The sequence below is a fragment of the Bradyrhizobium hereditatis genome (assembly GCF_020329435.1).
GTDB classification, from domain to species: domain Bacteria; phylum Pseudomonadota; class Alphaproteobacteria; order Rhizobiales; family Xanthobacteraceae; genus Bradyrhizobium; species Bradyrhizobium hereditatis.
Window position 1 is genome coordinate 327316 of the sequence record NZ_JAGKJK010000005.1, and the last position, 55507, is coordinate 382822.

General features: G+C 61.6%; 58 protein-coding genes and 2 tRNA genes (2 of these 60 running past the window's edge). 25 read left to right on the plus strand and 35 right to left on the minus strand.

From position 1 onward, the window contains the following. From J6524_RS14255 to J6524_RS14265, 3 genes are all read left to right on the plus strand, one after another. Nucleotides 1–1114, plus strand: partial view of a TRAP transporter permease gene (locus tag J6524_RS14255; protein WP_225671438.1) — the 3' portion only. The gene continues 914 nt to the left of window position 1, outside the view; only the last 1114 of its 2028 coding nucleotides appear in the window; its start codon lies beyond the left edge, outside the window; the stop codon is at nucleotides 1112–1114. Nucleotides 1115–1139: 25 nt separating this feature from the next. After that, a complete protein-coding gene (locus tag J6524_RS14260; RefSeq protein ID WP_225671440.1) occupies nucleotides 1140–2099 on the plus strand; it encodes a TAXI family TRAP transporter solute-binding subunit in 960 nt (319 codons plus the stop codon). Nucleotides 2100–2523: 424 nt separating this feature from the next. Further along, nucleotides 2524–3738 (plus strand): EAL domain-containing response regulator, encoded by a 1215-nt coding sequence (locus tag J6524_RS14265; protein WP_225671442.1) that lies wholly within the window; start codon nucleotides 2524–2526, stop codon nucleotides 3736–3738. A gap of 6 nt (nucleotides 3739–3744) precedes the next feature. Here the strand turns inward: J6524_RS14265 and J6524_RS14270 are convergent, their stop codons facing one another. Next, nucleotides 3745–4221, minus strand: a complete 477-nt coding sequence (locus tag J6524_RS14270; RefSeq protein ID WP_225671444.1) for a hypothetical protein — start codon at nucleotides 4219–4221, stop codon at nucleotides 3745–3747. A gap of 202 nt (nucleotides 4222–4423) precedes the next feature. Between J6524_RS14270 and J6524_RS14275 the strand changes: the two genes are divergently transcribed. Then, nucleotides 4424–4729, plus strand: a complete 306-nt coding sequence (locus tag J6524_RS14275; protein ID WP_225671446.1) for a hypothetical protein — start codon at nucleotides 4424–4426, stop codon at nucleotides 4727–4729. A gap of 170 nt (nucleotides 4730–4899) precedes the next feature. Here J6524_RS14275 and J6524_RS14280 read toward each other — a convergent pair whose 3' ends face one another. The 3 genes from J6524_RS14280 to J6524_RS14290 all read right to left on the minus strand — a co-directional run bounded on the left by J6524_RS14280 (nucleotide 4900) and on the right by J6524_RS14290 (nucleotide 8010). Then, on the minus strand, nucleotides 4900–6093 hold the full coding sequence (locus tag J6524_RS14280; RefSeq protein WP_225671448.1) for a hypothetical protein: 1194 nt from the start codon (nucleotides 6091–6093) through the stop codon (nucleotides 4900–4902). Nucleotides 6094–6172: 79 nt separating this feature from the next. Beyond that, a complete protein-coding gene (locus J6524_RS14285; RefSeq protein ID WP_225671450.1) occupies nucleotides 6173–7153 on the minus strand; it encodes a Bug family tripartite tricarboxylate transporter substrate binding protein in 981 nt (326 codons plus the stop codon). A 227-nt stretch (nucleotides 7154–7380) separates the two neighbouring features. After that, nucleotides 7381–8010 (minus strand): NUDIX hydrolase, encoded by a 630-nt coding sequence (locus tag J6524_RS14290; RefSeq protein ID WP_225671452.1) that lies wholly within the window; start codon nucleotides 8008–8010, stop codon nucleotides 7381–7383. A 79-nt stretch (nucleotides 8011–8089) separates the two neighbouring features. Between J6524_RS14290 and J6524_RS14295 the strand changes: the two genes are divergently transcribed. The 3 genes from J6524_RS14295 (at nucleotide 8090) to J6524_RS14305 (ending at nucleotide 10135) form a co-directional block, all read left to right on the plus strand. Then, nucleotides 8090–8515, plus strand: a complete 426-nt coding sequence (locus tag J6524_RS14295; RefSeq protein ID WP_225671454.1) for a PaaI family thioesterase — start codon at nucleotides 8090–8092, stop codon at nucleotides 8513–8515. A gap of 182 nt (nucleotides 8516–8697) precedes the next feature. Next, entirely contained in the window at nucleotides 8698–9720 is a 1023-nt protein-coding gene (locus tag J6524_RS14300; RefSeq protein ID WP_225671456.1) for an aldo/keto reductase, read from the plus strand. Between the two features lie 103 nt (nucleotides 9721–9823). After that, a complete protein-coding gene (locus tag J6524_RS14305) occupies nucleotides 9824–10135 on the plus strand; it encodes a PilZ domain-containing protein (protein ID WP_249789443.1) in 312 nt (103 codons plus the stop codon). A 30-nt stretch (nucleotides 10136–10165) separates the two neighbouring features. Here the strand turns inward: J6524_RS14305 and J6524_RS14310 are convergent, their stop codons facing one another. After that, a complete protein-coding gene (locus J6524_RS14310) occupies nucleotides 10166–10516 on the minus strand; it encodes a hypothetical protein (protein WP_225671460.1) in 351 nt (116 codons plus the stop codon). A gap of 191 nt (nucleotides 10517–10707) precedes the next feature. Further along, nucleotides 10708–10896: a hypothetical protein gene (locus J6524_RS14315; protein WP_225671462.1), complete on the minus strand. Its 189-nt coding sequence runs from the start codon at nucleotides 10894–10896 to the stop codon at nucleotides 10708–10710. A gap of 165 nt (nucleotides 10897–11061) precedes the next feature. Between J6524_RS14315 and J6524_RS14320 the strand changes: the two genes are divergently transcribed. Continuing rightward, on the plus strand, nucleotides 11062–11556 hold the full coding sequence (locus J6524_RS14320; protein WP_225671464.1) for a YciE/YciF ferroxidase family protein: 495 nt from the start codon (nucleotides 11062–11064) through the stop codon (nucleotides 11554–11556). Nucleotides 11557–11704: 148 nt separating this feature from the next. Then, nucleotides 11705–11995 carry a hypothetical protein gene (locus J6524_RS14325; protein ID WP_225671465.1) on the plus strand — a complete coding sequence of 97 codons (291 nt, stop codon included), beginning with the start codon at nucleotides 11705–11707 and terminating at the stop codon, nucleotides 11993–11995. Nucleotides 11996–13591: 1596 nt separating this feature from the next. On the opposite strand, the gene J6524_RS14330 is transcribed toward J6524_RS14325, so the two are convergent. After that, entirely contained in the window at nucleotides 13592–13768 is a 177-nt protein-coding gene (locus J6524_RS14330; RefSeq protein WP_225671467.1) for a hypothetical protein, read from the minus strand. Nucleotides 13769–14370: 602 nt separating this feature from the next. On the opposite strand from J6524_RS14330, the gene J6524_RS14335 reads away from it, so the two are divergent. From J6524_RS14335 to J6524_RS14350, 4 genes are all read left to right on the plus strand, one after another. Beyond that, complete coding sequence (locus J6524_RS14335) at nucleotides 14371–14640, plus strand: hypothetical protein (RefSeq protein ID WP_225671825.1); 270 nt, start codon at nucleotides 14371–14373, stop codon at nucleotides 14638–14640. After that, entirely contained in the window at nucleotides 14633–14929 is a 297-nt protein-coding gene (locus J6524_RS14340; RefSeq protein WP_225671469.1) for a hypothetical protein, read from the plus strand. The genes J6524_RS14335 and J6524_RS14340 overlap by 8 nt, the downstream gene beginning before the upstream one ends. Before the next feature lie 37 nt (nucleotides 14930–14966). Continuing rightward, nucleotides 14967–15251, plus strand: coding sequence for a DUF1488 family protein (locus tag J6524_RS14345; protein WP_225671471.1), 285 nt, complete (start codon nucleotides 14967–14969; stop codon nucleotides 15249–15251). A gap of 349 nt (nucleotides 15252–15600) precedes the next feature. Then, entirely contained in the window at nucleotides 15601–15972 is a 372-nt protein-coding gene (locus J6524_RS14350) for a hypothetical protein (protein ID WP_225671473.1), read from the plus strand. Between the two features lie 1104 nt (nucleotides 15973–17076). Here J6524_RS14350 and J6524_RS14355 read toward each other — a convergent pair. Both J6524_RS14355 and rpsU read right to left on the minus strand, forming a co-directional pair. Further along, nucleotides 17077–17313: a DUF6894 family protein gene (locus tag J6524_RS14355; protein WP_225671475.1), complete on the minus strand. Its 237-nt coding sequence runs from the start codon at nucleotides 17311–17313 to the stop codon at nucleotides 17077–17079. Then, nucleotides 17310–17636 carry a 30S ribosomal protein S21 gene (rpsU, locus tag J6524_RS14360; RefSeq protein ID WP_225671476.1) on the minus strand — a complete coding sequence of 109 codons (327 nt, stop codon included), beginning with the start codon at nucleotides 17634–17636 and terminating at the stop codon, nucleotides 17310–17312. Before rpsU ends, J6524_RS14355 begins: the two co-directional genes overlap by 4 nt. Before the next feature lie 437 nt (nucleotides 17637–18073). Between rpsU and J6524_RS14365 the strand changes: the two genes are divergently transcribed. Both J6524_RS14365 and J6524_RS14370 read left to right on the plus strand, forming a co-directional pair. Beyond that, on the plus strand, nucleotides 18074–18283 hold the full coding sequence (locus J6524_RS14365) for a cold-shock protein (protein WP_225671478.1): 210 nt from the start codon (nucleotides 18074–18076) through the stop codon (nucleotides 18281–18283). A 129-nt stretch (nucleotides 18284–18412) separates the two neighbouring features. Next, on the plus strand, nucleotides 18413–18658 hold the full coding sequence (locus J6524_RS14370) for a hypothetical protein (RefSeq protein ID WP_225671480.1): 246 nt from the start codon (nucleotides 18413–18415) through the stop codon (nucleotides 18656–18658). A gap of 631 nt (nucleotides 18659–19289) precedes the next feature. On the opposite strand, the gene J6524_RS14380 is transcribed toward J6524_RS14370, so the two are convergent. The 3 genes from J6524_RS14380 to J6524_RS14390 all read right to left on the minus strand — a co-directional run bounded on the left by J6524_RS14380 (nucleotide 19290) and on the right by J6524_RS14390 (nucleotide 21451). After that, nucleotides 19290–20528: a CHRD domain-containing protein gene (locus J6524_RS14380; protein WP_225671484.1), complete on the minus strand. Its 1239-nt coding sequence runs from the start codon at nucleotides 20526–20528 to the stop codon at nucleotides 19290–19292. A gap of 525 nt (nucleotides 20529–21053) precedes the next feature. Beyond that, on the minus strand, nucleotides 21054–21263 hold the full coding sequence (locus tag J6524_RS14385) for a hypothetical protein (protein WP_225671486.1): 210 nt from the start codon (nucleotides 21261–21263) through the stop codon (nucleotides 21054–21056). Continuing rightward, nucleotides 21260–21451: a hypothetical protein gene (locus tag J6524_RS14390; protein WP_225671488.1), complete on the minus strand. Its 192-nt coding sequence runs from the start codon at nucleotides 21449–21451 to the stop codon at nucleotides 21260–21262. The genes J6524_RS14385 and J6524_RS14390 overlap by 4 nt, the downstream gene beginning before the upstream one ends. 476 nt (nucleotides 21452–21927) lie before the next feature. Between J6524_RS14390 and J6524_RS14395 the strand changes: the two genes are divergently transcribed. After that, nucleotides 21928–22905: a tripartite tricarboxylate transporter substrate binding protein gene (locus tag J6524_RS14395; protein WP_225671490.1), complete on the plus strand. Its 978-nt coding sequence runs from the start codon at nucleotides 21928–21930 to the stop codon at nucleotides 22903–22905. A gap of 116 nt (nucleotides 22906–23021) precedes the next feature. On the opposite strand, the gene J6524_RS14400 is transcribed toward J6524_RS14395, so the two are convergent. Beyond that, nucleotides 23022–23462, minus strand: a complete 441-nt coding sequence (locus J6524_RS14400) for a globin family protein (RefSeq protein WP_225671492.1) — start codon at nucleotides 23460–23462, stop codon at nucleotides 23022–23024. Between the two features lie 360 nt (nucleotides 23463–23822). On the opposite strand from J6524_RS14400, the gene J6524_RS14405 reads away from it, so the two are divergent. Then, nucleotides 23823–24254 (plus strand): hypothetical protein, encoded by a 432-nt coding sequence (locus J6524_RS14405; RefSeq protein ID WP_225671494.1) that lies wholly within the window; start codon nucleotides 23823–23825, stop codon nucleotides 24252–24254. A 157-nt stretch (nucleotides 24255–24411) separates the two neighbouring features. On the opposite strand, the gene J6524_RS14410 is transcribed toward J6524_RS14405, so the two are convergent. The 13 genes from J6524_RS14410 to J6524_RS14470 all read right to left on the minus strand — a co-directional run bounded on the left by J6524_RS14410 (nucleotide 24412) and on the right by J6524_RS14470 (nucleotide 34571). Continuing rightward, nucleotides 24412–24834, minus strand: coding sequence for a DUF1810 domain-containing protein (locus J6524_RS14410; RefSeq protein ID WP_225671496.1), 423 nt, complete (start codon nucleotides 24832–24834; stop codon nucleotides 24412–24414). Beyond that, nucleotides 24831–25325, minus strand: coding sequence for an NUDIX hydrolase (locus J6524_RS14415; RefSeq protein WP_283843308.1), 495 nt, complete (start codon nucleotides 25323–25325; stop codon nucleotides 24831–24833). The genes J6524_RS14410 and J6524_RS14415 overlap by 4 nt, the downstream gene beginning before the upstream one ends. Nucleotides 25326–25584: 259 nt before the next feature. After that, nucleotides 25585–25660 (minus strand) — tRNA-Phe (locus J6524_RS14420). Between the two features lie 140 nt (nucleotides 25661–25800). Next, nucleotides 25801–25995: a DNA gyrase inhibitor YacG gene (gene yacG, locus J6524_RS14425; RefSeq protein WP_225671500.1), complete on the minus strand. Its 195-nt coding sequence runs from the start codon at nucleotides 25993–25995 to the stop codon at nucleotides 25801–25803. Further along, entirely contained in the window at nucleotides 25985–26608 is a 624-nt protein-coding gene (locus tag J6524_RS14430; RefSeq protein WP_225671501.1) for a Maf-like protein, read from the minus strand. Before J6524_RS14430 ends, yacG begins: the two co-directional genes overlap by 11 nt. A gap of 223 nt (nucleotides 26609–26831) precedes the next feature. Further along, the gene (locus J6524_RS14435) at nucleotides 26832–28244 is read right to left on the minus strand and encodes an amidase (protein ID WP_249789446.1); all 1413 of its coding nucleotides are present in this window, start codon (nucleotides 28242–28244) and stop codon (nucleotides 26832–26834) included. 96 nt (nucleotides 28245–28340) lie between these two features. After that, nucleotides 28341–28808, minus strand: a complete 468-nt coding sequence (locus J6524_RS14440) for an arsenate-mycothiol transferase ArsC (protein WP_225671505.1) — start codon at nucleotides 28806–28808, stop codon at nucleotides 28341–28343. Nucleotides 28809–28852: 44 nt separating this feature from the next. Next, complete coding sequence (locus J6524_RS14445) at nucleotides 28853–29356, minus strand: UPF0262 family protein (protein ID WP_225671507.1); 504 nt, start codon at nucleotides 29354–29356, stop codon at nucleotides 28853–28855. Continuing rightward, nucleotides 29353–30648: a histidinol dehydrogenase gene (gene hisD / locus J6524_RS14450; RefSeq protein WP_225671509.1), complete on the minus strand. Its 1296-nt coding sequence runs from the start codon at nucleotides 30646–30648 to the stop codon at nucleotides 29353–29355. The genes J6524_RS14445 and hisD overlap by 4 nt, the downstream gene beginning before the upstream one ends. 195 nt (nucleotides 30649–30843) lie before the next feature. Then, entirely contained in the window at nucleotides 30844–31296 is a 453-nt protein-coding gene (locus J6524_RS14455; protein ID WP_225671511.1) for a DUF2948 family protein, read from the minus strand. 41 nt (nucleotides 31297–31337) lie between these two features. After that, on the minus strand, nucleotides 31338–32627 hold the full coding sequence (gene murA, locus J6524_RS14460) for a UDP-N-acetylglucosamine 1-carboxyvinyltransferase (protein ID WP_225671512.1): 1290 nt from the start codon (nucleotides 32625–32627) through the stop codon (nucleotides 31338–31340). A gap of 411 nt (nucleotides 32628–33038) precedes the next feature. Then, the gene (locus J6524_RS14465; protein WP_225671515.1) at nucleotides 33039–33947 is read right to left on the minus strand and encodes a hypothetical protein; all 909 of its coding nucleotides are present in this window, start codon (nucleotides 33945–33947) and stop codon (nucleotides 33039–33041) included. Between the two features lie 126 nt (nucleotides 33948–34073). Continuing rightward, nucleotides 34074–34571 carry a hypothetical protein gene (locus J6524_RS14470; protein ID WP_225671517.1) on the minus strand — a complete coding sequence of 166 codons (498 nt, stop codon included), beginning with the start codon at nucleotides 34569–34571 and terminating at the stop codon, nucleotides 34074–34076. A gap of 664 nt (nucleotides 34572–35235) precedes the next feature. On the opposite strand from J6524_RS14470, the gene J6524_RS14475 reads away from it, so the two are divergent. After that, the gene (locus J6524_RS14475; protein WP_225671520.1) at nucleotides 35236–38646 is read left to right on the plus strand and encodes an AAA family ATPase; all 3411 of its coding nucleotides are present in this window, start codon (nucleotides 35236–35238) and stop codon (nucleotides 38644–38646) included. Nucleotides 38647–38928: 282 nt separating this feature from the next. Here J6524_RS14475 and J6524_RS14485 read toward each other — a convergent pair whose 3' ends face one another. The 4 genes from J6524_RS14485 to J6524_RS37950 all read right to left on the minus strand — a co-directional run bounded on the left by J6524_RS14485 (nucleotide 38929) and on the right by J6524_RS37950 (nucleotide 42505). After that, nucleotides 38929–39753, minus strand: a complete 825-nt coding sequence (locus tag J6524_RS14485) for an alpha/beta fold hydrolase (protein ID WP_225671522.1) — start codon at nucleotides 39751–39753, stop codon at nucleotides 38929–38931. A 90-nt stretch (nucleotides 39754–39843) separates the two neighbouring features. After that, entirely contained in the window at nucleotides 39844–40332 is a 489-nt protein-coding gene (locus J6524_RS14490) for a hypothetical protein (protein ID WP_225671524.1), read from the minus strand. A gap of 190 nt (nucleotides 40333–40522) precedes the next feature. Beyond that, entirely contained in the window at nucleotides 40523–42229 is a 1707-nt protein-coding gene (locus tag J6524_RS14495) for an FAD-dependent oxidoreductase (protein ID WP_225671526.1), read from the minus strand. A 75-nt stretch (nucleotides 42230–42304) separates the two neighbouring features. After that, nucleotides 42305–42505: a hypothetical protein gene (locus tag J6524_RS37950; RefSeq protein ID WP_225671528.1), complete on the minus strand. Its 201-nt coding sequence runs from the start codon at nucleotides 42503–42505 to the stop codon at nucleotides 42305–42307. Between the two features lie 344 nt (nucleotides 42506–42849). Between J6524_RS37950 and J6524_RS14505 the strand changes: the two genes are divergently transcribed. Then, nucleotides 42850–42924: transfer RNA gene (locus J6524_RS14505), tRNA-Thr, on the plus strand. Between the two features lie 111 nt (nucleotides 42925–43035). On the opposite strand, the gene J6524_RS14510 is transcribed toward J6524_RS14505, so the two are convergent. Both J6524_RS14510 and J6524_RS14515 read right to left on the minus strand, forming a co-directional pair. Further along, the gene (locus tag J6524_RS14510; protein WP_225671827.1) at nucleotides 43036–43800 is read right to left on the minus strand and encodes a Crp/Fnr family transcriptional regulator; all 765 of its coding nucleotides are present in this window, start codon (nucleotides 43798–43800) and stop codon (nucleotides 43036–43038) included. Between the two features lie 459 nt (nucleotides 43801–44259). Beyond that, nucleotides 44260–45297, minus strand: coding sequence for an HD-GYP domain-containing protein (locus tag J6524_RS14515; protein ID WP_225671530.1), 1038 nt, complete (start codon nucleotides 45295–45297; stop codon nucleotides 44260–44262). 316 nt (nucleotides 45298–45613) lie between these two features. On the opposite strand from J6524_RS14515, the gene J6524_RS14520 reads away from it, so the two are divergent. Continuing rightward, nucleotides 45614–46594 (plus strand): glycoside hydrolase family 16 protein, encoded by a 981-nt coding sequence (locus J6524_RS14520; RefSeq protein ID WP_376712021.1) that lies wholly within the window; start codon nucleotides 45614–45616, stop codon nucleotides 46592–46594. Nucleotides 46595–46606: 12 nt separating this feature from the next. Next, a complete protein-coding gene (locus tag J6524_RS14525) occupies nucleotides 46607–48070 on the plus strand; it encodes a GH1 family beta-glucosidase (protein WP_225671533.1) in 1464 nt (487 codons plus the stop codon). On the opposite strand, the gene J6524_RS14530 is transcribed toward J6524_RS14525, so the two are convergent. Beyond that, complete coding sequence (locus J6524_RS14530) at nucleotides 48067–48300, minus strand: hypothetical protein (RefSeq protein WP_225671535.1); 234 nt, start codon at nucleotides 48298–48300, stop codon at nucleotides 48067–48069. The two genes, J6524_RS14525 and J6524_RS14530, sit on opposite strands and share 4 nt — an antisense overlap. Nucleotides 48301–48400: 100 nt before the next feature. On the opposite strand from J6524_RS14530, the gene J6524_RS14535 reads away from it, so the two are divergent. From J6524_RS14535 to J6524_RS14550, 4 genes are all read left to right on the plus strand, one after another. Continuing rightward, a complete protein-coding gene (locus tag J6524_RS14535; RefSeq protein ID WP_225671537.1) occupies nucleotides 48401–48721 on the plus strand; it encodes a helix-turn-helix domain-containing protein in 321 nt (106 codons plus the stop codon). A gap of 219 nt (nucleotides 48722–48940) precedes the next feature. Further along, nucleotides 48941–49654, plus strand: a complete 714-nt coding sequence (locus J6524_RS14540) for an outer membrane protein (RefSeq protein ID WP_225671539.1) — start codon at nucleotides 48941–48943, stop codon at nucleotides 49652–49654. A 226-nt stretch (nucleotides 49655–49880) separates the two neighbouring features. After that, nucleotides 49881–52007 carry a methyl-accepting chemotaxis protein gene (locus tag J6524_RS14545; protein ID WP_225671541.1) on the plus strand — a complete coding sequence of 709 codons (2127 nt, stop codon included), beginning with the start codon at nucleotides 49881–49883 and terminating at the stop codon, nucleotides 52005–52007. Nucleotides 52008–52259: 252 nt separating this feature from the next. Continuing rightward, a complete protein-coding gene (locus J6524_RS14550) occupies nucleotides 52260–53321 on the plus strand; it encodes an MBL fold metallo-hydrolase (protein WP_225671543.1) in 1062 nt (353 codons plus the stop codon). A gap of 67 nt (nucleotides 53322–53388) precedes the next feature. On the opposite strand, the gene J6524_RS14555 is transcribed toward J6524_RS14550, so the two are convergent. Then, nucleotides 53389–54774: a malonyl-CoA decarboxylase gene (locus J6524_RS14555; RefSeq protein WP_225671545.1), complete on the minus strand. Its 1386-nt coding sequence runs from the start codon at nucleotides 54772–54774 to the stop codon at nucleotides 53389–53391. 4 nt (nucleotides 54775–54778) lie between these two features. Beyond that, on the minus strand, nucleotides 54779–55507 hold the 3' end of the coding sequence (mdcA, locus tag J6524_RS14560; protein WP_225671547.1) for a malonate decarboxylase subunit alpha. Its footprint extends 960 nt past the window's final position; only the last 729 of its 1689 coding nucleotides appear in the window; its start codon lies off the right edge, out of view — the gene reads right to left on this strand; its stop codon occupies nucleotides 54779–54781.

Genomic DNA, 55507 nt, shown 5'->3' on the forward strand with positions numbered 1-55507 from the left:
CGCCGCCGCGTTCCTGATCGCCGAGTTTCTCAAGATCAGCTATCTCGACGTGATCTGGATGGCGACCATCCCGACCTGTCTTTATTACATGTCGCTGCTGTTCATGGTCGAGCTGGACGCCAAGAAGTTCCACGCCAAGGACGTGAGTTTCACGCCCGAGATGTCGCTCGGCCAGATGACGAGGCGGTATGGCTTCCATTTCATCTCGCTGCTGGCCGTGGTCGTGTTCATGGTCATCGGCTACTCGCCGTCGCTGTCCGTGTTCTACGCCATTGTCGTGACGTTCGCGCTTAGTTTCCTTCGACCGGAAACTGCGCTGATGCCGAGCAAACTGGTGAAGGCATTGGCCGACGGTTCGATCGGCGCGCTCAATGCCGCAGCGACCTGCGCATGCGCCGGCATCGTCGTCGGCATCGTGACGCTGACCGGCCTCGGCCTCAAATTCTCGTCGATCGTCATCGCCTATGCTGGTGGCAGCCTCTTGCTGACCGCGATCTACACCGCGCTGATCGTCTGGATCATCGGTCTCGCCGTCCCCGTCACCGCCTCCTATATCATCTGCGCGGTCATCGCGGCGCCCGCGCTGATCAAGCTTGGTGTGCCCGACTACGCCGCGCACATGTTCATCTTCTACTATGCCGTTCTGTCCGAAGTGTCGCCGCCGACGGCGCTGTCTCCATTCGCGGCGGCCGCCATCACCGGTGGCGATCCCTACAAGACCACGCTGCAATCCTGGAAATACACCCTGCCTGCATTCCTGGTGCCGTTCGTGTTCGTGCTCGACCCGCAGGGCGCAGGCCTGCTGATGTCGATCCCCAAGGGTGGATCGTGGCTCGATATTCTCGAAATCACGATCAAGACCAGTTTCGGACTACTGGCGCTGGCCGCATTTGCCCAGAACTGGGCACTGCGACAAAATACGCCGGTAGAGCGCGGCCTGTTTCTGCTATCCGGATTGCTTCTGGTGTTCCCGAGCCTGATTGAGGCGATCGTCGAATGGATCACCGGACGCGATATCAGCTACACCTATGTGCCGGGCCTGATCATCGGTTTCGGCGTATTGCTGTGGCAGGCCAGAACGCGGTCGCCAGAGCGACCCGCGCTTACTACATAGAGAAGAAGCGATTGAGGAGACAACAATGAAAAAGACCACAGCGATACTGGCAATGACTCTGGGGCTAGCCTTTGCCGGCGCAGCCCATGCACAGCAGAAAACCATGTCGATCGGCACCGGCGGCACCGGAGGCGTCTACTATCCGCTCGGCGGCGCCGTCGCCAACGTGCTGTCGAAGAATCTTCCCAACGTGCAGGCCACCGCCGAGGTCACCGGCGGCTCGGTCGACAATCTCAAGCTGATCGGCGCAGGCAAGAGCGAGCTTGGCTTCACCATGGCGGATGCCGCCCTTGATGCGCTGAAGGGCGAGGACAAGTTCAAGAGCGGTAAAGTGCCCTTGCAGGCCCTGCTCGTGGTCTATCCTAACCGCATGCATGTGGTGACGGTCGAAGGCACCGGCATCAACACCATGGCAGACCTGAAAGGCAAGCGCGTGTCGACGGGCTCGCCAGGCAGCGCCACCGAAGTGATGGCCTTTCGCGTTATCGAGGCTGCCGGTCTCGACAAGGACAAGGATATGAAGCGCGAGCGGCTCGGCGTTGCCGAATCCGTCAACGCCGTCAAGGACCGCAAGATCGACGCGTTCTTCTGGGTCGGCGGCATTCCGACCGCCGCGGTCACCGATCTCGCGGCGACGCCCGGCATCAAGATGAAGCTGATCGACCATGGTGACCTCGCCGAAAAGATGAACGCCAAGTACGGCAAGCTCTATTCGGCGAGCAAGATCAAGGCAGGCTCCTATCCCGGCTATGACAAGGACAACTCGATCACCGAGGTCTGGAATCTGATCGTCACCGGCGACAAGATGAGCAACGAGGACGCCTACACCATCGTCAAGACCCTGGTGGAGAAGAAGGCCGATATCGTCGCCGTGCACAAGGAAGCCGAGAGTTTTTCGCTCGATAACCAAGTGCAGGACCGCTCGCCGATTCCATTCCATCCGGGCGCGCTGAAATACTTCAAGGAGAAGGGCGTCGGCGGCTAGCATCGCCATCCGCGCAAAGCCGGAGCGATATACCCGAACAGAGACCGCGGTCCATCAAGGACCGCGGTTTTTCTTTTTGGGGCATTCGCGTGCATTGCACCATTGCCACTCCTGCGAACGAGCGGAGCGCCGGTAGAGGCCTTGCTGAAAACCGGTGAGCATCGCAGCGCCGACGCGTGACCACAGGCGTTAACATGCGGGGCTGATCAATTGTTGCGCAGGCAAGGCCGCCCGCGCATTGAAATCCAATGAATTCAACGACCGGCCGTCTAGCCCCGCCACGTCAGGCAATTCCCTAAAGTTTTATTTCTTGTCTGCAGCTTTAACCCTACTGAAGTAATCATGTGACCTCCCACAAAATTCCATTATTGCGACCTCAACGCGGATGTACCAATGGCGCCGGGGTATCTGTTGGGAGGGCGGCATGGAGCAGGTCAACTTCAGCGAGCATTCACGCGCAGCGAACTTCGGACACAGGAAGCTGACACCCAGAGCCTGCGTGGTGGACAGCAAAAAGCACCTCCGATCGTTCCTTTCCGACGCGCTCGAGGATCTCGGCTTCATCACCAGCGAATGCGGCCAGGCCGGCGATCTGGCTGGACTGCTGCAGGCCGAGCAACCGGATTTGATCGTGCTCAGCGTGTGTGTCGACGGGCTCAATGTCGGCGAGATTCTCGAAGCCATCGTCCGCAAAAATTTCGGCGGCAAGGTGCTCGTGGTCGGCCAACCCGACTCGATTATGGTCAAGGCCGTCAGGCAAATTGGCGAAGAATACGGGATCGCCATGCTGCCTTCGCTCCCGACGCCGTTCGGCTCGGCGAGCTTGCGCGCAAGCGTCGCCGAGCTGTTGCCGGCCGAGCCGGCGCCAAGCCCCGCCGTCGACGTCGCCGAAGCCTTGAAGGCCGGCTGGCTCGAACTATGGTATCAGCAGAAGATCAACACCCGCACGTTGATGCCGAGCGGCGCCGAGGGGCTGGTGCGAATGCGGCACCCGGCCTGGGGCGTGGTGCCGCCGGCCTATTTCATTCCCGACGACAACGATCCGCATTTTCGCGCGCTATCCGAATTCGTGGTCGGCCGCGCCATCGAGGATTGGCGCTATCTCTTGGAGAGCCAGGGGCCGGTCGACCTCTCGATCAATCTTCCGGTCGCATTCTTCGGCAATGCCCCGGCTGTGCGCGATCTGTGCCGCGCCATGCCCGCTCACCCGGCCTTCGGCGGGCTCGTTATCGAGATCGACTGCAGCGAGGTGATCGACAATCCGGAAATTGCGGTGGATGCCGCACGACGGCTGCGCCTGCATAATATCGCGATCGCCATCGACAATGTCGGCGCGGAATGGCCGTCGCTGCTCGAGCTTCGCAGTTTCCCATTCGTCGAACTGAAGGTCGATCAGCAATACATCAATGGCTGCGCCGACGACCGGCTGAAGCAGACGGTGTGCCGGCGCATCATCGAACTGGCCCGCGACAACAGCGCCCGCGCGATCGCGCAGGGCATCGGAACCCGCGCCGATTATCTCGCCGCGCACGATATGGGCTTCGACCTGGTCCAGGGCCAGCTGTTCGGCAAGCCGGTGGCCGTGCGGAAATTTGCCCGCTCCCGCCCTCAGCTCGCGGCCGCCGGCAGTACACCGTGAGCCGGCTCACTCGAACTTCATGTCGATACATTTCGAGATGTCGGAGCCGAGGCCAGACGAGATGATGATGCAGCCACGCACCTTCAGCGTATTGTTGTCGCTGGCCCATACCGAATAGCCGCCGGGACCGAAGAACGTGTTGGTGTTCGGCCCCTCAGTTTCGGTGGCATCGAACGAATAGTTCGAATCGGCATCGAAGATGCGGGGCTTCTTCGTGCAGCCGCCATCGGCCTGCACGTTGATGACTTCCTTGTTGTCGCGCGTCAGCGCCATTGAGACCTGGCAGCGGAAATATTCCGAGGTTTTGGTGTTGAACACGTACGCATAAGATTTGCAGGTTGAGGTATTAAGCTTGCCGGCGCTCAATCCCCGGCTACAGGCGATCCGTTGGTTGTTGGACAGCTTGAAATTCTCGGCCGCCGCGGAAGCAAGCGTCATGAATGACAGCGCAATACCGAGACCTATCTTCATGACGTGGTTCATCGAATCATCCCCCAACGTTTTTCCGCATTGCATGCTTCTACCTGGAAGGCGAACATAGTCGTGAAGTCGAACGCGGGAAATCACAAAGTCTCAAGGGCGGTGTGATGCGCCGAAGGTGCTAATTGACGGCGCAATACCGTTCGTGATTTGTTCAAGACGTGGGGCAAGATGCCGAACGGCTCACGGGGAGGATGAATGGATGATGACGAGCATATCAACGAGAACAATCTTGACGGCTGCTGTCCTGACAGGGTTTTCGACGTGCGCATTCGCGCAAGGCGCGGCGCCAGTACCGTGGGAGCTGAGGTCGGATATGGGCTATGCCTACGGCAGGGATGGCAAGACGCTCGCCTACAAGATGGGCACCAATAATGCGGGCCTCTTGCTCAAGGGCGCCAAGAAGGTGCCGAGGGGCACGTTGTTCTTCCTTGGCCAGAATGGACAGCTTTACATGCGCAGCGGCCCTTATCTGGAGGCCGACGGCAAATTCATGTTCGGATCGGATTGATTGCGATCGCGCTACTTATCCTCCCTGAAGGGGGAGGGTCGACGCGAAGCGGCGGGGTGGGGTGATGGTCTCTCCACATCCGACAGTGCCCGAGTGGAGAGATCACCTCACCCCGGCTCACATTCGCTGCGCTCATGTGAGCCGACCCTCCCCCTCCAGGGTAGGGTGAGTTAAAACGCCGCCGCCAGCTCCTTCGCGCCGGGCTTGTTGCTATTGAAGTCCATTCGCTCGTCGGTCACCGCCAACAGCTTCGCCACGGTGTTGTGGCGGATGGCGACGGGGTTGCGCTCGTAGCCGCCGCGCTGGAAGAAGTTCGAGGTCGGCACCTGCTCGCGCATCGCTTGCGGCATGGTCACCATGTCGAGGCCGGTGCCATCGCCGGTCAGGTTCATCATTTCGAGCTCGGCCGCCGTCAGCGGACGATTGTAGCCCTTGGCGCGCGCGAAATGGACCGACGTCAGCAGCTTGTGGGTCTGCAGCATCGGCCCGACGTCGATATCGAGCACCATGGCGTGCACGGCCCAGCCCTGCGGGGTATTGGCGAGCTTCTCATGCTCGGACCAGGTGTCCGGCACGGTGCGCGTGAACGCCACCATCTTTTTCAGGACCGCTAGTTTGTGCTCCATCGCCTTGCGCGGCGCGCCCGACAGCTGCGCGGCCCGCGCCGTCAGTTCCTTGATGAATTCGTGTCCTTGTTCGGCGAGCAGTTCGACGCTGTTGGTCGTCAGCAGCTGATTATAGCCGATCGCGGTCGAGATCGCGCGCGAGCCCGGCTTTGCGGGATTGAGCCCCGACTGCATGTCGTAATTGCCGTTGCCGCCGGTTTCGAACGAATAGACCCGCACCGCCTGCTCCCGCGTCAACCCGGCGGCGAGCGCGTAGCGGGCATAGGCGCGCTTGAACTCGATTTCGGATGTGGGCCGTTGCGGCACGAACTGAAACTCGTCGGCGGCCGCTTTGAGAAAATCGGCGACCACCGGCAGCGGCCTGCGCTCGCGCGGCGGCTTCTCCTCCTCCGGCTCAGGGCTGACCGGACGTTTCGGCCCGGTGTAAACCGGCGGCTGCGTCAGCACGTAATCGTTGAGCGTAATCGGCTGCCGTTCCCGGCGCTTGGCGTTGCGGCCCTTTCGCTTCTCGGAGATCGCAGCCCAATAGGCGCCCGCCTCCTCCTCGAACGCCGCGCGCGCCTCCTGATATTCCCGGAGCTTGCGGCGATATTCGGCCATCGCCTGCGGCGAGGCGGTCTGCGCCATGGCATCGGCGGTTGATGGGGGAAGAGGCTCCGCCGCCACGTCAGGCGGCGCGCCCGCAAGCAGCGCGAGCGCGACAAATCCGGGACCGATGCGAATCAATGGCAGGCGCATGGCCCTCTTGTAGCAAGCATCCCTGCGAAGTCAGCCCCTGTAGGGAGCGACAATAGGTGGCGGTCCCCCACTTGCGAGATCACTCCTGCTCGACGCCGCTGGCTTTCACGAGCTGCGACCACTTCTTCTCATCCTTGTCGATGAATTCGGCGTAATCTTCCGGCGTGCCGGGCGTGATCTCGGTGCCGTCATTGCCGAGCTGCTTCTTCACCTCATCGGCGGCCAGCGCATCGCGCAGCGTCTTGTTGAGCTTCTCGATGATCGGCCGCGGCGTGCCGGCCGGCGCGACGAGCCCATAATAGAGTGAGGCATCGAAGCTGGCGAGGCCCGCTTCGATCATCGTCGGCACCTCCGGCAACAGGCCCGAGCGGGTGACACTGGTCACCGCGAGCGCGCGCAGTTTGCCCGCGGCGACATTGGCGTGCGAGGCCGGGATCGGCGCAAAGGCCATCGGAATGTGGCCGCCGAGCAGGTCGGTCAATGCCGGACCAGTGCCCTTGTAGGGGATATGCACGAGCTTGATGCCGGCGGTGCGCGCAAAATACTCGCCGGTGATGTGGCTGGCGGTGCCGGCGCCGGCCGAGCCGAAATTGACCTTGTCTGGATTGATCTTCGCATAGGCGATCAGTTCGGCGACGCTTTTCGCGGGAAACGACGGATGCACGACCAGCGAATTCGGCGCGTTGCCAATCATGCCGATCGGTGCAAAATCCTTGCGCGGATCGTAGCCCGGATTCTTGTAGAGCGAGGGACCGATCGCCAGCGTGCCGGTATAGCCGAGCAGCAGCGTGTAGCCATCGGGATCGCTTTTAGCGACCGCCTTGGTGCCGACCGTGCCGCCGGCGCCAGGGCGATTATCGACCACGACCTTCTCGCCGAGCAGTTCGCTCATCTTGTCGGCGATGGCGCGGCCGATAATCGAAGTGCTGCCGCCGGGAGCGAACGGAATGACGAGGGTGATGGCGCGGGCGGGATAGGTTTGGGCTTGCGCTGAATTGATGGCGGCGACCAAGCCGAGAATGGCGGCTGCAGCGCCAACCCACTTCCTGCAGGTGAGCATAAGGGCGGACTCCCCGGATAATTTTCTTGTTGGTTCGGCATCGTCGCCCAAACGATCGGCATGCGCAACCCGGCTTACGGACGGAGCCACGGTTTCGTCATTGCGAGCGAAGCGAAGCAATCGATCTCTCCGCACTCGCGGATGAATGGATTGCTTCGTCGCGGAGCCTGTCATCGGGCGCGCATTCGCGCGACCCGTTGGCTCCTCGCAGTGACGCTGGAGCCCTACTACCTCCAAGCAAATACCGGCTGCTCCAGCTCCGCCACGCGTGTGTCGCGCCCGGCGAGCACTTCGGCAAATTGATAGATCAACGCCGCCGTCGGCGCATGGATATGCTGGCCGGCATGGCGGAAGCGGATCACGCGCCGCGTGCTTTCGGGGATCGTGGTGAAGCTGAAGACGTCGTTGCGCTCGATGTCGTCGAGCGCGACGCGATGCACGGATGCGACCTCCGCCGGATTGAGGATGATATCGGCGCCGGCGCCGACCCAGACCACTACAGGCGTGATCAGATAGCCCGAGCGCGTCGGATAGTCGTCGAGCAGGCCCAACACGTCCGCTTCGCTCAAGGCAACGCCGAGCTCTTCGTGCAGCTCGCGCAGCGCAGCCTGCGCCTGTGTTTCGCCGTGGTCGCACCGCCCGCCCGGCAGCGCCCATTGCGCCGCGTGCGAGCGCAGGGTCGCCGCGCGGCGGGTCAGTAGGAACGCCGTGCCGTCACCCGCCTTGGCCTCGGTCAGCGCAATGGCGACCGCGGCGCGCTTCAGCCCGGAAGTCGCCTCGGCGGATGGCGCCCGCGTGAACGCCGCGCAGAGCTCTGCGATATTCCGCCGTGTGGTATCGTCAAATGACCGGGCCATCCCGCTTGACTACAACATCGGCGCATCGGATGAAACGATCCGGACAGCATGGCAGCCCGCTGGGAACGGAACGCACGACATGACAGCCAAGGCCGCGGACAAGCTCAAATCCGACGGCTGGAAGATCGTCGAGACTACCGGCTTTCTGCACCTGATCGGCCCCTTGTGGCAGCGCGTCGTCGACGGCGCGCATGAATATGCGCTGATCACCGAGGACAAACACCACAACCGCCGCGGCCTGGTGCAGGGCGGCGTCATCATGACGTTTGCGGATCGTACCTGCGGCATGACCGCCCGCTTCGTCTCCGGCAAGCCGACGCTGGCGACGGTCCAGCTCGATACGCACTTCGTCGAAGCCGGCAAGATCGGCGAGGTTTTGTTGTCGAAGCCGCACGTGGTGCGCTCCACCCGCAGCCTTATCTTCATTACGACAGAGGTGACCGTCGATAAACGCTGTATCGCGATGGCGAGCGGCGTGTTCAAAATATTGAAGAGCGAGGGTTGAGGCCGTCGCGCCGCCCCGCGTCATTGCGAGGAGCGACAGCGACGAAGCAATCCACGTCACCGCTTGCGGCGCCATGGATTGCTTCGCGCGGCCTGTCATCGGGCGCGCATTCGCGCGACCCGTCGGCTCGCAATGACGATCCTCAGCCGCTATCCTGCCTGAACCTATACGAGGGCCATCCCATGCAATACCGGCAACTCGGCCGCAGCGGCCTGAAGATTTCGCCGATCTGTCTGGGCACCATGATGTTCGGCGGTCCGACCGACGAAGCGACCTCCTCGCGCATCATCGCGAAGGCGCGCGAGGCCGGCGTCAACTTCATCGACACCGCGGACGCCTATAATGGCGGTCAGTCCGAGCAGGTGGTCGGCCGCGCGATTTCGAGTAATCGCACGGGCTGGATTCTCGCCACAAAACTCGCCAACCAGATAGGCGACGATCCGAATCGCGGCGGGCTGTCGCGGCGCTGGGTAATGCAGGCAGCGGAGGAGAGCCTGACGCGGCTCGGCACCGACTTCATCGACATCTACTATCTGCACAAGGAGGACCACGCGACGCCGCTGGAGGAGACGGTGCGCGCGATGGGCGACCTGATGCGCCAGGGCAAGATCCGCTATTTCGGCGTCTCCAACTACCGCGCCTGGCGCGTCGCCGAGATCTGCAACATCTGCGACAACAACGGCATCGACCGCCCGATCGTCAGCCAGCCCTACTACAACGCCATGAACCGCATGCCCGAGGTCGAGCACTTCCCGGCTTGCGGCTATTATGGCCTCGGAATCGTGCCCTACAGTCCGCTGGCGCGCGGCGTGCTGACCGGCAAGTACACGCCGGATGCCGCGCCTGACAAGGAGACGCGCGCCGGTCGCGCCGACAAACGCATGATGCAGACGGAATGGCGGCCGGAATCGCTGAGGCTTGCCCAGGAGATCAAGCAGCACGCCGAGGCGCGCGGCATCACCGCAGGGCAGTTCGCGGTGTCATGGGTGCTGAATTCCTCGTTCGTGAGCGGGGTCATCGCCGGGCCCCGCACCGAGGAGCAATGGGACGATTATATCAAGGCGCTCGACTATCGCTTCACGGCCGAGGACGAGGCGCTGGTCGATCGCCTCGTGGTGAGCGGCCATCCCTCGACGCCGGGCTTCAACGATCCGGCCTATCCGATCGAGGGCCGGCGGGCGCGGACGGACAGCCCAGCACGCTAAAACGGGGGCGTGACCGGCCTGTCGCCTTCCACCACCTTTCGTTGCATAACGGTTGTAACGCACGATAACGAGATAGTAACTTCAGTCGCCGAATCTCCCCTTCATGGCGGAGGTCCATGTGGTGGACGAGCACAGAGCAGCACCGCGGCGGCGGCTGTTGAAGTCGGGCAAGATTTCGTTTGGTGGCGGCGCCGCGATCGATTGCACGGTCCGCAACCTTTCGGAGACCGGCGCCGCGCTCGAGGTCACCTCCCCCGTCGGCATTCCCGAACGCTTCACGCTGGTGATCGAAGCCGATCACATCCATGTGCCGTGCCGCGTCGTCTGGCGGAAGGAGACGCGGATCGGGGTTCATTTCGAATCCCGACACGCGCCATCGCGCGCGGCTCGCGGCCGCACGCGACGCATCTCCTGACAATCCGAACGAGTTATCGGCCTCGCAGTATCAATGCTTCGATTCGAGGTTGACGATCACGCCCGTTGGCTCAGGCTCGTGCGGCGACAGTTTTGTCAGCGTCTCGTCGCTCCAATTGGCGAGGTTGACGATCATGCCGACCGGAGCTTCCGGCTGGGAAGCCTCGGCAGGCTCGAGGACGTTGAGGCCGCCGCCATCGATGAAGAACGTGTGATCGCCAAACATGCTGGCCAGTTGCGGAACCACCGGATGATCGTCGGGCAGCGCCTGCGCATCGAATTGCGTCAACGCGCGCTCCACCTGTGCCGAGTTCAATTTCATGCACGACTCCTTCACTTGGCTTTTGGTTGGTTGAGCACCGCGGCGCGGCTTGATCCGCACGCGGCTGGTTTCCTGCCCGAGGCAGGTTTCAATTCCGCAACGAGGCGAATTGAAGCCGGAACAGTGGTAGCTATTTGCGCCGGTTCAACCCGGCAACGGAATTAAATTCGCAATGTTCCGCACAATGCTGTTCGAATTTTCAGTTGCGACACGGGAACAGCGCGGAACACGCCTGCCGAGCACGCGATCGGCTATTTGGCGTCGGGAATCGGATGCCGCTTCGCCAGTTCATCGAGCGGCAGATGCGCTTCCGCATCGCTCAACGCGAAGCGCACGATGACGTCCTGGCGGCCGATCTGGCCCCACAGGCCCTCCGACGACCATTTCTGCGGCACGGGGCCGCGCAGACCCTCGACCCACACAAAGTACCATTCCGTCATGGCAGCACCTTATCACGCCTGATCCGGAACCAGATGCATCGCGGCCTCGTTGAAAAACACATTGGCGGGCGCAAACGCGAAACGCCGCCGGGCCGACAACGGCCCCTTTGCGGAAGATCCGCGACGCGCGGAAGCCGCGTACATCTCCAGCGATAGGATTTCGCCATGGAAATCAGCCATTTCAAGGACCTGTACCTCGCCGAACTGCAGGAGTTGGTCAGTGTCGAGGACCAGCTCGCGGAAGCCTTGCTGCGCATGGCGGCGGCCGCATCCCACCCCGCATTGAAGGATGCGCTGGTGGACCACCACGCCGAAACGCTGCGGCAGAAGGAGCGCCTCGTCGGCATTCTGCAAAAGCACGGCGCCGACCCGACCGCGCATGTCGATCAGGCCATGCAGGCGCTGATCCGCGAGACCCGCAAGATGCTCGGCATGCTCGTGGGCGATGATCTTCGCGATGCGGCCCTGATCGCCTCTGCCCAGAAGCTCGAGCACTACGAGATCGCAGCCTACGGCTCCGCCGCGGCGCTGGCCGGCCAGCTCGAACTGCGCGACGACCAGACGATCCTGCACGACAGCCTGGAGGAAGAGAAGGAGGCCGACGCCGTGCTCACCGACATCGCCAAGGGCGAGGTCAATCAGGACGCGCTTGCGGCGTAAGGCCGCGGGCTCAACTTTCCACGCCCCATATCGCCATGCCCGACTCGTCTCGGGCATGGCGGGCTTTTGTATGGCTCATCCACCAGGCGTGAACCTTTTCCGGCCGGGCGGCGACAATCCGGATCATCGCCAGAGAGGATTGCCGGCCATGAATTCGCCAGAGCCAGCCGCCCGGCCTGCATCGAGCAACAGCCCCGCCCGTCGCATCGCCACGGCGGTGATTCTGGGCACTCTGGTGTTTGTCGCGCTGTGGATCACGATGTTCAGCATGGTCATCTCGATGCTGATCGGCACCGGTTGCTGCGTCGTGATCGTCGCCGCAAGCTCCGTGTCGGACATGTTCGAGATGGTGCTCGATGGCATCGCCTCCGTCATATTCGGCGTCGTCGCGGTCATCGCGGCGATCTTCGGCGCGCTCTTCAGCGTGTTCGGATTTTAGTGCGGCCATCGCTATGCATCGACGGAGAATGCCTCGCCTCTGTCGAAGTAATAGCGGGCACAGCTCCCTTTTTTGGGACGAATTCCTGGTTCGCCTCTCGAGCCAATCGCTCTGTTTTCAGGCGCTCGCGATTTTCATGAATGGATTGTTGCTCCCTCGCGTAGTCAGTGATGGATTTGTTGCATTCGGTTTTCTTGAATGCTGCGTTGGCCGCGCGCAGCGCGCGCGTATCATGATTTGTTCTCATTTCAACCTCTCTAGGTAACAATACGTCCGTTCATATCGGACCTTAATGGCGGACCGACCTGCCTTTCTTGGAACGGTCAACCCGAACGCGACGAAACTGTCTGGCGTTAGGAAGGTGTCGCCTGCGGGTCGCCATGTCGTTTGCATTGACGATGGCGTCGCCTATAGCGAGCGGCACATCGACTGATTAAGCTTTGCCAGCAAGAGTTCCACTCGGCGCCTCACCTACGCGCATGCTCGGCTTCGGGCACACTCAGACCGATTGTTGACCGACTGCGCGATGACCCTGAGCTGGTGACAACCGTTTCCACAAGCGTCTTCACACATGAGCTTTCGGAATCCGCGAATTTCTGGTGTCCAGTTTCATCCATCAGGCCGCGTTGAGGTGGGCGGATGCGCCCATCTGTCGTGTCTCTAACGAGCAAATTACTCCGATGGCCTAACGAGTTTTAGGACCTGTTGCTCCAGACGATCGCGATGATCGACGTATACTTGTTGCATCTCCTCGATCTCTTCGAGGATGAGAATAGCCTGGAGCGGGTCTTGCCCATTCTGTTCGATTCGTCGGACTACCTTACGTTGGCGCGCTAACTCGCGCTCGCTGTCAGCGACGAACTTCCGGGCAGTGGCGAGGTACCTCAGGGTCTTCGCTAGACTCATCCAGAGCTCCGCGCTTGGGGCTGAGGTGAACTCTCACTCCTGCCGACTGTTCCAAAATGCGGAAGAGGAAAGCCGTCAGGCTGCGCAACCTGCCTTGGTCATTCCGGTTCTTAGACTGGGCGACTTCAGCCATACGTCGATATGCGCGGCGGTTTCAGCGCGGTCAGGCGCCAGTCGCGCCGAGCAGTAAGGGCATCAAAACTAGTTAGAGGCTAGTTCACCAGAAGATGGCGCCCTCGATTGTACACCAGCTCCCAAATCTCAGTCGCGTTTCCTGAGTGCACTCTTCCCTCAATGAGCGTTTTGGCGACTGCACTCGCGAAGCCGTCGCCGTCTGGAGGCTCTCGGGGAATGATCCGATAGCGACCCATCGATGGGCTCCTCGGCATTGCCGTTGTAAGCCGCTGACAAATACTTGCAGCCACGGTGGCTGCGTCTGCCGGAGCTATGCCCTTCATGTCGAGCAAGACTTGCGCGATGATTCTTTCTGCTTTGCCCGCATCTATTCGAAGTTCTGACACTTCAGCCTCCTTTCTGAGGAAGCCAACCGTTTGTGCTACGATGATTTGGCGGAACGTCACGCGTTTGCGGTCGAGCTATACTCTTATTGCCTTAGCTACCAGGCTTTCACGGACCTGGTAGGAAGTGGGCGGTCGGTCGCGGTTCGGAGCTGGCATTCCTCCTGCGCGACTATTTCTTTTTGCCAGAGCTCAGGGTCGGCTGCCAGCCTCCGGTCTTCTGGCTGGGTGCCGCGGCAATCACCTTGATCTTCTCTTTCTTTGGCTTTTTGGCCTCCCGGTTGCCGCGTCGCTCCTTGCTCATATCAGTCTCCTCCAGTTTCTCCAGATGATCGAATTCGTCCGCCAAGAGAACCTGCCCGCGCGGCGTGCAGATCCTCACGTCCACGTAGCCTTGGTACAGAAGCTGCCTGGCTTTCCTGAGGGCGGCCGCCACCGTAGCGCGGCCGAGATTTTCGCGGACACCTTCATGATTGCCGCCGACCAGGTATTTCAGTTGCGACCGCCTGGAGACAGCCCGCGCTTTTTGTCTTGATGCGTTTTCCTTGCGCGAATGAGTGCCGACCTTCCTTGACGCCTTAGGCATGGATGAAGGCCACCGCGATCACAATGATCACGAGCAACAACGGAATGATAACGGGCGGCACGATCCACTCGGCCAGACGACGTTGCCGCAAGAGAATGCTCCTGCTTCTTTGCGGCGGGAGCGCGAGGCCCTCAGTCACCGATGGACGCCGTGGGAAATGCGGTGATCGCCGACAGTACGCCCATATTCCAACAATAGCGAGCGCCAAAACGCTTCGCGCCCTCGCGACATGAGCGCACAGGAAGCGACAATGAACCGCCTCCATTCGTCGCACCGCACGAAAGCGATAGCTATTGGGACGAAAGGGGCGCATGCTGCGTTGGGGCGCGACGCTGGCGCAGGCGTTTTCAAGAAGGCAGGCGCACGTGGCTATCGTATCACGACGCGAAGTCGTCACCTTCAAGCATCCATTCCGGATCAGGGGCATCGATCGCCTGTTGCCCGCTGGCGATTACGAGCTCGTCATCGACGATGAGGCACTCGAGGGGTTGTCGTTCGCGGCGTTCCGTCGCTTAGCCACCATGATCATGGTGCCGGCTAAGGGCTCACGTGGCCTCACGATGGAGATGATCTCGATTGGCTCGGCCGATCTGGCGGACGCTCAGCGCATCGATGCGAGTCCATCCGATGGCTGACGAACCGCTCGAACTCGACAGCCACCGCGGCATGGCGGCGCAGAAAGCGACCGACCTCCGCCGTGCATTGGCGGAGGTGGAGACCCATGCGCGGGAGCTGCGCGAGCGCCAGGCGGAGATCGAGCATCACCTGCTGTCGTCCCCGGCTGCGTCATGGCCGGAAGCCGCCGCCAAGGCTCGCTACGTCATGAAGCTGTATGCCGCAGGACTGCCGCCGGACGACACACGGCATCGCGACCTCGTCGCCGCCATCCTTGAGGATTTTGCCCGGCTCACCGAGCAGGGCTGAGGCGAGATCGCTGCGACGCTTTGAAGGAGTAGGACATATGACGCTGCTGCGCGGCCGCTTCATCGGCTATGAATACGACAGGATGGTCGTCCTATTCTCGATGCTCGACGGAGAGAGGGAGGTTCCCTGCGCGATCTCGACCTCCGCCATGGATGAGCTGGAAGGTGTGGTGCGCGCGAGAGCGGGCGAGCGCGAGATGCAGTTCATGCGCTTGCGTGAGCGCATCGAAGTCTGCGCCGCCGGTAAATACCAGGCGAGCGAGTTCGAGGGGGCGCCGCCCGGGATCATCCTGCGCAGCATCGATTTCCGGAAACGGCGATAGCAGCGTTCTTACATACACTGTGTGACATGCGCCAAAAGATGGTCAGAACCAAACCGCTAATAGCTGCGATCAGGACCTGAAACAGCGCCGAGAGACGATGGCACTACTACCTTAGGACCGAACTCAAGAACGTCCTGTACAGCACCATCCCAATGGTCTACCGTCTAAATAGAGGGTCGCAGTTGCTGACCCTGAAGCGGTGACGTCCGAAGTCGCTGCTCGTCGTCGTAGCGGCAGCTAGAGTGCCATCGGAAGGCGCAATCTCATATTCCAGATGCTTTCACCGAAGCGCGGATGCAAGCGGCTCTGCGGCTGCGAACGCGCTCGTGTACACACAAAGGAGAACGTTATGAGAGTACCCGCAATTTTGCAGGGTGAGGCGCGGACCCGCTTCCTCCAAGGTATCGCTTTCGGCGCTGTTGCGGCGGTGACGATCGGATTTATGTGGGGCGGCTGGGTCACTGGCGGCACTGCCACAGCTATGCGCGCAACGGCGGAGAGCAGCGGTCGAATGTCTGTCTTGGTCCCGATGTGTGTGGCGCAGTTCACCGCGGCGGATGGCGCCCTTACCAAGTTCAAGGCGGCGGGCCCATATTCAAGGGATAACGTCATCGGCGAATTCGTGAAGACCGTTGCCTCCACGAATATGGACTATTCATTTGCCAGGGCGTGCGCAGCCGGCGTGGAGGCCGAGCTCTCGAAAGCAGCAGCAAAGAGCTGAGCAGTAGTCGTCAGAATTGGCGTCCAGCAAAATGAGCGATCACAGCTTGGGGCAGCGTTCTTATCTTATGTACTGCCTGTTGGCCGTCATTCTGATCGGCTGTTATGTGCTGCTCAATGGCTTTCAGGGCGACAGCTCCGCAACCATGGCGCCGAATTTGATACTCATTCGATGACGTCTCGCGCTATTTCCTGAGAACTTCGCCGGAAACGCCCGCACGAGGCAGGTGGGTCCGCCACCTCTTCCGTCCGGAAGGGCACGCAGGCGACGTGGCATCCGCGTGCGGTCCAAGCATGGGCCCGAGCAAGCGCGATTGGCAGCCCCTAAAAACCGCCGAAGCCGTTATTACCCACGAATGAGCTTTCTCCGAGTTTTCCGCTTCGCAGGTTCGGCTTTAAGCTCAGGGGGATTTGCTGCCTCGCGGGCAAGCCGCTCCGCACGAAGCCGCAGCATGTTTGACTGGGTCGCCGCTTCCCTCGCCCGATAGTCGGCCATCCCTTCCAAGGCTTCCGCCAGCTTCTGCTCGGGCGACTTCTTCGTGCGAGTATCTTTCATTTGCTAAATATAGGTACTCAGCCGGGCGAACGCACTAGGCAACTTTGAGCATTGTTAAGTTCCAGCAGGGATCTCGAAAAACAGCCGAATGTGGGTTCGGATCGGCAGCTCGTCATGGCATGGTCCTGCCAACGTCGGCTTCTCGTACATAGGTGATCCAGCTCATGAAAAAGCCAGCTAAAGCCACCGGCAAGGATCCGATCATGGGTTTCCGGGCTCCCCCAGCCTTGCGGGCATCAATTGTTCGATGGGCTGAAAGGCAACCGGACAACCCGTCCCTATCAGAAGCTGTTCGTCGTCTCGTGGAGATGAGCCTTCCGGTCAGGAAGCGATCACGGCAGCAGCAATCAGTAAAGACGGGTAATGCGGATGAAATAGCGAGCCGGCAGCTAGACCGGCTTGCGGACAAGACCGCTACTCCGGAAGAACAAGCGAGCCGAAAACGCCGATTGCTTAGAGGACCAGAGGAATTTCAAAGCTCGCGCGTGGATCGGCGGAACAAGCGGAAGTAGGTGGCGCATCACGATCGATGGGTCCGCACGAACAACGCTACTGCTTGACCGAAGGGGCCTCGAAGATGAATGCAGCCTGGAACACAGGTCCATGGCTGGTTCGCACTTCGATAGCCATGTGATGCCGCTCATCAAGCGGAGAGAGATCCCGGGCCAGATCAGCGAGAGAACTCGCGGCCTCGATCTCAGCCGCCGTCTGATTTTCCAATTCGATGCCCTCTTCGTCCGGGTAGAGGATTTCACCGTCCCTTATGTCGAAGTAATAGCGGCTCATGAGGGCTTCCCTGAGCCAATGGGATTTACCTCGACGAACCTGGAGGCAAGGTTCGGCGAGGTGGGCCGTGCCGGAAGAGCGGCGCGTTGCTTGATCTCCTTCTTTTTGGGCGGTGCAGCGATCGAGCCGTCGCGAATGGCCTGTTTTCGCGCGAGCTTGCGCCTCCGGCGCACCGCGTCAGACTTCTTTCTGGCAGCCTCTTCAGAAGGCTTCTCGTAAAACCGGCATCGACGCATCTCCCTGAACAAACCCTCTCGCTGCATCTTCTTCTTCAGCACGCGCAACGCCTGCTCGACATTGTTGTCGCGGACAAATACCTGCATGAGACAATCCTAGCGTTCGGGCTGAGAAGCGGGGTAGGTGCTTGTCAGGCACCATCACAGAGCAAGCTTGATGGATATCGATTCCAGGAGACGGCCTCGGTGACTGCTCACCGATCTCAGGCCGCACGCACCAAGCAAGTCGCTAACACGAGCGCTCCCGTGAAGCGACGTGACCACTCACCGCCGATCATGTCAACCACAGCTCGCCCTTGAGCTGCTGAATCCCGAGGAAAGCGGGTGGGGGAACTCGCGAATAGCGCAATTAAATTGGTTGCGCCCTTGCAAAGTAGTGAGGGGCGTATACATTGCCTTTATTCGATTAGCCGCCGTGCCTTGTTGAATGTGCCCGCGGGCTCCTTTTCCAAAGACATCGACGACGTTGAATTGGTTCGCGTGAAGGCCACGCGAAAACGCGCATGTGCGCTTTGGAGAACAAAATGACGACAGGTACCGTGAAATGGTTCAACGGCCAAAAAGGCTTCGGATTTATCCAGCCGAACGATGGCGGCAATGATGTGTTCGTGCACATCAGCGCGCTCGAGCGCGCCGGTCTTTCCGGACTAGCCGAGGGCCAGAAGGTCAGGTTCGAAATCAAAACCGATCGGATGCGCGGCAAAGTGAGCGCGGACAATCTTTCGCTGGTCTAAGCCGGCTCCGCCTCTCCACGGATGTACTGGACAGGCGGTAAGCCCGCTCAACTTCGTAGTTGAGCGGGCTTTTGGTCCTTGGACAGAGGCGACGGGGAACGGGGGCGGACCTGACGACGTTCGTTCGTCATGCACGAGACGACGCAATCGATCTTCGAGAACTCTTTTCAGATGGCTTGGGACTATCTGGAGGCGACGGGCGAACTTGGAAATCCCGACGAGGCTGCGAGCTGCCTTCTCGATAGCATCGAGACCATGATGCGGCACGGAGAGAGGCGGCGGCTGGTTCTCGCCAATAAGGCAATCGTTGCCTATCAGCGCTATGGTGCCAAACAGACATGGTCCCCAGACGGTCGCACTAAGCAGTCTTCGTGACCTCGCAAGCCCCGCCTGCTACGCGAGAAATAGCCAACCTAGTGAGTATAGAGCAAGGAACGATGAGGCCGATCGGGCAGGATAGTTGCCCTATCTGCAACCTTTGGCAACAACGAACTTTACCCATGCATCACCGCTCAGCCCCTAGGCATCTTTCGGTGATGAGAGCGCCCGGTTGCGCTCCCCGCCCAGCGAACAGGGAGCAGCGTGACATGAAGCAAGAATCCTTAGTTTATCGGTTCGATCAGAGTCCGCCAGCGCAGGCGGAGCGGCTGCGCAAAGAGGCCCGTGGCACTCCGCCCGGGGTCAAGCGTGATCAGCTGCTGCGCAGAGCGCGACAAATTGAAACTGCCGCCCGCGTGCAGGATCGTGCAAACTCGCCCGGTCTGAAACCGCCGACCACGCCAGCCACCGAGACATGATCTTGAAAGAACTAGGTCAGTAAGGCCGCTTCGGAAGGCTTCGGCGCAAGCCAAGTGTCGCGGAGGCATTCCTGCGAGCGCATCCGCGAGTAGTCCCAAAGAGCAAGGCGATATGCGGGATCGGCATCAGCAAAACCCGGATGTCGCTTCCGCCTATGCTCTTCTACGGCGGACAAGTCGCTCATCCGGGTTACGCTTGCTACGCGACTTCAGGCGGTAACGAGAAAATTCGCGGCTTCAAGCTCGGTCGGAAGAAGACCCAGGAACAGCACCTGATCGCCCCCGCCGAGATCAAGGGTGGTGCCCGAAGCTCCCGCGCTCAGATTGTCCAGCGGGTCGAAGTCGGCTCCAAAGCCTTCCAACACCACGAGGTCCTGCGTCACGTCGAAATCGGTAATGGTATCATTGCCGCCTTCAGACTCGCGAAAGACGAACTGATCGGCCCCACCGAACCCGGCGAGCTTGTCGTCGCCGGCGCCGCCTTCGATCAGATCATCAGCATTGCCGCCGAAGATGGTGTCATTCCCGCGGTCTCCGAACAGGCGGTCGGGCGCGTGATCCGTCAACTGCTGGTTGGCGACCGCCCGGATGAGGTCGTCACCCTTGCCACCAAAGATCGTGTCGGCGGCAACGTCGCCGCCGCGCAGCGTGTCATTGCCGGCGTCTCCAAACACGACATCGCCGGTAGGGTCGTTCCAGGCAATGAAGTCCTCGCCGGCACCGCCGAAAACTGTATCGCTTCCGGCCATGCCGCCAAAGGTATCATTGCCTTGACCACCGAAAACCAGGTCGTTGCCGGCGCCTGTATTGATATCGTCGTCTCCCTTGCCGCCCTTGATAATGTCGTCGCCGTCGCCGCCTTCAAGTCTGTCGTTCCCGGCGAGGCCACGGATGATGTCATTGCCGCCGAGCCCGGGAAGGAAATCGTCGCCAGGCGTTCCGACGACGACGTTGTCGTTGTCATCTGCGATTGCGATCAACTGACCCCGGATCTCGCCGCCGGGAAATTGCTCCGTATGGACATTAAAATAAATCGGAACCTCCGATCCCACCGGAGCTGAGCCCAATTCGTCAGCGAAGTCCGTGATTGGAACGCTGGCGGGGTCCGTCGTCTCCCATCGACCACTTACCATCCAGGAGCCATCCGCATTCAGCGCGATGTTGAGATCATCCTCGTCCTGGGCCGGGTTGATCTGCCCGAAGACAACGGGCCCGTTCGCTCCTCGCACTGCGTTGTGAAAATGCGTGGAGATGACGTCGTCATCGGTCGACGGCGTCTGGGCTGGAGCACCCGTAATCGGGCCGTAATCGACGCCCTCGATCCGAAACGTATAGCTCGCGGCAATTTCTGTGCTGTCAAAGATGACGGTGCCGAGACCGCTTGCATTCGAGTTGTTCGGGGGGACTTCCTGAGTGCCTTCGAGAACCACGCGGAACGCTGTGGACATGCGAGCCTCCTCTGCTCTTTGCTCAGCAGGTTTTGGCGGCCAGCGACGCCGGCATGCAGGCGTGGCAAATGTTGTACCCGGCTCGGGCCGGTAGGATTGGGCGCAGCGTCGCTCCGCTATCGCGGAATCGCGCGTTGTCCTTCTCGCGGTACTCGGCCGAGAACAAGGGATCGCTGGATCGCGCCAACCTGGGTGTCTCGCTGTTAGGCCTATGGCCGGGCGTTATTGTGTTTGTTTACTGCGATCGACACATTGTGATCGATGCAATGTACGGTTGCCGACGCTGAACCAGTTGGTCGGTTCCAATCCCCCGTCGCGTTTCGGTCGCGCATATCCCTGGAACCATCAGTTCCGTGCGGCCTGCATCTTTGTCCCGCGATCATAACGTCGCTTTCAACCTGGAGACGACGGTCAGCTCAGGGCCACTTCCGAACTCATGCACCACAAAACAGTGACTTACTCGATCGATCCCTCAGGCACTTGCAGCTATTGTGATTGGCGGTTCGAAGCGAACTGCTTTCCACCCTAAGCTCCTCTGCCATCCTGTTTGCCAATCACGCAGCGCCATGCCGCGAGGCGCTCGGCCGGATGCTGCTTCATCCACTCCGCGAGCTGCGGCGCGCCCATCAGGCAGGACCGTACCGATATGTCGGCGAAGTCCGAAGTGGTTACGGTCTGCTCGTGGCAGCTTGTCGGAGAGGAGAGACTGCATAGCACGGCGATGATCTTGATCACGACAGAAGACCCCCGTCGCTGCGTTGGACATTGGCGCCGCTGATCGTATGACTTTTCGGCGCCTTCTCCTGCTGCTCCCCGGGTGTATCAGCCGGCGGAAAGATGCTGTCATACATCGCACGGGCTTCCCGGATTAAGCGGGCACGCTCGCGCTCAGACTTCGAGACAAATCGAATAACTTCGCCCATATTCACTTCGAACCTCGATTAGAGACCGTTCCATCATGAGATGATGGAAATCATTTCATTCGAATCTAAGATCCCAACTCCCGTTTAGAAGCGGTGCAGGTGGTAACGAGGGAATAAAAAGCTCGTTACCGGGCGCTGGCATCTCAACACCACAGCATTTGCTTCCGCCCGGGTTTTCCGAAATGCAAACCGCGTCGGCAAGATGAAAGCGCAGCAAGTAGCCTGCACGAGCCAACGGGTCGTGCGAACGCGCCCCGCGACGAGCGCAGTAGCGCTCGCGCAATGATGACAGGCTCCGCGATATAAGCGGATCGGCATGAACCGAAACTCGAATATCGCCTCGCTCATGAGGGCTATGCTTGCTGTTCGCTGTTCTTCGCCAAGCCAAGCAGATACAAGCGATACGCGTAAATCGTCGGTCGCGCTGCCGAGGCGGCGGCGCGGCCGCCCAACAAACAAGGAAAGGGTGGAATGTCATGCGTAGTAAGGTCATCGCACTGGTTGCCGCAGCAGCCGGCTTCGTAGCTTGCGGACCAGCCTGGGCGGGATGGCCGGACGACAAGCCGATCGAAGTGGTCATCGGCTTTGCTCCGGGTGGCGGGACCGATGTCATGGCGCGCAAGCTTCTGCCGTTCGTCGAGCAGAGATTGGGCGGAAAGGCCAAATTTGTTGTGCTGAACAAGCCCGGCGCAGGTGGCGAGATCGCGTTTGCCACGATTGCCCGCGCTGCGCCGGACGCCTACGCGATCGGCGTCGTCAACGTGCCCGGCTATAATTTCATCCCGATGACGCGAAAGACCCAGTACAGCATGGATGAAATCCGCCTGGTTGCGCGCGTGGTCGACGATCCCAGCGTGATCGTAGTGCCCGCGGACAGCAAACTTGCAAGCCTTGCGGACGTTCTGGCTGCGCTGCGCCGCGAGCCGGGCTCGGTGACACTCGGCCACAATGGCGCAGGCACGAATGGTCATCTGGCGATCCGCATGCTGGCGAACGCCGCGAAAGTCGAGCCCAACGAAATTTCTTATCGCGGAACGGCCACGCAACGGACTGATCTTCTGGGTGGCCATCTGGCTGTTGGAATGGTCAGCCTCAGCGAGATCCCCGAGCTGCACGGCACCAACAAGGGACCGCTCCGCGCCATTGCGATCCTGTCGAAGCAGCGTTCGCCGTCCCTCCCCGACGTTCCGACAGCAGAGGAGGCAGGCATGCCCCTCACGATGACGGCCGAGCGCGGTTTCGCCGTACCGAAAGCCGTGCCGGACGAGGTCGTCAAAAAACTCGAAGCCGCTATTGCGGAAAGCTTGCGCGATCCGGAATACATCAAGAGTTCGCCCGGCGACGCCCCCGTTCTGGCTTTCATGCCCGGCGCGGAGTGGCAGAAGCGCCTCGACGACATGACGCAAGCCCTGCGACCATTCGCGGAGGAGATGAAGGCGCAGGAGCAGAAGTGAAAGCTAGCAAGTAGCCCCGTTGGCTCCTACGGGCTTCGATTGCTTGTTTGATTCTGAAGGCGAACGGTCGGGGCTTACCGCCCCGAACGTCAAGGGCCAAAAGGCGACATGCCAGTTCAAATGTCCTGCGCGGCCGCGTTCTCTCGCGATGCGGCTGCCGCATCACGCATGACGCCGGACACGGTGCTGTATGCCACCACCCAGGCGGACTTCGCTGCTGGCGTCCAAGCCTCTTTCAACCCCTGCTCCAGTGTCCATAGCAAGGCTGCACCAACCGTTTCGTAATGCCGATCCTCTACGCCATACCGAATATGGTTCCGTCCCAGGGTCTCTAGCGTCGGTATCAACGACGGCAAGTCATCGACACCGTTGATCACGGCACTCAATGCCTGGACCAGCTTCCGGCGCTGCTCCTTCATATCAGCATTCTTGAACAATCGCTGCAGCGATGGATCGAGCGTAAACAGTCTCTCATAGAACAAACCAGCCGCGACATCGCTGATCGGAATGACCTTTGACCAGGTCGACTTGAGAAGTTCTTTGGTTTCAGGAGACATGGCAATACTTTCCTATCTGATTGAATAATCTGGTCGGAAACACTGCAAATACGTACTGGGCCAGCGCGCCAAGGTTCGATACCGGCACAATGATTTGTTGAGATCAGTACGTTCTCTTATTGCGAACGCTCCCAAAAGGAACAGCAGCGCGCAGTTATCTTCAGACCCACGGCAACGGTCAGAGTTACCAGCGCCGGCTCTATCAGACCTGCTGGGGATTGCTGGTCGTGACGGCACTGAAATTATTGTGGACGTGTTCCCAGCTATCTCGGGTAAAAATGGACGCGAATGTCTGCCTTGGGTCAAAATCTGATCGTACGATGCTTAGATCATCGCCGACAGAGCGCATGCGGTCAGCCAATGCAGTGGTACGTGATCTTTATTTCGTTGGCCACGATCGGCGTATTTGGGTGGTTCGCGCTCGAACTCATTGGTCGGCCTATTCGAAATTTCTTTGATTTGAGGCAGGCTGTGCGCGATCAAATGATTTCTCTGGCGAACGTCCCGACGCCGCAAGCTCGAGAGACATGCGTCACATCCGAGCAGATACGGCAATACGGTGCCGACCTAAAAAATGCTCGCGAGGCACAACGCATTCTACGTGATTTGGCCGCTCAGATGCTGGCGTTCGCCGAGAGTGAAAGGGCCGCCTGCATTGTCATGAGACCGTTTGGTTTTGATGCTGCAGCAGCGGGCAGGGATCTCATCAGGCTTGCGAACGCGCTCGACCGCCAGGGGACCGAGCGCGCCCGATTTCACAAAAATGTCGAGGCGGCGCTGCGGCTTCGTTAGGCCGCCTGCTCATGGGATCCGACCTCCCTTCAAAACGCATTTGGCAATCCCCTTTGATCCGCCTTAGCAAGCCCGAATGAGCGGAGCGACATGCGGGGATCGGTACTACCTCAACCTGGATATCGCTTTGCTCATCCGGGCTACGTTTGCTTAGGCCCTAACCGCCAAGCAGCTCGAGCGTTCGGCGATCGGCCACACCGCCATAGTATTTGGCGATCGCGGCAGGAAACGCGGGATCGGAAGATGCCGCGGCGAACAAGGTCATCGACGAGCGAAACTTCAGATCGTCAGGGCTGCCGAGAATCTCCCGGATGGTCTTGCCTTCAACGGCGTTGACGAGAGCGGTGCATTCGAGAAGCCGAGGCCCCAGGATATCGTGCTTGAGATAGGCGATCGCCTCGTCGCGCGAGGCGATCGCATAGCGCTGCGCCATTTCGCTAAAGCCGAGACCGGCGAGCTGAGGGAAGATGAACCACATCCAGTGGCTTTGCTTGCGGCCACGGCTCAGCTCGGCCACGACGCGCTGGTAAACCGGCGCTTGCGCATCGACAAAACGCGTCAGATCAAACGGATCATTCATGGCGGCGTTCCTGGTTTGCCGACGAGCTCGGAAAGGCGATCGAGCAGCGGCCGCTGGCCTTCGAGAATCTTCGCCCGTGCCGCAGCGAGGTCAAACCATTCCGCGCGATCGATCTCCGGGAATGTCTGCATCCTGCCGCTTCTCGGCGGCCATTCGATCTCAAACGTATTGCTCCGGATGGCGTGAACATCGAGATCGCCTTCGACGGCGAAGGCGATCACCCGCTTTCCACCACGCTGGCGAATTTCGCCCAGCGGCTCGAGCGGCTGCCCCGCAAGCACGACGCCGGTCTCCTCGGCGAATTCACGCCTCGCAACGGCGCTGGCACCCTCCTCTCCGTCCATCTCTCCCTTCGGGATCGACCATGCGCCCTCGTCCTTGCGTCGCCAGTAAGGTCCGCCCGGATGCACGAGGAGGACTTCCAGCCCCGTCCCGCTGCAACGGTACATCAGGATGCCCGCACTGAGGGGTGATCGACGTGCCGCCTTCAATGATCCTTGCTCCAGCAAGTAGCCCGCATGAGCAAAGCGATATGCGGGAATCGGCACCAACCAAAACCCGGATATCGCTTCGCTCATCCGGGCTGGGCTTGCTGGATAGCCTAACCGCCTCTCGACGTGCAGATTATCGACAGCAAGATCGCCTGCTACGAGCGGCGCGTGAGGGCGATCCAAATTGTGCAGACTCAGAGGCGCGCGGCCGTTGTTCCAAACAAATGCGAGAGAGGGATCAGTAGCAGGTGGGAAGAAATGGTGCCCAGGGGCGGGATCGAACCACCGACACTGCGATTTTCAGTCGCATGCTCTACCAACTGAGCTACCTGGGCGTACTCGGCGAGGGCCCAAAGGCCGGGCGAGCGGGCGGTTTATAGAGAGGTCGAGAGCGCCTGTCCACCCAGCTTCGCCGTTGGCTTCGCTGGGCGCCGCCCGCCTGGCGCCTCATCCCCAAATATTTGGTGAATAACGGCTATTCGGCGTCTTCTTCGTCGGTGGGGCGGCCGGGGATGACGTAGGTGCCGGACAGCCAGCGGTTCAGATCGACGTCGCGGCAACGTTTGGAGCAGAACGGGAGCGTGGCGGGATCGGCCGGCTTGCCGCAGACCGGGCAGCGTTTTGACGGCGGCTTGGCCCCGCCGCCCTCCTCGGGCGGCTTAGCCGGCATTGAGCCAGCCGAAGCGGATCGGGAAGCCCTCCCCGCCGAGCAGCGTGACTGATTCGTAGAGAGGCAGGCCGACCACATTGGAGTAGGAGCCCACCATCTTGACCACGAAGGAACCGGCGATGCCCTGCACGGCATAGCCGCCGGCTTTGCCGCGCCATTCGCCGGAGCCGATATAGGCCTGTATGTCATCCTCGCTCAAACGCTTGAAGCGGACGCGGGTTTCGATCAGGCGCTGGCGGAACGCCTCCTTCGGCGTGACCAGGCAGATCGCGGTATAAACGCGGTGATTGCGTCCCGACAGCAGCCGCAGGCACTGCGCGGCCTCATCGACCAGATTGGCCTTCGGGAGAATGCGGCGGCCGACCGCGACCACGGTATCGGCGGCGAGGATGAAGGAGCCGCGCAGCTCGTCGTCGAGCTGGACCGATTTCAGCGCCGCATCGGCCTTGGCCCGCGCCAGGCGGTTGGCGCAGGCGCGCGGCAGCTCGCCCCGCCTGGGCGTCTCATCGACATCGGCCGGGCGCAGCGCGTCAGGCTCGATGCCGGCCTGGTTGAGCAGGCTGAGCCGCCGCGGCGAACCGGAAGCAAGAACGAGTTTGGGACGGCCAAGCATGCTGAAAGGTATCGGGGATTTGGATTCGGGTAGGATCGCGCGCGCGGAAACTATCGGAAGGCACTCCATTCCACAACCGGGGGACAAGCCATTGTTGTACTTGCGAATCTCTCCACTGCCCCGGCGAATTCGGGGCTTATAGACGCCGGCGATTGTCATTGGGATGACAGTAGCAGCGGGCGGGTGTCTTAAATCGCTCGGCCGCGGCCGATAAGTTCGACATTCAGCGCAGGGGATCGATCGGCGTCGCGACACCCGAGCGGGCCTCGATGGCCTCGGCTGCTTCCAGACACAGATCTTCTCGCAACCGTTGTCCAGTGATCAGCACGCCGATTGGCAATCCGGTTTCCTCGTCACGCCCGGCCGGCACGCAGGCCGAAGGCAGGCCGAGCAGATTGGCCGGGACCACCGGGCGCATCAGTTCCTTGGTCGCGGCCGATCCGGCAGGGGTCGCCGAATCGAAACCATGCTCGAACGGTAATTGCGTCCAGGTCGGCGACAAGAGCAATGGCCGATCCGCCATGAAGGTCGACCATGCGCGTGCGATGCCGTCGCGTTCGGCCATCAATTGCGACCATGACGCCGCATCGGCCAATGGAGGTATGTCCTGATTGAAGTTGTTCAGGAAGGCCATCGCGTCGGTACCCATCATCGGGGACAACAAATTCAGCACCGAACCGAAATCACCCATGATCAGGCGTCGCCAGCAGCCAATCGCGTCGTCGTAGCGTGGCGGGCAGGTTTCTTCCACGACGTAACCGGCATCAGTCAGCGCCTGCGCCGCGCGTCGCACCACAGCCGCCACCTTGGGATCGGTGCCGCCGCCGGGCGGTCCGGGCAATACGGCCACCCGAATGGGCCGCGCCAGTTTCGGGCCTTCGAACGGGGCGTCGATCGACCAGGGATCGCGCGGGTGTGCACCCATCAGGATCTGCAAGCCGAGGCGCACATCCGCCACGCGGCGGGCCATCGGCCCCTGCACGTTCATCAGCTGCACGGCCAGTAACCGGTTTTCGGCCGGCACAAAACCCGCATCGGGCACGCGTCCGGCCGATGGACGGATCGAAGCGATGCCGCACGCGTTCGCCGGATTTCGCAGCGAGCCGCCGATATCGTTGCCAAGGCCGATCGGGCTCATGCCGCTGGCCAGCGCCGCGGCCTCACCGCCGCTCGAGCCGCCTGCGGTGCGACCCGGATGCCAGGGATTTCTTGTCAGCCCGTGAAGCGAACTGTCGGTGTGCACGCGCAGCGCCATATCGGGTACATTGGTGCGGGCGATCGGTATGGCGCCCGCTGCGCGCATGCGTTCGACAACCGGAGCATCCGCCGGCGCCACCGCGTTGGCCAGCGCAGGCACGCCCCAGGTTGTGGGCAGGCGGGCCATGTCGATATTTTCTTTCACTGTAAAGGGCACGCCATGCAGCGGCCCAACGGTCTCGCCGTCGCGAAGCCTTTTATCGGCCAGGGCCGCAGCAGCGCGAGCCTCGTCAGCCAGGACTCGCACCACGGCATTCAGAGCCGGATTCACTGCATCGATACGGGCCAAATGCGCGTCGACCACCTCCACTGAGCTCAGTTGTCGGCGCGCGATGCGCTGCGCAAGTTCAGTGGCCGAGAGTTGCCAGATCTCGCTCATCATTTACTCCCCACATGAATGAGCAACGAAGCTTTACGCCCGCTCATCGGCCAGAGTAGTGCTACGCCGACCTGATGTCGACGGCATGACCAGCGGTTACCCGTTCGCCGCGCCGACCTTGGCAAAGCGGCGGCGGATGCGCATCAAGAGGCCGTCGCAGACCTCGCGGTAGGCGGCGAGCTTCTGCTCGCGGCTGCCCTCGGTGCCGGTCGGATCCGGCGTCGGCCAATATTCGACATCGGCAGCAAGCGTGCGCGTCAGCTCCAGCGCCTTGTGGTGGGCTTCAGGCGATAGCGTGATGATTAGATCGAAATTGAGCCCTTCCCAGTCGTCGAGCTCCTCGAACGTCATGGGCTTGTGGCCGGAAATATCCTGACCGAGTTCGGCCATGACGGCGACTGCGAACGGATCGAGCTCGCCCTTCTTGACGCCGGCGGACCGCACATAGAGTCCTTGCGGAAACATTTGCTGCAACAGGCTCTGCGCCATCGGCGAACGGACGCTGTTCAGGCCGCATGCGAACAGCACGGCCTGCGGATTGCGCGCGCGGGGCGGCGCCTCCATGCGCTACGAAATCCTTTCGGCGAACCGTTTCGCATTCATAGCCATCATGCGTCCTGCCCCTTCCAGTGCAGCACGCAGATCAGCGTGAACAGGCGGCGCGCGGTCTCGAAATCGACGCGCACCTTGCCCTTCAGCCGCTCCTGCAGCGTGCGCGAGCCCTCGTCATGGATGCCGCGGCGGCCCATGTCGATCGCCTCGATCTTGTCGGGCGTCGCGGTGCGGATCGCCTGGTAGTAGCTGTCGCAGATCATGAAATAGTCCTTCACGATCCGCCGAAACGGCGTCAGCGATAAGAGATGCGCGACCACGGGCGTGCCGTCTTCGCGGCGGATGTCGAACATCAACCGATTGCCTGTTATCGCGATGTGCAGCGTGAACGGCCCCTGCGCGTCGCCTTCCGGCGCGAACAGGTTCTGCTCGATCAGATCGTAGATCGCGATCGCGCGCTCATGCTCGATATCGGGTCCGGAACGGCCGATCGATTCCTCGTCAAGCGTCACCGCGACGATGCGGTTGTGCTGGTCATCGTCTGGTGGCGGCTTGTTCATGGCAAATTGAGGCGCAATCCGACGGAGCGTGAATGGGCATCCAGACCCTCGGCCTTGCCCAAGGTCATCGCGGCGGGCCCCAGCGCGCGCAACTGGTCGGGCCCGCATTTGAGAATCGAAGTGCGCTTCATGAAGTCTAGCACGCCGAGCCCGGACGAAAATCGCGCCGAGCGCGCGGTCGGCAGCACGTGGTTGGAGCCGCCGACATAATCGCCGATCGCCTCCGGCGTATGCGGCCCAAGGAAGATCGCGCCGGCATTGCGGACTTTTGCTGACAGGCCTTCCGCGTCCGCCGTCATGATCTCCAGATGCTCGGCGGCGATCGCGTTCGCGAGCTCCACGGCCTCATCGAGCTGTTTCACCATGATGATGGCGCCGAAATCGTTCCAGGAAGCGCGCGCGATATCAGCACGCGGCAATGTCGCCAGTTGCGACTCCACCGCGCGCTCGACGTCGCCGGCAAGCCGCGCGCTGTCCGTGATCAGGATGGACTGCGCGCTCGCATCGTGCTCGGCCTGCGCCAATAGATCAGCGGCGATCCAATCAGCGTTGCCGGTGTCATCGGCGACCACGAGCACCTCCGAAGGCCCTGCGATCATGTCGATGCCGACCTTGCCGAACACCAGCCGCTTGGCGGCGGCGACATAGGCGTTGCCGGGCCCGACGATCTTGGCGACCGGCGCAATCGTCGCCGTGCCATAGGCCAGCGCCGCCACCGCCTGCGCGCCGCCGACGCGATAGATTTCCGAGACGCCGCCGAGATGGGCGGCGGCCAGCACCAGCGGATTGAGCTTGCCGTCGGGCGCCGGCACCACCATAACGACGCGCGGCACGCCGGCGACGCTCGCCGGCACGGCATTCATCAGCACCGAGGACGGATAGGCCGCGGTGCCGCCGGGCACGTAGAGGCCAACAGCATCGACCGCGCTCCAGCGCCAGCCAAGCTCGACTCCTAGCGCATCGGTGAAGCGCTCGTCCTTCGGCAATTGCCTTTTGTGAAACGCCCCGATGCGGTCGCGGGCGAATTTCAGCGCGTCGATCGTGGCAGCGTCGCAGGCCCGCACGGCGGCCTCGATCTCGGCGGCCGTCACGCGCAGACCGGCGGCATCGAGCTCGAGCCGGTCGAATTTTTTGGTCGCCTCGATCAGGGCGGCGTCGCCACGGGCCGCCACGTCATCGACGATGGCCCGGGTCGCGCGCTCGACATCGGCCGACGCCTCGCGCTTGGCGGCGAGGAATTCCTTAAATCGTGAAGCGAAATCGGCGCTGCTGGTATCCAGGCGAACGGGCATGGGGGCTTTCTGAGGACTGTTCGAAAGGCCCCTGCTCAATGGCGCGGCGGCCAAGGGCCGTCAACCCTCGCTCACCCGGAAACAGAACCCGTAGGGTGGGCTGAGCGAAGCGAGCCCACCATAATCGACGGTTTGCGGGGTCAAAAATGGTGGGCACGGCGCGGTCGCGCCTTTGCCCACCTTACGGCTGCGGAATTACCCCTCCGGCCCCATTGGGGCCAAGGCCGCGTCGCTGGTGCCGAGATCGTCGGCGCCGAGGTCGGTGAGCTCGCATTCCAGGCATTCGACGTCGAGCCGCAGCGCGCCGCCATGGCTGAACAGCAAAAGCGCGCTGCCGCCGGGCGGCTCGGCGGGATAAAATTCGATCCCGACCAGTTCCAGCACGGCATCAGGCTGCGCCAGATCGATATTGCGCGACTTGCAGGCCAGGACGCGGTCGAAGCGGAGCGCCGCGATCAGGCGACGCGGCTCGGTTCCGCCCGACAGCGTCTGCTCCCAATCGAGCCGGTTCATGCCGACGACGAGCCGCTTCTCGTCCTGCCGCCAGACGATGTCAGCGGCCTGGACGCGGGCGTCCTGCACATGGGCCGAGATGACGGCGAGGTCGTCGGCATCGAGCGCAATCAGTTTCAGCGGGTCCGCTGGCATCCCAAGAATTCCTAAAGTCCTGGCCAGGCCTCGATCCCGCGCTAGTCGCTGATGCGCTGGATCGATGCACCGCAGGCAGAGAGCTTTTCCTCCAGCCGCTCGAAACCGCGGTCCAGATGATAGACGCGGTTGACCATGGTTTCACCCTCGGCGGCAAGGCCCGCGATCACGAGTGAAACCGACGCGCGCAAATCCGTCGCCATCACGGGCGCGCCGCGCAGCTTTGCGGTGCCCTCGATGGTCGCGGTCTCGCCATCAAGCGATATACGCGCACCGAACCGCGCCAGTTCCTGCACATGCATGAAACGGTTCTCGAAAATCGTCTCGGTTATCTGCGAGGCGCCGGCGGCGCAGGTCATCAGCGCCATCAATTGCGCCTGCAAATCGGTCGGGAAACCCGGGAACGGCGCGGTCGATACCGTCACCGGGCGGAGGCCGGCGCCGTTTCTGGCGACCCGGATGCCGTCATTGTTGACGGTGATGATGGCTCCGGCCGCAGTCAGCACGTCGAGCGCCGCCTGCAACAGCTCGGGCCGCGCACCTGACAGTTGCACGTCGCCGCCGGTCATGGCGACCGCCATGGCGTAGGTGCCGGCCTCGATCCGGTCGGGCAGCACGGTGTGCCGCGCGCCGCGCAGCCCGTCGACGCCCTCGACCACGATTCGCGGCGTGCCGGCCCCCCGGATGCGCGCGCCCATCTTGTTCAGGCAGTCGGCGACATCTGATATTTCGGGCTCGCAAGCGGCGTTGGTGATGACGGTCGTACCCTTGGCAAGTGTCGCCGCCATCAGCGCGACATGCGTTCCGCTCACCGTCACCTTGGGGAAATCGATGGCAGCGCCGCGCAGGCCGCCGGGCGCCTTCGCCACCACATAGCCGCCGTCGATGGCAAGCTCAGCGCCCAGCTTTTCCAGCGCCATGATCAGGAGATCGACCGGCCGCGTGCCAATGGCGCAGCCGCCCGGCAGCGAGACCTTTGCCTCGTGCATCCGCGCGAGCAGCGGCGCGATTACCCAGAAGCTGGCGCGCATTTTCGACACCAGCTCGTATGGCGCTGTCGTGTCGATGATGTTGGCTGCGGAAATATGCAGGGTCTGGCCCTGATAGGCACCGTCGCCGGGCCGCTTGCCCGCGGCCATGATGTCGACGCCGTGGTTCCCGAGGATGCGCTGCAGCTGTGCGACATCGGCCAGCCGGGGCACGTTGTCGAGGATCAGCGTCTCTTCGGTGAGGAGGGCAGCGATCATCAGCGGCAGGGCGGCGTTCTTCGCCCCTGAGATCGGGATGGTGCCGTTGAGCTTGCTGCCGCCGATGATTCTAATGCGGTCCATGCCATCCCCCTTGCTATCCCTAGGACAGATTGTTCACCGTCAAGAGCTTGGAAATTTGCGGCTATTTGATGAGGTAGCGCCTGGTTTGGACGACCGGGGCCGGTATTTGTCCGACATCATGCCGGCTACCGAACATCTTGGCGTCAGCGCTGATTGTGGTTTGACAGTCGCGGCGGAACCTTCAACCGCTTGTCGGAACGCGTCGTTCATCATGCCCATCAGGGGGCGCAAGATAGCGGCGAGTTGATCCCCTTTTCGGTGATGCGACGCGGCTGGGCGGCAGACCGGGCTTACGCGGCACAATGGCGGACTTCCGCATCTCACTCGATCAGTTCGTTGGCGTGACCGGTCACTGACAGGCGACACCTGCTGCCGTCACTCGATGATCCTGACCATGGACGTGTCAGGGCCTCATTCCGCCCATGTCGGTCCGAGTGCCGCGCGCTTCACTTCGCGAAGAGATGAACCGTGACGATACGGGAGACCCTGACCGACGGCCTGCTGAAGCTCTTCGAGCATCTCCCCCTCGGATTTGAGAAGCTCGTGATTATATCCCTCCGCCAGGATCAATGCTGATCTGTACGTCTCCTGAACGACCTTGATACGGTCATCTGCAGGAAGGGAGGCGACGAACTCGATTGTCTCTTCGACGTGCGCGGCCTCGCTTCCGAGTGAGCTGTGACTTCTGAGGAAGCGGGTCGCATCAACGCCGTCCGGGCACATTGCCTGCACCTTCTCGATATCGGCCTTCTGCTTGAGCGCGGCAATGCGCTCCAGGCAGTACGAATAGCCGATGCAGCCGATCGGATAGTCCTCGACGCAGAGGTCGTCGAAGCGCTTGCAGAGCGGCTTGATCCCCTCAGGGATGTAGTTGGCGACGAGGCGCTCGGCAGGCAGACCCAGCGCACGCAGATCCTTGAGCGCGAGCCGGTCGTGACCGGTCTCCTCGCGCGCACGCTCTTCAAGATAGGCCGCGACCTCCGGCCTCCCTAATTCCTCGAATCGCCCAGCGGCGCGTCGGAGATTTCGAGGCGTATCGACGGACGTGTGATAGGCGCCGACCAACGCGACGGTATAGCCGACAAGCGTCGGCTCCGGTCGCGCCAGGCGCTGTTCAATTTCGGCAAAGCCGAGATTGATCGCGCCATCGAGCAGACCGACCGTGCTGCCCGTCGAGCCCGCGCCCGTCATCGGTATCGCGAATGGGTCTATGCCGTCTTTCGTAACCTTAGGCGTGTGAAACCAGACCTCTCCCGACTCGCGAGCGACGATCGAAGTATCGCCGGTGACGTTGACCCACTCCGTGACTGACCGTGTCATTCGAAACCTCCCGTTTTCGATCGCTCGCCTGCGCTCGTTTTCTTGGAGGATGCGTTTTCTTATGCGGGCCGAGCTCGCTTCAAGCTATAGACATACCGCCTCGCCTCAGACCGAGTGGCAACAGCGCTAGATTCCATTGGGAGTAACGGCCATCAGCATCTTGGCCGTCTCAAGCAGAGGTTTCCCAGGCGTCGCACGTGTCTTTCTCGGCACCACAAGGACGACTCCAGTATCTGTCGGTATACCTGCCTCTAGCAAACTGAAACCGTCTTCGTACTCGTCTTCCGTAATCACGATGGGCCACGCTAAATAGATGCCCCGAAGCGCTAGAGCTGTTTGTGCGCGAGTCGAGCGGCCCGAGTAATCCGACGGAGGCATAATCAGATCGTTGTAGACGGAAGGCGTTGTCCACATGTCGACGATCAATTGTGCGAGGAGATCATTTTGGTACGAGAAATCAGCCACCTTGTCCTGTAAACTTGTTTTCGCATCGGCGTAAATGCCGCGTTTTTTCGGGACTGCGTGCGCCGCCACCGGAAGCATTGCGCTGCCGGCGGCGGCTCCTGCCAGGAAAAAACGCCGATTGAAGCTTGAATTCGATTGCGACTTGCTCTGCGAGGTCATGATCAATCCCTCTCTGCTGAAATCAGTTCGGCATCCTGCCGTCCGGCGCTACAGCGCCACTTGGTTGCACGAAATAGTTACTCACAGTCTATGGTTTGGTATCGGCCGCCATCGTCGATGCAGCGACCTGTCAGCTGTTTTGGTATTGCGGTAGGATTCAGTTCGACGGAGGAATACGAAGCAAGCCTAGCAGCCGCCATCTCAGTATGGCTGCGGCTTCCTCCATCAGTGTCGTCTGCTTCCAGTAGGGGCATGATGGCCTTCCTATACTGATCAGATCAGCGCAACGACAGGGACAGCTTCGGGTTGCAAGATGTCAAAAACAAGGCTGAGTCCGCGCTAGTACTTTCTTTCGTTCAGCGCCTCCTCGATCGCGCAGCAACAAACGGGAGGTGAGCAGCGGATCGTTTGCATGCCCGGGAGACCGCGACTCGGATGGGCGCGGGAGCGCAACGTGGCGGTTGGCCAACGCGAAACGGCTCGGGCATTTTCCTAGAGGCCAGCTCATCTGCCAGTTAGCTCAACGTATTGGAGTACCGACCGCCCCCGAGCACCGGAACACGCTCTCGCATCGTTTCGGGTGCGGCAAGTTGTGATATGTTGTGCGTTGCAATTGGTCTCGTCTTGTAGCGCGAGCTACTTGAACAGGTAAGGGGCATTTGCCGTGACGAGAGCAACCACAGACGTAGCCGAGTGGTTGGACCAGCACGGCCTGGGTCGGTACGCCCAAACGTTTATCGAAAACAATATTGATTGCGCCGTATTGCCGGATTTGACGGAGAATGACCTCAAGAACCTCGGGGTCTCTTTAGGTCACCGCAAGACGCTGCTCAGGGCCATCGAAACATTGGCGGCAGCGCGCCAGGCGAGCACAACAGCGGCCGCTGCGCAGCCTGTTGCGGAGGCACTCCCTCCGTCGGAGCATCGCGAAGCAGAACGCCGTCAGATTACAGTGTTGTTCTGTGACCTCGTGGGGTCGACGCAGATTTCAGAGAAATTGGACCCCGAGGATCTTCAGGTACTTATTGACTCCTATCGGAGCGCATGCACGGCGGCGATCAGGCGCTACGAAGGTCACGTAGCGAGGTACTTCGGCGATGGTGTGATGGCGTTTTTCGGTTATCCCCGCGCGCATGAGGACGACCCTGTTCGTGCTGTGCACGCTGCGCTGGAGATGCTCTCCGCAGTCGCGAATATCCCGGGACCAGTCACTCTGGCTTCGCGGGTGGGCATCAGCTCGGGCCCAGTCGTCGTTGGCGAAATCGCGGGCAGTGGTACTGCAACGACGATGGATTGGATGGATGCGGTGGGGAAGACGCCGAATATTGCCGCGCGTCTGCAGGCACTTGCCACGCCCAACACTTTAGTCATCTCAGAGTCGACGAAACGTCTCGTGTCGGCAGCGTTCGACCTCCAAGACCTCGGCCCCCAGGAACTCAAAGGCGTAGCCAGACCTGTTCACGTGTACCGCGTGCTGGGTGCGACGCATACCGGAAGCCGCTTCGAGGCGGCGCATGGAGGCTCCCTTACGCCACTCGCCGGGCGTTCAACCGAATTGAACCTATTGGTCGATAAATGGAAGAAAGCGAAAGAGGGTGACGGGCAAGTCGTTTTGGTTTCGGGTATCCCCGGAGTCGGAAAATCACGACTGATCCACGAGCTAAAGTCGAACATCCAGCACGAACCATGCTTTGTGCTGCAGCATCAGTGTTCGCCCTATCATAGTCAGAGCGCGTTTTTTCCGATCATCGAGCGCATTGAACAGTCCGCCAAATTAACGGCTGGCGACTCAGATGCGGAGAAACTTGCCAAACTTAAAGCCTACCTAGCCAATTCCGGCGACGATTCGATTGAGACAACGCTGCTGATCGCCAATCTGTTGTCAATTCCGATTCAAAACCACCACGAACTGTCGGAGCTTACGCCGCAACAGATCAAGAATAGGACGGTCAGCAAGCTTGTCGACATGATCCTGGCTCTCTCCGCCCAGCGCCCGACGCTGTGCATTTTCGAGGATGTGCACTGGATAGATCCCACAAGCCTCGAGTTGCTTGAGCTGATCATAAACCAGATCGACGACGCCCGCGTCCTGCTTGTTGTCTCCCACAGGCCTGAGTTCCGACCCACGTGGTCCACTCATTCGAACGTGGCTATGCACTCCCTCACTCGATTGTCGCGCAGCGAGGTGACGGGGATGATCAGAGATATTCTGGGGGGCCAAAGCATTCCCCAAGAGACTCTCGATCAAGTTATCGAAAAATCCGACGGCGTACCGCTGTTTATTGAAGAACTGACAAGTAGCATCCTGAGCGCGCCAACAGGAAGCCGACCTGGAGAGATGGATATTGACCGAACGGCGGCACCGCCACTGGTGCCAAGTGTTCCGGAGACACTGCATGACGCCCTGATGGAGCGGCTCGATCGTGTCCCGCAGGGACGCAGACTAGCGCAAATCGCCGCGGTGATTGGGCGCGAGTTTTCTTATGATCTCTTATCAGTGGCACTGCGGATTAGCGAAGGCGAGATGCACCAGTCGCTCTTGCGGCTCGAGGAGGCTGGCATCATTTATCGGGTCGGCATTTCGCCTTTCATCCGTTTCGCCTTCAAACATGCCTTATTGCGTGACGCAATCTACAACTCGCTCCTTAGGAGCTCGAGACGACAGATCCACGGGGAGATTGCAGCGATTTTGGCGGATCAATTTGGCGAGTTCGTTGAAAATCGACCCGAGATACTGGCCTACCACTATAGTGAAGGAGGAAACGACGCGTTGGCGGTGCGTTGGTGGTTCAAGTCCGGGCAGCACGCGCTCGCCTATTCCGCCAATGTCGAAGCAATATCTCATTATCGGAAGGCCCTGGAGGCCTTGAGCGCTTTGCCGGACTCGCCCGCGCGCGACAAGCAGGAGAGTGAGATTCAGTTGGCGCTGGGCATCCCACTCATTGCTGTTCGAGGATATCCAGCCGAAGAAACGCGCGAAGCGTTCGCGCGGGCTCGTACCCTGTGCCTCAAGCTGGACAGCCGTCCTGAGTATTTCCAAGCGCTATTCGGTGAGTGGGGAAATCGGTGGATGGGCGGCAAGAACGATGAAGCGCTGAGTATGGCCAATGAGTTTCTGTCGAGATCACGGGCATCCACCGATTCGGTTCCGTTGATGATGGCTCATCGGGTCATGGGAAGCACACTATTAACGATCGGTGAGTTTCAGTCATCGAAGCAGCACTTCGAGGAGTCCATTGCACTTTCGAAGCGAAAAGGCCAACGGCTAGACAGCCTCTACATGGTGGAACCCCAAGCGGCCTCGCTGCTCCTTCTATCTTGGGATTTGTGGTTTCTGGGCTATCCCGATCAAGCGCTATCTCGCGTTTCGGAAGCTCTTGCCTTGGCCCGAGAGCTCGCGCAGCCGTACGCCATAGCCTTCGCCCATTACATGACCTCCGTCGTGCATCTCCTCCGCGGCGAGCCTGATCGCGCTCTTGCCAGCGCTGAACAAAGTCTCGAAATGTCATGGGAGCAACGGTTCTCGCTATACATCCTTCTCTCTCAGATTTCTCGTGGCCGTGCACTTGCCGGCCTCGGTCAAATCGCGGAGGCTCAGGCCCAAATCAAGCTGGGACTCGAGGAAGCGCGCAGGAAAGGCGTCGGCTACATGCTTCCCATGATGAATAGCTGGTTGGCTGACGCGCATGCTCAGTCCGGCGATCATGAAACCGCGTTGTCGATTGTCGAGCAAATAATAGCCAATACGAATGATCAGACGGGCCGGTCATGGGAAGCTGAATTGCATCACCAAAGAGCAAGCATTCTTCTGGCACTCGACCCAGCAAGAGTGGGCGAAGCTGAAGCAGATTTGAGGCAAGCGATTGAGGTGGCACGTCGTCAAAGCGCCAAGTCATTGGAATTGCGAGCAGCTAGCACCTTGGCCGAGATTTGGCGAACGCAAGAGAGATTTGATGAGGCACGAGATCTGATTGGACCGGTCTATCGCTGGTTTCATGAAGGCGCTGATACTAAGGACCTGATGCGTGCGCGCGAGATTCAGCTGGGCCTTACTGATTCCGGCAGGTTGGGCTAAGTCCACTGAAGTGATGTGCGAATGGTTCGGCGTGGCTCGCACATCCAGGACTGCAGCGACCCTGTGACGGCATAGCCGCGTTCACCGATGATGTCTTCGACCTGACGCCGTGCAGCGGCTGGATGCCGGATGGCCGGAGCATGTAGGCAGCCTTGAACGGCAGCTTGAACAGATCATCGGGCTGCGCCCGACCGCCAGCACCTCTGCAACGCCGGCATCGATCAGGCATTCGCGCAGAAACGCCCTGCCCGACCATGCCGGCGGCGCCGAATAAAATTGCTTTCATGACCTTATGAACGCGAGCAGGTCGGCGTTGATGGTGGCCGCTTCCGTCGTCGGCATGCCGTGCGGAAAGCCCTTGTAGGTTTTCAGCGTGCCGTTCTTGAGAAGCTTTGCCGACAATGGCGCGGAGTCCTCGTAAGGCACGATCTGGTCGTCATCGCCATGCATCACCAGAACCGGCACGTTGATCTTCTTGAGGTCCTCGGTGAAGTCGGTCTGCGAGAAGGCGACGATGCCATCGTAATGCGCTTTCGCGCCGCCCATCATGCCCTGCCGCCACCAGTTCTGGATGACGGCCTCCGACGGCTTGGCGCCCGGCCGGTTGTAGCCGTAGAACGGGCCGGCCGCGATGTCGCGGTAGAATTGCGAGCGGTTGGCCGCGACCTGCGCCTGGAAATCGTCAAACACCTGCTTGGGCAGGCCGCCGGGATTGGCTGGCGTCTGCACCATCAGCGGCGGCACCGCGGCGATGATCACCGCCTTCGCCACCCGGCTCTCACCGTGGCGGGCGATGTAGTGGACGACCTCGCCGCCCCCGGTGGAATGGCCGACATGAACGGCGTTGTTCAGATCGAGATGCGCGGTCAGGGCGGCGAGGTCGTCGGCGTAGTGGTCCATGTCGTGGCCATCGGCCACCTGGCTGGACCGTCCATGGCCGCGGCGGTCATGGGCGATGACCCGAAAGCCGTTGTTCAGGAAGAACAGCATCTGCGCGTCCCAGTCGTCTGACGACAGCGGCCAGCCGTGGCTGAACACGATGGGCTGTCCCTTGCCCCAATCCTTGTAGAAGATCTCGACGCCGTCTTTGGTCGTGATCGTGGGCATTAGAATTCTCCTCTTGCTTGGTTGCTGATAACGACCCGCACAGCGGCGAACCGACGTTCGCCGTGCGACAGGCCGGTCGATAGAGTTCGGTTAGGCCGGACGGAAGCGCCGCCACACGCCAATGATCATGATGACGAAGAATACCAGCACGACGCCCTGCGCAACGGCGAACGGCGGCTCGGCCGGCGGGACGCTCGGCGCCAACGCATGCAGGAACGGCACTTTCAGGAAGCTCTGGATCACCAGCACAAAGACGTTGAGGTAAAGCGAGACCAGCGCGGTCAGCACGTAGATCCAGCGCCACGGCCCCGCCAGCTTCATGACATAGAGCGCGATGCAGGCAATCGCGAGCAGGATCAGCGAGAGAATGCCGATCATGTGCGAAGGCAACAGCTTTTCGGACAGGAAAGGCGGAATCACAAAGCCGGTGGCGCTGGTCAGGATGGTGAACACGAGGAAGATCGTGGTGAGGCCGTCTTGACGCTTCGATCCGAGCATTCCGAACATCACGACAATACCCGCGACGATCGCAATCAGGCTGATGATCGTATGAATCAATATCACCGTCGCCACACTCATGATGCGCCCCCTCGTTGGAAACTTGGAAAGACGTTACGATGCGTGATGGAAAATTTCCACACGCTTTGCGTGAGGCGTTGGCAATGCAGGCATGTGCGCGCAGAAATGACGCATCAACCAAAGTAGTATGATGCACGAAATTTGCACGTTTGTCACAAATGCCGACAAAGCCGCCGCTGCCGCCGCTACATCAAAGCGACGGCTTCATTGCATCGGCGAGATAGAAGTGCAGCGCGGCGACGACCTGCGCTCCCTCGCCGATCGCGCCACCGACGCGCTTGACCGAGCCGGAGCGCACGTCACCCACCGCGAACACGCCAGGCACCGACGTCTCGAGCGCTGACACCTGTTGCCCATCCTTCTTTTGGCACTGCGCGCCCGTCACCACGAAGCCGCCGCGATCGACCATGACGCCGCAGCCCTCGAGCCAGCCGGTGGCGGGATCGGCGCCGACGAACAGAAAGAGATTGCGGATATCAAGCGAATGCTCCTCGGGCGCAAGGCGGCTGCGCCAGCGCACGCGCGCCAGCGAAGCGTCGTCATCGCCTTCGAGGCCGACCACTTCGGTATTGAACATCAGCTCGATATTGTCAGTCGCCTCGATGCGCTCGATCAGGTAGCGCGACATGCTGGCCCCGAGGCCGCCGCCACGAATGATCATGTAGACCTTGCGCGCGTGGCTGGAGAGAAACACCGCGGCTTGCCCTGCAGAATTGCCGCCGCCGACCAGCACGACATCCTGGCCGAGGCACAGTTTTGCTTCGATCGGAGAGGCCCAGTACCAGACCCCGCGTCCCTCGAATTTCTCGAGATTGGCGATCTCGGGCCGGCGATAGCGCGCCCCGCTCGCAACCACGACGGATTTGGCCCGCATCGACTTTCCGCAGTCAGTCGCCAGGTGGAAGACGCCATCGCTGCGGCTGCAATCGAGCGACCTGATGGAGACAGGGATCAGCATCTCGGCACCGAACTTTTGCGCCTGGTTGAAGGCGCGCCCGGCCAGCGCCTGCCCCGAAATGCCGGTCGGAAAGCCCAGATAGTTTTCGATCCTGGCGCTGGCGCCGGCCTGGCCGCCGAACGCGCGTGCGTCGAACACGGCAACCGACAATCCCTCTGATGCCGCATAGACTGCGGTCGCCAGCCCCGCCGGTCCGCTGCCGACCACGGCGACATCGTAGAGCTTTTCATGGTTGTGCTCGCCGATCATGCCGATCGCGTAGGCAATCGCCGGCTCGGACGGATTGCGCAGCACCCGGCCGTCCGGGCAGACGACCAGCGGCAGGTCGGCGCGCGAGGTGGCATAACGCGCGACGAGGTCGGCGGCGTCCTTGTCGGCGGCGGGATCGAGCACGTGATGCGGCTGGCCGTTGCGTGCCAGAAAATTCTGCAGCCGCGCCGTGTCGCCGAGCGAGGCCGGGCCGATCAGCACCGGGCCGCCGGCGCCGCCCTGAATCAGGCTGACCCGGCGCAGGATCAGCGCGCGCATGATGCGCTCGCCGAGCTCGGCCTCGGCAACCAGAAGCGCACGCAATTGATCCGGCGGAATCAGAAGCGTCTCGACATCGCCATCGGCATGGCCGTCGACCAGCGCGATGCGGCCGGAAAGCTGACCGATCTCGGCCAGGAATTGTCCGGGCCCCTGATCGATGATGGGCGTGATATGGCCGAGGCCGTCGCGCTGGGTGATCGTAACCGTGCCTGACAGCACCACGAACATACCGGGACCGACCTTGCCGGTCTCGAACAAGGCTTCGCCGTCCCTATAGCTGCGCAGATCGCCGAACCGGCGCATTCGCTCGATTTCCTGCTGGGTCAGCGTCGGAAAAGTCTGTTCGTGACGTGGAAACGCGTAAGCATTAACGCCAGCCGCCGGAGCGGTCGTGATATCTGCACTCATTATCGTCGCCCAAAAAAGAAACAGTGATGATGCAGAGAGCGTGCCAGAACGACGTGAGCGAATTTTGTCTTGATGTTACGAGGTTGGCTTTTCTCCGCTGGCGTCATCTAGGGACGCATCGGCGTTTTCGGTAGATCCGGCATCACTACGCCCGCGCGCCTGCGCCTTCCGCCGCTTGAGGTTTTCGCGGAGCGCCTGCTTCAGCCTGTCGCGTCGCGAACCCTTCACATCCGCGCCGGTCTTTTCTGTGCCTTTGCCTTGATCGCCCTTCGTCATCACTCCGCCGATCTGCCTTGGTCGAGGCGGCGCAACACGCCGTTGGCCTCGCGGCCGAACATAACGGGTTTTGCCGTCCCTCTCCCGCCATGACCCGTGCTGCCGCCGCAAGTCAATACGAGGTCACGATTCGGCGCCGCGGATGCCGGCGAAGATGACCGGGAACCCGGTCAGCAGCGGGGTAGACCGCTCTGGCGGCGTCCACCGAAGGCAGCCGCCGACTTTTTGATGATTTTAGGCCCTTTCCGGCCCGCCCACGCGCTTGCGCCAGAGGGGCCCTTGTGGCAAGAACCGGCCGCCTAGTGGGCGGCCATTTAGGCCGATTCCCCGTCAATACCGACCGTGCTGCCGTAGCTCAGTGGTAGAGCACTCCATTGGTAATGGAGAGGTCGACAGTTCAATCCTGTCCGGCAGCACCAGCTTTCCCCCGAAACATCAGCCACAAGGCCCCGGCGCGTCGGGCTGCGGTGGTCATTCGCTTCCTCAAAGCATTGCGATTTCTTAAGCTCGTCGCGCCTTCTGCAGAACGATCATGCACTGTGGAGTTTGTCGGCCGACGCAAAATGCGGGTGCGACCCCACGGCTTCATGCGGGACGATCCGATCGGTTGCACTGCGTATGATGTCGTAGCACTCACAACTTGCTTCCTCGAGCCGCGCCCTGTCGATTTCGACCAAGCCCCGCCGAGCGGACCTGATGGCACCTAAGGCGCGGAGTTTGGCTATCACCTGCGTCGCGGTCGTTCGTCGCACCCCGAGCACCTGCGAAAGCGTCTCCTGAGTTAATGATAGGACGTTGTTGTTCTCGGTTCGATCGTGCAGGTGAAGCAGCCACCGGGCCATGCGGGCCTCGACTGAGTGCAGTCCGTTGCAGGCTGAAACGTGCTGAAACTGCATGAGTATCGACCTCGTGTGCGCCTCGACCACCTGTCTGATGGCGCCGCTCTGCATGTAGGCTGCATGAAACCGCGACACGGAGATTTGCGATGCGGCGCCGCCTACCCGCACGACCGCGGTCACGGACGACAAGAAGGAGGGTCCCAGCACCGATAATGCGCCGATCGCTCCCTCGCGCCCGATTACCGCAGTTGCGATCGTTTCCCCGTTCGGAAGGCCGACCATGAAGGAGATGGCACCGCTATGGGGAAAGTAAACATAGCCGCGTCGATCTCCCGCTCGTATCAACGTGGCGTCGTGTTCAAGCGACACCTTCTGAAGATGAGGGGCGAGCAATGCGAGGTCTGCCGAGGGCAACGCGGCGAGAAGACGATTGCCGACGCTCGCCGGACGTTCCATCACGAGAGACTTCCTCCCTCAGAAGAACACGCAGCTCTCCTGGAATGCTTTTGGCAGGAATGTCTTCTGCGCTGCGCCGACACTAACTCCACTTTCATCGTGTATCGTGCCGGCTTTGAGCAGCTTTCTTGGATACGATAATTGTTGAGTACCCCACCGCGCCGCGCCGGTAAAGCTAAGGCGAACCCTTGATAGGATGTTCGCAGGTGATCGAGATCGGGCAACGGCTTCACACCAGCACTCAAGACCGCTGGTCGAGTTCCGTCAAGCGGCAGCCGCGCCTCTTCTTTCCCGGCGAGCGGTTCGTCAGCACACGGGAACCAGATGAGCTAGAGCGGCGTGTCCTTAAGCCAAAGCTCGACTTCAAACGCAGCCTGCGCTGGTCCGATGATACCAACCAACTAATGAACGATGAGGATACGTTGGAGGCCACGACGCACCAATTACTTCACCGCGGGTTCACCCCAGCGCGACCTTGCGGAACGCCCTGACCAGCGCCCCCTCCAGCTTGCCCTCCATGCCGCAGAGAATCTCGTAGGCGGCGGAGCGCGGCATCGGCGTCTTGTAGGCTCGGGATTCCACGAGCGCGGCGAAGATGTCCGATATCGTCAGCAAGCGGACCAGATCGGAAATCTGCGAGCCCTTCAACCCATCCGGATAGCCGGATCCGTCCAGGTACTCGTGATGATGCCTCACGCCATCGAGGATCTCCGGACTGACGTCGGACACGCCCTTCAACAACTCGTAGCCGATCACGGGATGGCGCCGGATGATCTCGTCCTCATCGGGATCGAGGCGGCCGGGCTTATCCAGGATCGAGAGGGGGATGCGCGCCTTGCCGATGTCGTGAAGGGTCGCCGCCATGCCGAGCCGCGATACGTCCGCGCTGGAGAATCCAACATCCAGCCCAAAGGCGACCGCAACGCCTGTTACCAGCAGGCAGTGTTGAAACGTGCCCTCGTGATAGCGCCGCACCTCGTCGAGCCATGTCGAAAGTCCGTCCTGCCCGACCCGCTTGACGATCTGTGATGTAGCGCGTCGCGCATCGGCAATCTTCAGCGGCCTGCCGTGGCGCACGTTCGAAAACATCGACGCAAAGGCCGCCACGCCCGCATCCATCTCCATTGCCGGATCTGTGGCGTTCTTTTCCTTGGCCGCTTCGGCATATTCGATCTGCGCGATCTTGAGGGCCGCTTCCTTGGCGCGTGAAATAACCGCTGTGGCGCCAAGCGCATAGGCCTGCGCCACCATCGAACGGGCGTGGTTGGGAACTACGAACAGCCGCTCCGAAATGGCGGCAAGCTCCTGCAAGATGAGCTTGAGCTGATCGGCGCGCGGCATCTGGCGCAGGTCAACATCGACCATCAGCACGCCATGCGCCCTTACCCCGGTGCCGTCGCTATCGAGCACCCAGGGCACCACTGCGTGCTGCGGCTCGAGCATCGCACGTATCGCCGGCAATTTCGCCGGTTCGTCGGTCACAAAGTAGACGAGCATCCCAGGATTCCGAATGCGACACTACCGAACTATTGTTCTTCAACATTTGAAGAACTGAAAGAATTTGAACAATCTGCCGATGGTCCGGAATCCAAACCACGCTCCGCGCCATCGGCATCTCACAGTCTGGCGCACCTCAGTCTTGGACATCGAGGCTACCTTGCCGTTAAGCGTCGACCCCGTATAACTACGTACCCCGAACGAGGTACGCGCGCCGCTTGTCATCAGAACGCCATAAGATCGAATTCAGAACACCATCAGATCGAGGCCATCGTCAGTGAATGATCTCCCCTCCCATCGAGGCGAATTGGAGACCGTGAGATTGACGCTATGCGCTGTGGCGGCGATCGGCAGCCTGTTCACCGCCCCGGCGTTTGCGCAGGCCGATCTCGCCGGGGCGACGACCAAACTGACGCTGCAGGTCGCGACCGCGATCCTCGGTGAAAAATGCCGCCGCGTCGAGGCGCCGAACCCAGCATCCTTCGCATCGGTGTCCTTGCATCGGACCTTCCACGATGATTTCGACACCCATCCGCTTTTGGACGGCAGGTGGGTACCGCATTACGCCGGCGGGGCCGCCTGGCCGGAGGCGCGTTATTGGGGCGGCGCCGGCTCCGATTTCAAGCGCAAGACCAGTTGGAATGGCGAGCAGCAGATCTATGTCGATCCGCGTTACGGCGGGCGGGAAACAACGCCGCTCGGCCTCGATCCGTTCAAGGTCAAAGACGGCATTCTCTCGATCGTCGCCAGCCGCACCCCGCCGGCGCTGAAGGCCGTGCTGTTCGACAATGAGTATATTTCCGGCATCCTGACGACGCAGAGCCGGTTTGCCCAGAAGTACGGCTACTTCGAGATCCGCGCCAAGGTGCCGGTCGGCATCGGTGTCTGGCCGGCGTTCTGGATGCTTGCCGATGACGGCGGCTGGCCGCCAGAAGTCGACGTCCTGGAAGGCCGCGGCCAGCGACCGGGCGACATCGTGATGACGACGCATTGGCGGATTCCGACGACGCAGCGCGTGGAACGCTGCGGCTTCGACTTCCGCGTCGAAGACGCCCCGACCGTCTTCCACGACTATGGCGTGCTGTGGCAGCCGGATCGCATCACCTACTTCATCGATCGCCAGCCGGTCTCCGAGATCAAGGTCCCGGTCGGCTTCCACGAACCCATGTACATGATCGTCAATCTTGCCATGGGCTCAAAGAATTTCGAGGGCGTCGGCTTCGTCGACGGACAATCTCCTGAAACGGTCGCCTTCGAGATCGACAGGATATCGGCCTACCAGATTGACGAACGCTGACCGGAGATGACGATGTTCGGAAAATTCTCGCGCCGGCATTTTGCAAAGCTTGCCGGCCTGTCCGCCCTCGGCATTGCCGCGGCCTCACCCGACGCCGCCGCGCAAGCAGCATCGGAGCGGCCTGCGCCGGATAGTTTTCCGAAAGACTTCGTATGGGGCACCGCCACCTCGGCCTATCAGATCGAGGGCGCCGTGAACGAGGACGGCCGCGGCCGCTCGATCTGGGATACGTTCTCGCATACGCCCGGCAAGATCGAGGACGGCACCACGGGCGATTTCGCGAACGATCACTACCACCGCTACAAGGAAGACATTGGCCTGATCAGGGAGGTGGGCGCCAAGGCCTACCGGTTTTCGATCGCCTGGCCGCGCGTGTTTCCCGAAGGAACGGGCACGCCCAATGCCAAAGGTCTCGACTTCTACGATCGCCTGATCGACGAACTCCTCAAGAACGGCATCGAGCCATACGCGACGCTCTATCACTGGGATCTGCCGCAGGCGCTCGAGGACCGTGTCGGCGGCTGGCGATCCAGCGAAACTTCAAAAGCGTTCGGCGATTATGCCGCCTGCGTGGCGGCGCGGATCACCGATCGCGTCAGGTCGATCTTCACAATCAACGAAGCCGGACGCTTCGTGAATTTCGGCTATGGCTGGGGCATCGACGCGCCTGGCCTGAAACTACCGGATGCGGGAGTCAATCAGGTTCGTCACCATGTCGCGCTGGCGCACGGGCTCGCCGTGCAGGCGATCCGCGCGCATGGACGCGCGGGCACAAGGGTGGGGCCAGCCGAAAACATCGCGGCCTGCGTGCCGGCGTTCGACACGCCGGAAAATGTTCGCGCCGCCGAAATCGCGACGCGCGAATTGAACTCAGGCTTCCTCGGCGTCATCCTGGAAGGCAAATACACCGACGGCTTCCTGCAGTTCGCCGGAAAGGACGCGCCGAAATTCACCGCTGAGGAATTGAAGATCATTTCACAGCCAAACGATTTCGTCGGCCTCAACATCTACGCGCCGCAATTCTATATCGCTGCTTCCGACAAGCCGCCGGGCTGGAGCGTGCTGCCCTTTCCCGCCTCGTTCCCGCACATGAATTCGGAATGGCTGCGCGTCGGGCCCGAGACGATCTACTGGGCGCCGCGGCTGGCGGCCAAAGTCTGGAACGTAAAGACCATCTACATCAGCGAGAACGGCACCTCGTCGGAGGACAAGCTGCACGCCGACGGCAAGGTCTACGACCTCGATCGCATCATGTATCTGCGCAACTACCTCAGGCAATTGCAGCGCGCGACGTCGGAGGGCGTGCCTATCGGCGGCTACTTCCTCTGGAGCCTGATGGACAATTTCGAATGGATCTTCGGCTATAACAAGCGCTTCGGGCTCTATCACGTCGACTTCGAAACGCAGCGCCGGACCCCGAAGCTCAGCGTCGCCTTCTATCGCGACGTGGTGGCGCGGAATGCAATCGGGGTCTAGTACCGCGCGGCCTGCCGCAGCGGAGCCGAGGCTTCGGGGACAGAATCCTGCTTGCCGTCGATTGCCACAGTCGTGGCCGGTTCGTGCGCCAGCTTGCGCGGTGATTCGTGACCAACGAATACGCCTGCCGCGGTGAGCAGCAACACGACATAAAGTGCGAACATGCCGCCGACCCATTTCCAATAAATCGGGCGGGCGTCGGGGACGAGGCTTTCGAGTAATCGACGCATGGTTGCCTCCTCATCAGGAAACCTTATGCGCTGCGTATACGCCCCAAGTTACGCCCGATGTGTGATTTACTTCACAGATGTTGATTCGAATGGAGAACTTGTGACCGGAGCCGAACTGAAGAAACTTCGACAGCATCTCGGCGAGGCCATCGGCCAGCCGCTCTCGGTGGCCGACATGGCCAAGCTGTGCGGGCTGCCGCCTGCCGATGGCGCCGACACCATCCGCATGTGGGAGGTCACCGGGCCGACCGGATCCGTGGCGGAGCTCCTGCGCATCCTCGCCATGGCCAGCGACCACTACCCGATCCTCGAAATGTTCAATGTGTTCGACCGCCACGACGTGCCGGTGAAAGAGCGCCCCGCCCGCCGGCAGGCCTTCCGCGAACAGATGCGCAGCGACGTGCGCCGCCGCATTGCTTAATCAAGGCTTGCCAAAAGCGCCGGAGGGCGGGCGAAATTAAGCCGTTCATAACCTTTGATTAGGTCTTCATTAAGTACAAGAAATGTTTGTCTGCCAATAGGTTGGGTTACGGGCCGCTGTCATCTCGGAGTGACAGCATTTTAGATAAAAGCTGTCTATCTGCGTGGCCATGGATGACGCCGGCACGCGGTGTCGCCGAACGGTTTTCGGAGACAGCAAATGAAGAAGATCCTCGCCGCCCTCGTGGCCTTCGCAGCCCTCACCGCCGCCGCGCCTGCCCTCGGCGCCGACCTCGGCGCACGCTATTACAAGCAGCCCGCTTATACGCCGGCGATGGTCGCCGCCCAATGGACCGGCTTCTATATCGGCGGTCATCTCGGCGGCGCCTTCACCGGCAGCAACGACTTCAACGGCGCGGTGCTCAGCGATTCCAGCGCCCGCCTGCTCGGCGGCATTCAGGCCGGCCTCGACTGGCAGTTCGCACCAAATTGGGTGCTCGGCACCGAAGGCCAGTATTCCTGGCTCGGCAAGAACAACCTCACCGCCACTTTCCCGGGCGGCTATGTCTACACCAATGATCAGCGCGGCCTCGGCTCGATCACTGCTCGCATCGGCTACACCTGGGGTCCGGGCCTCGTCTACGTCAAAGGCGGTTGGGCCTATTCCGACAACAATGAGAGGGTGACGCTCGCCGGCGCGCCGATTCCCTTCCTGCTCGATGGCAGCCACAGCAGCGGCTGGACCGTCGGCGGCGGCGTCGAATACATGTTCGCCACGAACTGGTCGGTCAAAGGCGAGTACATGTATTACGACTTTGGCAGCACCCGCTTCGTCAGCCCCGCGGCGCTGGCGCCGTTCGGCAGCTTCCACAATGACGACCACACGCTGAAGGCCGGCATCAACTATCGCTTCAACTTCGCCAGCCCCTACTGAGGCTGAATGCTCTCAATTGAGAATTGCGGAAGGCCGGCTTTCACGCCGGCCTTTTTATCTTGCTCATTTGCCCGCGTTTTCCGGCACGTGGAAAAATCCAGTGAATCAAAAGCCTCCAGCCAAAATTATGGCGAAAAAAGCTGCGTTTTTCCAAAAGTGTTAACCGGGTATCGCGATACTGCCGCGCCAGGAAACATCCAGAGGTAGCGTACGGGGCAGTGGGCAAATGGCGTTACAATCCAAATCGCGAGTCAAAGGCTTCCGCTTCGGCGTCAGGGGCAGTCTGTTTGCCGCCTTCGCCGTCATCGCCGGCATGGCGATCGTCATCTCGGCCGGCGCAGGGCTGATGCTCGGGCGGCTCGGCGGGACCATGATTGATCTGAGCGGACGGGACATTCCGCGTCTGGCCGCCAGTCTGCAACTGTCGGCGCAGAGCGCGAGCCTTGCCAGCCAGGGGCCAGCGCTCTTGGCTGCGCGCAGCGAGGAAGCGCTGAACGATCGCACCAAGAAGATGAAGGAAACCCAGGCGGTCGCGCTGCAGAAGCTCGGCGAGATCGCCGAACTCGGAGCCGACAAAGCGGTGGTTGCCGCGCTCACCGAGAACATGAAGAACATCGACGAGGTGATCAAGAGTCTCGGCTCGGCCGCGCGCGAACGCATCGAACTCGCCGCCCAGCACGAAAAGCTCTACGAGGCCGTGCGCAAGGCCCAGCGGCGTTTCATATCTGCCGCCGGTCCCGCGGCGATCGATGCCCAGACCGAACTCTACAGCATCTACGCCGCGCCCAACTTCTCCCAGGCCGACGCGATCAAGGCCCACAAGACGGCCGACCAGCTCGCCGACATCGCCGCCAGCGGCAACATGATGGCGTTCGACATGATTGCCGCGCTGTCGGCAACCAGCGGCGATACGCTCGAGGCCATCGGCAAGGACTTCCGCACCGCGCAGGCGCGCGTGAAGGCAAATGCCGAAGCGCTGCCCAAGACGACCGCGATGAATGTCGTGCGCAAAGCAACCCTGGATTTGCTGGCGCTTGCCGATGGCAAGACCGGCATCTTCAAGGTGCGTCAGCAGGAACTGGATGCGGACGATTTCGGCCAGACCATTCTGGAGGAAACCCGCAAGCTCAATGTCGGCCTCGGCATCAGCGTGCAGCAGCTGGTCGACGGCGTAAGGAAGGAAACCGACGCGGCGGCCTGGCAGGCGCGTCAGGAGATCTCGTTCGGGACCATGATCATGCTCGCCCTTGGCGTCGGCACCCTGATCGGTTCGATCCTGTTCGTCTGGCTCTATGTCGGCCGCAACATCCTGCGTCGCATCAGCAATCTGCAGCGCTCGATGCAGCTGCTGTCGAGCGGCGACCTCGAAACCGAGATCTATCAGACCCACCACCAGGACGAGATCGGCGTCATGGCGGATTCGCTGCAGGTGTTCCGCGAAAGCATGATCCAGAGCCGCGCGTTGTCCGCCGAGCAGGACAAGGACCGCATCGCCAAGACCGAGCGCGCCTCCCGCATGGAAGCCCGCATCGTCGAGTTCGAAAGCACCGTCCGCACCGCGCTCGACAGCCTGCAGAACGCGGCAAGCTCGATGCAATCGACCGCGGAAAGCATGTCAGCGACCGCCGACCAGTCCAGCGCGCTGGTCACCGCGGTGGCGACGGCCGCCGAGCAGACTTCGGCCAATGTGCAGACCGTGTCGTCGGGCACCGAGGAATTGTCCTCCTCGATCGAGGAAATCGGCCGTCAGGTCGTCACCTCGGCGGAGATCGCCCGCAAGGCGGTCGATGACGCCGGCGCAACCGACGCCACCATGCAGGGGCTTGCGGACAATGCGGCGCGCATCAGCGTCGTGGTCGATCTGATCCAGACCATCGCTTCGCAGACCAACCTGCTCGCGCTGAACGCCACTATCGAAGCGGCACGCGCCGGCGACGCCGGACGCGGGTTTGCCGTGGTCGCCTCCGAGGTGAAGAGCCTCGCCAACCAGACCGCGAAGGCTACTGACGAGATCCGCCAGCAGATCGTCAGCATGCAGACGGTGACGGAGACCGCGGTCTCCGCGATCCGCAACATCAGCAGGACGATTGCCGAGATCAACGAGGTGACGACGGCGATCGCGGCCGCGGTCGAGGAGCAGGGTGCGGCGACGCGGGAGATCGCGCGCAACATCCAGCACGCCGCCGGCGGCACCAGCGAGGTCTCCACCAACATCGTCGGCGTCTCCAGCGCCTCGGCGCAGGCCGGAACCACGGCCAGCGAGGTGCTGGCAGCCTCCGGCGCGCTGCGCCGCGAAGCCGACGTGCTGCGGGAAGAGATCGACGCGTTCCTGTCGAACATCCGGGCGGCGTAGCCAAGTGTGCCGGGCGGCGGCCCCGCGGCCGCGAGCCCGGCCGACAAAAAATGCGAAAACAACCCCATGCAAAGTAGCCGGGCGCACTGCGCAGCATCGGGGCATGCGCCACCATCGACCATGCGCGGCGGCACGGATTGCGCCGTAAACTCATGGATTTGAGCCCGGCGCCTTGCGTTCCGCGGGGCGCGCGGACACCGCCATCGCTCTTTTCGGCTGGCGCTGCGCCGCGCGTCCCGCTAAGCCGGTAGCATGCATTCGAAAACCGACAGCATCCAGTCCGTCGCGGAGACCCTGAGATACCCCTGGGAAAGCCACCCCGGCCATGATCAGGTCGTGGAGGTCATGCCCGGCGTGCTCTGGGCGCGCCTCAAACTGCCGTTCCGCCTCAATCATGTGAACATCTATTTGCTCGCCGACGGCGACGGCTGGACCATGGTCGATTCCGGTTTCGGCAACGAGGAATCGATTGCGGCTTGGACCACGCTGTTCGAGGGGCCGCTCGCCCATGTGAGGGTCAAGCGCCTGATCGTGACCCATTCGCACCCCGACCATGTCGGCCTGGCGGGCTGGATCACGGAGCGCTTCAATTGCCCGCTCTACATGTCACAGGTGGAGTACCTCCAGTCGGTCTATCACCAGAACCGTGGCACCGAGGAACGTCGCAATGCGCAGCGCCTGTTCTTCCGACGCCATGGCATGGACGAGGATCTGACCGACAGGCTGCTAGGCCGCGGCCAGGACTATCTGAAGCGGGTTTCGGTGCTGCCGCCGTCCTACCGCCGCATCTCGCATGGCGACGAGGTCGTGATCGGCACGCGGCGCTTCAAGGTGATCACCGGCGGCGGCCATGCGCTCGACCAGGTGATGCTGTACTGCGCCGCCGACAAGCTGTTCCTCTCCGCCGACCAGGTGCTGAGCAAGATCTCGCCCAATGTCAGCGTCTGGGCGGTCGAGCCCGACCAGAACTCGCTCGGCGAATACCTGGCCTCGCTCGCCAGCCTGACCACCACCCTGCCCTATGATGTGATGGTGCTGCCCGGCCACGGCGTGCCGTTCCACGGGCTGAAGACCCGGATCAAGCAGCTCGCCGACCATCACGAGGATCGCTGCCGCCTGATCGCCGAAGCCTGCCGCGAGGAGCCGAAGACCTCCAAGGAGCTGGTGCCGGTGGTGTTCCACAAACACGTGCTGGACGAGCACCAGATGGGCTTTGCCGCCGGCGAACTGGTTGCTCACGTCAACTACATGCTGGTCGAGGGACGCCTGACCTGCGAGGTCACCGACGGCATTTTGCGGTTCCGCACCACCTGAGCGGCTGGCCTGCGCTGCCGCCTTGCACACGCAGGCTCCCGCAAACGTACCGTCCCTCACCGAGCCGCTAGGTGAAAGCGGACGATTCGCGGCGTTGCCGGGCCATGATCAACGCGTCCACGTCGGGCGACCGCACCACCGTGCCGTCATGGGCGAAGATCTCGTGGTTGGCCTCGATCGTCCCGGGATCGTAGAGGTAATTGACCATGATGCCGAAGGATTCCTCGATGCCGCGTGGCGCGGCATTGCCGAGCCAGTTGATGCGCTCCAGCCGCGCGCCATTGCCGAGATGAAAGCGCGCCACCGGATCGATCGGCGGCTTCGATGAGACCTGGCGCGTTAGATAGGTCGCACAATGGTGCATCAGCCAGGGGCGCAGCGCCTCGCTTCGCGATGCGTGGCGCCACCACCCGTCGGTCTTCAGTTCAGCCAATCGAGCAGCGTCGGTCTCACTCGCATCTGCAAGCGTGGCTGTCAGCCAGCGGCGAAAACCCGGCACCGGCGACAGCGTGGAAAAACGAGTCAAATGCGGCAACTCGGCCTTCAACTCCTCCACCACCTGCTTGATCAGGAAATTGCCGAACGAAACGCCGCGCAGGCCGTCCTGGCAGTTTGAGATCGAGTAGAAGATCGCGGTGTCCGCGCGCTGCGCCCGTTGCCGCGCGGCATCGTCGTCGCCGTCCTGGACCAGCAGCGGCTGCACCGCTCCGGCGAGCCCCTGCACCAGCGCGACTTCAACAAAGATCAAGGGTTCGCCCGGAAGCGCCGGGTGAAAGAAAGCAAAGCAGCGGCGATCGGGCGCCAGGCGGCGGCGCAGATCATCCCAGCCCTGAATCTCGTGCACTGCCTCATAGGCGATCAGCTTGTCGAGCAGCGCCGCCGGCGACTGCCAGTCGATCCGCCGCAGTTCGAGAAAGCCGCGGTTGAACCAGGACGCAAACAGATGCTTGAGATCGCCATCCAGCGACTTCAGAGCCGGCTCGTCGCGGAGATGCGCCGTCAGCTCCTTGCGCATGGCGACGAGCGCGCTGGTGCCGCCGGTCGCCATGTTCATTCGCCGCAAAAGCTCCTGACGCGGCGGATCGGCGGCTTGCGCCAGCCGCGCCGCGCTCTCGGCCGTGGCGCCGGCAAGATAGGCTTGCGCGGCGGCTTGCAACGCGGCGGCGTCAGGAAGGAAATTGCTGGCGAGATGGCGGTGGAAGCGGTGGCGATCCTCGGCATCGAGGCCCTGCAGGACGTCGTGCAGCTCGCGGGCGACCACTGCGCCAGAGGCTTCGCCGCGTTCGGACAGCAAGGCTGCCGCGAGCCGCTTCGCCTGATCGAGCGGCGAGATGACATCGGCCGCGGATCCCTCGTCGGCGCTGCTGCGCAGGCCGAGCGAAATCCGAAGCCGCTCCAGCCAGGACGGCCCAGGCTGCGCGTCGCGAAAGCTGCTTGTTCGGGCGATCTTCATGACGTTATCCTTCTGCGGAATGGATGGCCGGCTTCGCCTGGACGTCGGCCCTCGCGACTGACGGCCGAAGGAATTTCGCCGGCGGCGCATAAAGTCCGCCGGAGCAGGCGACGAGATCGCCGAGGGTGCGCGCCGCAAGCAGATCGCGCGTGGCTGTCGTGGCGTCGATGCCGAGATCGGACGGCCGCATCACGATGCCGCGCCTGCGCAAGTCCTCGGTCACGCGGACCGACCGCGCGCGCCCGAATTCGGTATCTCCGGCAATAGCGCGCAGCGCTGCCGCGCGCTCTTCCGCTGAGCGGCAAAGCAGAAGATTTGCGACGCCTTCCTCGGTGATCACATGCGTGACGTCATCGCCGTAGATCATCACTGGCGGCAATGCGAAGCCCGCAGCCGCCAGGTCGAACGCATCCAACCGTTCGACAAAGCTCGGCGCGCCATTGGGCTGCCGGGTCTGGACCATCTGCACGACAAGCTTGCGCCCGCGGATGGTTTCGCCGACCTCCCTGCCCGCACGCAGCCAGGCCGGACTGCCATGCCGCCGGCCGCGCGCATCGGCGCCCATATTCGGCGCACCGCCGAAACCGGTGATCCGGTCCTTCGTTGCCGTGGAGCTGTTACCCTCAGCGTCGATCTGCAACGTGCCGCCGATGAAGAGATCGCAGGCATATTGCCCGGCGACCTGGGCCAACGCGCGGTTCGAGCGCAAATTCCCGTCGCTGCCCACCGGAAA

What these genes read in the sequence shown, in the direction of transcription:
- J6524_RS14345 (WP_225671471.1), top strand. Translation starts at nt 14,967, where the DNA reads ATGACGCTGCTGCGCGGCCGCTTCATCGGCTATGAATACGACAGGATG.
- J6524_RS14550 (WP_225671543.1), top strand. Translation starts at nt 52,260, where the DNA reads ATGCATTCGAAAACCGACAGCATCCAGTCCGTCGCGGAGACCCTGAGA.
- J6524_RS14410 (WP_225671496.1), bottom strand. Translation starts at nt 24,834, where the DNA reads ATGAATGATCCGTTTGATCTGACGCGTTTTGTCGATGCGCAAGCGCCG.
- J6524_RS14270 (WP_225671444.1), bottom strand. Translation starts at nt 4,221, where the DNA reads ATGAACCACGTCATGAAGATAGGTCTCGGTATTGCGCTGTCATTCATG.
- J6524_RS14275 (WP_225671446.1), top strand. Translation starts at nt 4,424, where the DNA reads ATGACGAGCATATCAACGAGAACAATCTTGACGGCTGCTGTCCTGACA.
- J6524_RS14530 (WP_225671535.1), bottom strand. Translation starts at nt 48,300, where the DNA reads ATGCGTCGATTACTCGAAAGCCTCGTCCCCGACGCCCGCCCGATTTAT.
- J6524_RS14285 (WP_225671450.1), bottom strand. Translation starts at nt 7,153, where the DNA reads ATGCTCACCTGCAGGAAGTGGGTTGGCGCTGCAGCCGCCATTCTCGGC.
- J6524_RS14265 (WP_225671442.1), top strand. Translation starts at nt 2,524, where the DNA reads ATGGAGCAGGTCAACTTCAGCGAGCATTCACGCGCAGCGAACTTCGGA.
- J6524_RS14395 (WP_225671490.1), top strand. Translation starts at nt 21,928, where the DNA reads ATGCGTAGTAAGGTCATCGCACTGGTTGCCGCAGCAGCCGGCTTCGTA.
- J6524_RS14470 (WP_225671517.1), bottom strand. Translation starts at nt 34,571, where the DNA reads ATGACCTCGCAGAGCAAGTCGCAATCGAATTCAAGCTTCAATCGGCGT.
- J6524_RS37950 (WP_225671528.1), bottom strand. Translation starts at nt 42,505, where the DNA reads ATGACGAAGGGCGATCAAGGCAAAGGCACAGAAAAGACCGGCGCGGAT.
- J6524_RS14320 (WP_225671464.1), top strand. Translation starts at nt 11,062, where the DNA reads ATGGAAATCAGCCATTTCAAGGACCTGTACCTCGCCGAACTGCAGGAG.
- J6524_RS14430 (WP_225671501.1), bottom strand. Translation starts at nt 26,608, where the DNA reads ATGCTTGGCCGTCCCAAACTCGTTCTTGCTTCCGGTTCGCCGCGGCGG.
- J6524_RS14355 (WP_225671475.1), bottom strand. Translation starts at nt 17,313, where the DNA reads ATGAGCCGCTATTACTTCGACATAAGGGACGGTGAAATCCTCTACCCG.
- J6524_RS14445 (WP_225671507.1), bottom strand. Translation starts at nt 29,356, where the DNA reads ATGAACAAGCCGCCACCAGACGATGACCAGCACAACCGCATCGTCGCG.
- J6524_RS14545 (WP_225671541.1), top strand. Translation starts at nt 49,881, where the DNA reads ATGGCGTTACAATCCAAATCGCGAGTCAAAGGCTTCCGCTTCGGCGTC.
- J6524_RS14300 (WP_225671456.1), top strand. Translation starts at nt 8,698, where the DNA reads ATGCAATACCGGCAACTCGGCCGCAGCGGCCTGAAGATTTCGCCGATC.
- J6524_RS14485 (WP_225671522.1), bottom strand. Translation starts at nt 39,753, where the DNA reads ATGCCCACGATCACGACCAAAGACGGCGTCGAGATCTTCTACAAGGAT.
- J6524_RS14510 (WP_225671827.1), bottom strand. Translation starts at nt 43,800, where the DNA reads ATGGAACGTCCGGCGAGCGTCGGCAATCGTCTTCTCGCCGCGTTGCCC.
- murA (WP_225671512.1), bottom strand. Translation starts at nt 32,627, where the DNA reads ATGGACCGCATTAGAATCATCGGCGGCAGCAAGCTCAACGGCACCATC.
- J6524_RS14305 (WP_249789443.1), top strand. Translation starts at nt 9,824, where the DNA reads ATGGCGGAGGTCCATGTGGTGGACGAGCACAGAGCAGCACCGCGGCGG.
- J6524_RS14290 (WP_225671452.1), bottom strand. Translation starts at nt 8,010, where the DNA reads ATGGCCCGGTCATTTGACGATACCACACGGCGGAATATCGCAGAGCTC.
- hisD (WP_225671509.1), bottom strand. Translation starts at nt 30,648, where the DNA reads ATGCCCGTTCGCCTGGATACCAGCAGCGCCGATTTCGCTTCACGATTT.
- J6524_RS14495 (WP_225671526.1), bottom strand. Translation starts at nt 42,229, where the DNA reads ATGAGTGCAGATATCACGACCGCTCCGGCGGCTGGCGTTAATGCTTAC.
- J6524_RS14340 (WP_225671469.1), top strand. Translation starts at nt 14,633, where the DNA reads ATGGCTGACGAACCGCTCGAACTCGACAGCCACCGCGGCATGGCGGCG.
- J6524_RS14400 (WP_225671492.1), bottom strand. Translation starts at nt 23,462, where the DNA reads ATGTCTCCTGAAACCAAAGAACTTCTCAAGTCGACCTGGTCAAAGGTC.
- J6524_RS14440 (WP_225671505.1), bottom strand. Translation starts at nt 28,808, where the DNA reads ATGGAGGCGCCGCCCCGCGCGCGCAATCCGCAGGCCGTGCTGTTCGCA.
- J6524_RS14515 (WP_225671530.1), bottom strand. Translation starts at nt 45,297, where the DNA reads ATGCTCGTCTACTTTGTGACCGACGAACCGGCGAAATTGCCGGCGATA.
- J6524_RS14260 (WP_225671440.1), top strand. Translation starts at nt 1,140, where the DNA reads ATGAAAAAGACCACAGCGATACTGGCAATGACTCTGGGGCTAGCCTTT.
- J6524_RS14315 (WP_225671462.1), bottom strand. Translation starts at nt 10,896, where the DNA reads ATGACGGAATGGTACTTTGTGTGGGTCGAGGGTCTGCGCGGCCCCGTG.
- J6524_RS14325 (WP_225671465.1), top strand. Translation starts at nt 11,705, where the DNA reads ATGAATTCGCCAGAGCCAGCCGCCCGGCCTGCATCGAGCAACAGCCCC.
- J6524_RS14435 (WP_249789446.1), bottom strand. Translation starts at nt 28,244, where the DNA reads ATGAGCGAGATCTGGCAACTCTCGGCCACTGAACTTGCGCAGCGCATC.
- J6524_RS14365 (WP_225671478.1), top strand. Translation starts at nt 18,074, where the DNA reads ATGACGACAGGTACCGTGAAATGGTTCAACGGCCAAAAAGGCTTCGGA.
- J6524_RS14405 (WP_225671494.1), top strand. Translation starts at nt 23,823, where the DNA reads ATGCAGTGGTACGTGATCTTTATTTCGTTGGCCACGATCGGCGTATTT.
- J6524_RS14280 (WP_225671448.1), bottom strand. Translation starts at nt 6,093, where the DNA reads ATGCGCCTGCCATTGATTCGCATCGGTCCCGGATTTGTCGCGCTCGCG.
- yacG (WP_225671500.1), bottom strand. Translation starts at nt 25,995, where the DNA reads ATGCCGGCTAAGCCGCCCGAGGAGGGCGGCGGGGCCAAGCCGCCGTCA.
- J6524_RS14490 (WP_225671524.1), bottom strand. Translation starts at nt 40,332, where the DNA reads ATGAGTGTGGCGACGGTGATATTGATTCATACGATCATCAGCCTGATT.
- J6524_RS14555 (WP_225671545.1), bottom strand. Translation starts at nt 54,774, where the DNA reads ATGAAGATCGCCCGAACAAGCAGCTTTCGCGACGCGCAGCCTGGGCCG.
- J6524_RS14455 (WP_225671511.1), bottom strand. Translation starts at nt 31,296, where the DNA reads ATGCCAGCGGACCCGCTGAAACTGATTGCGCTCGATGCCGACGACCTC.
- J6524_RS14370 (WP_225671480.1), top strand. Translation starts at nt 18,413, where the DNA reads ATGCACGAGACGACGCAATCGATCTTCGAGAACTCTTTTCAGATGGCT.
- J6524_RS14350 (WP_225671473.1), top strand. Translation starts at nt 15,601, where the DNA reads ATGAGAGTACCCGCAATTTTGCAGGGTGAGGCGCGGACCCGCTTCCTC.
- J6524_RS14525 (WP_225671533.1), top strand. Translation starts at nt 46,607, where the DNA reads ATGTTCGGAAAATTCTCGCGCCGGCATTTTGCAAAGCTTGCCGGCCTG.
- J6524_RS14380 (WP_225671484.1), bottom strand. Translation starts at nt 20,528, where the DNA reads ATGTCCACAGCGTTCCGCGTGGTTCTCGAAGGCACTCAGGAAGTCCCC.
- J6524_RS14465 (WP_225671515.1), bottom strand. Translation starts at nt 33,947, where the DNA reads ATGACACGGTCAGTCACGGAGTGGGTCAACGTCACCGGCGATACTTCG.
- rpsU (WP_225671476.1), bottom strand. Translation starts at nt 17,636, where the DNA reads ATGCAGGTATTTGTCCGCGACAACAATGTCGAGCAGGCGTTGCGCGTG.
- J6524_RS14540 (WP_225671539.1), top strand. Translation starts at nt 48,941, where the DNA reads ATGAAGAAGATCCTCGCCGCCCTCGTGGCCTTCGCAGCCCTCACCGCC.
- J6524_RS14295 (WP_225671454.1), top strand. Translation starts at nt 8,090, where the DNA reads ATGACAGCCAAGGCCGCGGACAAGCTCAAATCCGACGGCTGGAAGATC.
- J6524_RS14390 (WP_225671488.1), bottom strand. Translation starts at nt 21,451, where the DNA reads ATGGGCGAAGTTATTCGATTTGTCTCGAAGTCTGAGCGCGAGCGTGCC.